The organism is Taklimakanibacter deserti, from assembly GCA_003574785.1.
In genome coordinates this window covers 109,477-165,600 of sequence record QORU01000006.1, presented here as the reverse complement: position 1 = coordinate 165,600, position 56,124 = coordinate 109,477, and the positions used below count along the sequence as shown (strand labels likewise).

The 56,124-nt window shown below is 63.0% G+C and carries 57 protein-coding genes and 1 pseudogene (2 of these 58 cut by a window edge); 40 read left to right on the top strand and 18 right to left on the bottom strand.

From position 1 onward, the window contains the following. The 10 genes from DS839_RS14130 to pnp form a co-directional block, all read left to right on the top strand. On the top strand, positions 1-1,006 hold the final stretch of the coding sequence (locus DS839_RS14130) for a nitrate reductase (protein WP_119270993.1). The gene continues 1,637 nt to the left of window position 1, outside the view; the window shows 1,006 of its 2,643 coding nt (coding positions 1,638-2,643); the start codon falls outside the window, past its left edge; it ends in the stop codon at positions 1,004-1,006. Continuing rightward, positions 921-1,721 carry a precorrin-2 dehydrogenase/sirohydrochlorin ferrochelatase family protein gene (locus DS839_RS14125; RefSeq protein WP_119270992.1) on the top strand — a complete coding sequence of 267 codons (801 nt, stop codon included), beginning with the start codon at positions 921-923 and terminating at the stop codon, positions 1,719-1,721. The genes DS839_RS14130 and DS839_RS14125 overlap by 86 nt, the downstream gene beginning before the upstream one ends. 495 nt (positions 1,722-2,216) lie before the next feature. Then, positions 2,217-2,831: a ribosome maturation factor RimP gene (gene rimP / locus DS839_RS14120; RefSeq protein WP_119270991.1), complete on the top strand. Its 615-nt coding sequence runs from the start codon at positions 2,217-2,219 to the stop codon at positions 2,829-2,831. Between the two features lies 1 nt (position 2,832). Next, positions 2,833-4,446: a transcription termination factor NusA gene (gene nusA / locus DS839_RS14115; protein ID WP_119270990.1), complete on the top strand. Its 1,614-nt coding sequence runs from the start codon at positions 2,833-2,835 to the stop codon at positions 4,444-4,446. A 41-nt stretch (positions 4,447-4,487) separates the two neighbouring features. Continuing rightward, on the top strand, positions 4,488-5,033 hold the full coding sequence (locus DS839_RS14110; protein WP_438816521.1) for an RNA-binding protein: 546 nt from the start codon (positions 4,488-4,490) through the stop codon (positions 5,031-5,033). Between the two features lie 91 nt (positions 5,034-5,124). Then, positions 5,125-7,668, top strand: coding sequence for a translation initiation factor IF-2 (infB, locus tag DS839_RS14105; protein WP_119270989.1), 2,544 nt, complete (start codon positions 5,125-5,127; stop codon positions 7,666-7,668). A 161-nt stretch (positions 7,669-7,829) separates the two neighbouring features. After that, positions 7,830-8,216, top strand: coding sequence for a 30S ribosome-binding factor RbfA (gene rbfA / locus DS839_RS14100; RefSeq protein ID WP_119270988.1), 387 nt, complete (start codon positions 7,830-7,832; stop codon positions 8,214-8,216). After that, positions 8,213-9,124 (top strand): tRNA pseudouridine(55) synthase TruB, encoded by a 912-nt coding sequence (truB, locus tag DS839_RS14095; protein WP_368911631.1) that lies wholly within the window; start codon positions 8,213-8,215, stop codon positions 9,122-9,124. Before rbfA ends, truB begins: the two co-directional genes overlap by 4 nt. Before the next feature lie 19 nt (positions 9,125-9,143). Next, the gene (gene rpsO, locus DS839_RS14090; protein ID WP_119270986.1) at positions 9,144-9,413 is read left to right on the top strand and encodes a 30S ribosomal protein S15; all 270 of its coding nucleotides are present in this window, start codon (positions 9,144-9,146) and stop codon (positions 9,411-9,413) included. Positions 9,414-9,596: 183 nt separating this feature from the next. Further along, a complete protein-coding gene (gene pnp / locus DS839_RS14085) occupies positions 9,597-11,750 on the top strand; it encodes a polyribonucleotide nucleotidyltransferase (protein WP_119270985.1) in 2,154 nt (717 codons plus the stop codon). A 63-nt stretch (positions 11,751-11,813) separates the two neighbouring features. Here pnp and DS839_RS14080 read toward each other — a convergent pair whose 3' ends face one another. Together DS839_RS14080 and DS839_RS36460 are read right to left on the bottom strand one after the other, a co-directional pair. Next, positions 11,814-13,100 (bottom strand): nitric oxide synthase oxygenase, encoded by a 1,287-nt coding sequence (locus tag DS839_RS14080; protein WP_119270984.1) that lies wholly within the window; start codon positions 13,098-13,100, stop codon positions 11,814-11,816. Positions 13,101-13,104: 4 nt separating this feature from the next. Beyond that, complete coding sequence (locus DS839_RS36460; protein WP_162918519.1) at positions 13,105-14,067, bottom strand: B12-binding domain-containing radical SAM protein; 963 nt, start codon at positions 14,065-14,067, stop codon at positions 13,105-13,107. Between the two features lie 3 nt (positions 14,068-14,070). On the opposite strand from DS839_RS36460, the gene DS839_RS36455 reads away from it, so the two are divergent. From DS839_RS36455 to DS839_RS14060, 4 genes and pseudogenes are all read left to right on the top strand, one after another. Continuing rightward, positions 14,071-14,697 carry a hypothetical protein gene (locus tag DS839_RS36455; RefSeq protein WP_162918518.1) on the top strand — a complete coding sequence of 209 codons (627 nt, stop codon included), beginning with the start codon at positions 14,071-14,073 and terminating at the stop codon, positions 14,695-14,697. A gap of 362 nt (positions 14,698-15,059) precedes the next feature. After that, positions 15,060-16,067: an MBL fold metallo-hydrolase gene (locus tag DS839_RS14070; RefSeq protein WP_119270982.1), complete on the top strand. Its 1,008-nt coding sequence runs from the start codon at positions 15,060-15,062 to the stop codon at positions 16,065-16,067. Between the two features lie 21 nt (positions 16,068-16,088). Then, positions 16,089-16,253: pseudogene (locus tag DS839_RS14065) on the top strand ((2Fe-2S)-binding protein); the annotation flags it as partial. Between the two features lie 57 nt (positions 16,254-16,310). Then, positions 16,311-16,763: a cupin domain-containing protein gene (locus DS839_RS14060; protein ID WP_119270980.1), complete on the top strand. Its 453-nt coding sequence runs from the start codon at positions 16,311-16,313 to the stop codon at positions 16,761-16,763. 73 nt (positions 16,764-16,836) lie between these two features. Here the strand turns inward: DS839_RS14060 and DS839_RS14055 are convergent, their stop codons facing one another. From DS839_RS14055 to DS839_RS14040, 4 genes are all read right to left on the bottom strand, one after another. After that, positions 16,837-17,595: a sulfite exporter TauE/SafE family protein gene (locus DS839_RS14055; RefSeq protein WP_119270979.1), complete on the bottom strand. Its 759-nt coding sequence runs from the start codon at positions 17,593-17,595 to the stop codon at positions 16,837-16,839. Between the two features lie 22 nt (positions 17,596-17,617). Continuing rightward, on the bottom strand, positions 17,618-18,217 hold the full coding sequence (locus DS839_RS14050) for a response regulator transcription factor (protein ID WP_368911629.1): 600 nt from the start codon (positions 18,215-18,217) through the stop codon (positions 17,618-17,620). A 95-nt stretch (positions 18,218-18,312) separates the two neighbouring features. Next, complete coding sequence (locus DS839_RS14045) at positions 18,313-19,929, bottom strand: DHA2 family efflux MFS transporter permease subunit (RefSeq protein ID WP_119270977.1); 1,617 nt, start codon at positions 19,927-19,929, stop codon at positions 18,313-18,315. Between the two features lie 36 nt (positions 19,930-19,965). Further along, entirely contained in the window at positions 19,966-21,177 is a 1,212-nt protein-coding gene (locus DS839_RS14040) for an HlyD family secretion protein (protein WP_119270976.1), read from the bottom strand. 119 nt (positions 21,178-21,296) lie between these two features. Here DS839_RS14040 and DS839_RS14035 point away from each other — a divergent pair, with 119 nt between their 5' ends. Then, positions 21,297-21,947, top strand: a complete 651-nt coding sequence (locus DS839_RS14035) for a TetR/AcrR family transcriptional regulator (RefSeq protein ID WP_119270975.1) — start codon at positions 21,297-21,299, stop codon at positions 21,945-21,947. A 40-nt stretch (positions 21,948-21,987) separates the two neighbouring features. Here DS839_RS14035 and DS839_RS14030 read toward each other — a convergent pair whose 3' ends face one another. Continuing rightward, positions 21,988-23,298, bottom strand: a complete 1,311-nt coding sequence (locus DS839_RS14030) for an epoxide hydrolase family protein (RefSeq protein ID WP_119270974.1) — start codon at positions 23,296-23,298, stop codon at positions 21,988-21,990. A 201-nt stretch (positions 23,299-23,499) separates the two neighbouring features. Between DS839_RS14030 and DS839_RS14025 the strand changes: the two genes are divergently transcribed. After that, positions 23,500-23,718 carry a hypothetical protein gene (locus DS839_RS14025; RefSeq protein ID WP_162918517.1) on the top strand — a complete coding sequence of 73 codons (219 nt, stop codon included), beginning with the start codon at positions 23,500-23,502 and terminating at the stop codon, positions 23,716-23,718. A 133-nt stretch (positions 23,719-23,851) separates the two neighbouring features. Beyond that, positions 23,852-24,253 (top strand): cupin domain-containing protein, encoded by a 402-nt coding sequence (locus DS839_RS14020; protein ID WP_119270972.1) that lies wholly within the window; start codon positions 23,852-23,854, stop codon positions 24,251-24,253. A 37-nt stretch (positions 24,254-24,290) separates the two neighbouring features. Here DS839_RS14020 and DS839_RS14015 read toward each other — a convergent pair whose 3' ends face one another. Next, positions 24,291-24,935 (bottom strand): RraA family protein, encoded by a 645-nt coding sequence (locus DS839_RS14015; protein WP_368911627.1) that lies wholly within the window; start codon positions 24,933-24,935, stop codon positions 24,291-24,293. A gap of 72 nt (positions 24,936-25,007) precedes the next feature. Then, entirely contained in the window at positions 25,008-26,012 is a 1,005-nt protein-coding gene (locus DS839_RS14010) for a LysR family transcriptional regulator (protein WP_119270970.1), read from the bottom strand. A 102-nt stretch (positions 26,013-26,114) separates the two neighbouring features. Here DS839_RS14010 and DS839_RS14005 point away from each other — a divergent pair, with 102 nt between their 5' ends. Beyond that, positions 26,115-28,742 (top strand): 2-oxoglutarate dehydrogenase E1 component, encoded by a 2,628-nt coding sequence (locus DS839_RS14005; protein WP_119270969.1) that lies wholly within the window; start codon positions 26,115-26,117, stop codon positions 28,740-28,742. A gap of 24 nt (positions 28,743-28,766) precedes the next feature. Here DS839_RS14005 and DS839_RS14000 read toward each other — a convergent pair whose 3' ends face one another. From DS839_RS14000 to DS839_RS13990, 3 genes are all read right to left on the bottom strand, one after another. After that, positions 28,767-30,236: an FAD-dependent monooxygenase gene (locus DS839_RS14000; protein WP_119270968.1), complete on the bottom strand. Its 1,470-nt coding sequence runs from the start codon at positions 30,234-30,236 to the stop codon at positions 28,767-28,769. A 350-nt stretch (positions 30,237-30,586) separates the two neighbouring features. Further along, complete coding sequence (locus DS839_RS13995; protein ID WP_119270967.1) at positions 30,587-31,654, bottom strand: S-adenosylmethionine:tRNA ribosyltransferase-isomerase; 1,068 nt, start codon at positions 31,652-31,654, stop codon at positions 30,587-30,589. After that, positions 31,651-32,367 carry an SDR family NAD(P)-dependent oxidoreductase gene (locus DS839_RS13990; RefSeq protein WP_119270966.1) on the bottom strand — a complete coding sequence of 239 codons (717 nt, stop codon included), beginning with the start codon at positions 32,365-32,367 and terminating at the stop codon, positions 31,651-31,653. The genes DS839_RS13995 and DS839_RS13990 overlap by 4 nt, the downstream gene beginning before the upstream one ends. An 88-nt stretch (positions 32,368-32,455) precedes the next feature. Between DS839_RS13990 and soxR the strand changes: the two genes are divergently transcribed. The 9 genes from soxR to DS839_RS13945 all read left to right on the top strand — a co-directional run bounded on the left by soxR (position 32,456) and on the right by DS839_RS13945 (position 39,276). Further along, positions 32,456-32,890, top strand: coding sequence for a redox-sensitive transcriptional activator SoxR (soxR, locus tag DS839_RS13985; protein WP_119270965.1), 435 nt, complete (start codon positions 32,456-32,458; stop codon positions 32,888-32,890). Between the two features lie 209 nt (positions 32,891-33,099). After that, positions 33,100-33,663 carry a demethoxyubiquinone hydroxylase family protein gene (locus DS839_RS13980; protein ID WP_119270964.1) on the top strand — a complete coding sequence of 188 codons (564 nt, stop codon included), beginning with the start codon at positions 33,100-33,102 and terminating at the stop codon, positions 33,661-33,663. 297 nt (positions 33,664-33,960) lie between these two features. Further along, complete coding sequence (locus DS839_RS13975; RefSeq protein ID WP_119270963.1) at positions 33,961-34,653, top strand: alpha/beta fold hydrolase; 693 nt, start codon at positions 33,961-33,963, stop codon at positions 34,651-34,653. 31 nt (positions 34,654-34,684) lie between these two features. Next, the gene (locus tag DS839_RS13970) at positions 34,685-35,158 is read left to right on the top strand and encodes a Fur family transcriptional regulator (RefSeq protein ID WP_119270962.1); all 474 of its coding nucleotides are present in this window, start codon (positions 34,685-34,687) and stop codon (positions 35,156-35,158) included. Between the two features lie 5 nt (positions 35,159-35,163). Beyond that, positions 35,164-35,952 carry an ATP-binding cassette domain-containing protein gene (locus DS839_RS13965; RefSeq protein WP_119271225.1) on the top strand — a complete coding sequence of 263 codons (789 nt, stop codon included), beginning with the start codon at positions 35,164-35,166 and terminating at the stop codon, positions 35,950-35,952. Between the two features lie 140 nt (positions 35,953-36,092). Continuing rightward, complete coding sequence (locus DS839_RS13960) at positions 36,093-36,890, top strand: iron chelate uptake ABC transporter family permease subunit (protein ID WP_119270961.1); 798 nt, start codon at positions 36,093-36,095, stop codon at positions 36,888-36,890. A gap of 6 nt (positions 36,891-36,896) precedes the next feature. Further along, on the top strand, positions 36,897-38,141 hold the full coding sequence (ispG, locus tag DS839_RS13955; protein WP_119270960.1) for a flavodoxin-dependent (E)-4-hydroxy-3-methylbut-2-enyl-diphosphate synthase: 1,245 nt from the start codon (positions 36,897-36,899) through the stop codon (positions 38,139-38,141). Between the two features lie 59 nt (positions 38,142-38,200). Next, positions 38,201-38,416 (top strand): hypothetical protein, encoded by a 216-nt coding sequence (locus DS839_RS13950; RefSeq protein ID WP_119270959.1) that lies wholly within the window; start codon positions 38,201-38,203, stop codon positions 38,414-38,416. Between the two features lie 14 nt (positions 38,417-38,430). Next, complete coding sequence (locus DS839_RS13945) at positions 38,431-39,276, top strand: aldo/keto reductase (RefSeq protein ID WP_119270958.1); 846 nt, start codon at positions 38,431-38,433, stop codon at positions 39,274-39,276. 4 nt (positions 39,277-39,280) lie between these two features. Here DS839_RS13945 and DS839_RS13940 read toward each other — a convergent pair whose 3' ends face one another. Further along, positions 39,281-40,180, bottom strand: a complete 900-nt coding sequence (locus DS839_RS13940; protein ID WP_368911623.1) for a polyprenyl synthetase family protein — start codon at positions 40,178-40,180, stop codon at positions 39,281-39,283. Between the two features lie 159 nt (positions 40,181-40,339). Between DS839_RS13940 and mtgA the strand changes: the two genes are divergently transcribed. The 6 genes from mtgA (at position 40,340) to DS839_RS13910 (ending at position 45,613) form a co-directional block, all read left to right on the top strand. Further along, positions 40,340-41,167: a monofunctional biosynthetic peptidoglycan transglycosylase gene (gene mtgA / locus DS839_RS13935; RefSeq protein WP_119270957.1), complete on the top strand. Its 828-nt coding sequence runs from the start codon at positions 40,340-40,342 to the stop codon at positions 41,165-41,167. 65 nt (positions 41,168-41,232) lie between these two features. Next, a complete protein-coding gene (gene rpmF, locus DS839_RS13930; RefSeq protein WP_119270956.1) occupies positions 41,233-41,418 on the top strand; it encodes a 50S ribosomal protein L32 in 186 nt (61 codons plus the stop codon). A gap of 24 nt (positions 41,419-41,442) precedes the next feature. Continuing rightward, entirely contained in the window at positions 41,443-42,063 is a 621-nt protein-coding gene (locus DS839_RS13925) for a glutathione S-transferase family protein (protein WP_119270955.1), read from the top strand. A 117-nt stretch (positions 42,064-42,180) separates the two neighbouring features. Next, entirely contained in the window at positions 42,181-43,548 is a 1,368-nt protein-coding gene (locus DS839_RS13920) for a lipopolysaccharide biosynthesis protein (protein ID WP_119270954.1), read from the top strand. Continuing rightward, a complete protein-coding gene (locus tag DS839_RS13915) occupies positions 43,545-44,687 on the top strand; it encodes a GNAT family N-acetyltransferase (RefSeq protein WP_119270953.1) in 1,143 nt (380 codons plus the stop codon). Before DS839_RS13920 ends, DS839_RS13915 begins: the two co-directional genes overlap by 4 nt. Further along, on the top strand, positions 44,684-45,613 hold the full coding sequence (locus tag DS839_RS13910) for a cupin-like domain-containing protein (protein ID WP_119270952.1): 930 nt from the start codon (positions 44,684-44,686) through the stop codon (positions 45,611-45,613). Before DS839_RS13915 ends, DS839_RS13910 begins: the two co-directional genes overlap by 4 nt. A 7-nt stretch (positions 45,614-45,620) precedes the next feature. Here the strand turns inward: DS839_RS13910 and DS839_RS13905 are convergent, their stop codons facing one another. Both DS839_RS13905 and DS839_RS13900 read right to left on the bottom strand, forming a co-directional pair. Further along, complete coding sequence (locus DS839_RS13905) at positions 45,621-46,496, bottom strand: c-type cytochrome (protein WP_162918516.1); 876 nt, start codon at positions 46,494-46,496, stop codon at positions 45,621-45,623. Between the two features lie 47 nt (positions 46,497-46,543). After that, complete coding sequence (locus tag DS839_RS13900; RefSeq protein ID WP_119270950.1) at positions 46,544-47,140, bottom strand: c-type cytochrome; 597 nt, start codon at positions 47,138-47,140, stop codon at positions 46,544-46,546. Positions 47,141-47,264: 124 nt separating this feature from the next. On the opposite strand from DS839_RS13900, the gene DS839_RS36450 reads away from it, so the two are divergent. Next, on the top strand, positions 47,265-47,414 hold the full coding sequence (locus DS839_RS36450) for a hypothetical protein (protein ID WP_162918515.1): 150 nt from the start codon (positions 47,265-47,267) through the stop codon (positions 47,412-47,414). A 129-nt stretch (positions 47,415-47,543) separates the two neighbouring features. On the opposite strand, the gene DS839_RS13895 is transcribed toward DS839_RS36450, so the two are convergent. After that, entirely contained in the window at positions 47,544-47,993 is a 450-nt protein-coding gene (locus DS839_RS13895; RefSeq protein WP_162918514.1) for a response regulator, read from the bottom strand. Positions 47,994-48,078: 85 nt separating this feature from the next. Further along, on the bottom strand, positions 48,079-48,726 hold the full coding sequence (gene upp, locus DS839_RS13890; RefSeq protein WP_119270948.1) for a uracil phosphoribosyltransferase: 648 nt from the start codon (positions 48,724-48,726) through the stop codon (positions 48,079-48,081). 97 nt (positions 48,727-48,823) lie between these two features. Here upp and DS839_RS13885 point away from each other — a divergent pair, with 97 nt between their 5' ends. After that, positions 48,824-49,624: a DeoR/GlpR family DNA-binding transcription regulator gene (locus tag DS839_RS13885; RefSeq protein WP_119270947.1), complete on the top strand. Its 801-nt coding sequence runs from the start codon at positions 48,824-48,826 to the stop codon at positions 49,622-49,624. Between the two features lie 18 nt (positions 49,625-49,642). Here the strand turns inward: DS839_RS13885 and DS839_RS13880 are convergent, their stop codons facing one another. Beyond that, the gene (locus DS839_RS13880) at positions 49,643-50,122 is read right to left on the bottom strand and encodes a hypothetical protein (RefSeq protein ID WP_162918513.1); all 480 of its coding nucleotides are present in this window, start codon (positions 50,120-50,122) and stop codon (positions 49,643-49,645) included. Between the two features lie 344 nt (positions 50,123-50,466). Between DS839_RS13880 and glpD the strand changes: the two genes are divergently transcribed. From glpD to DS839_RS13855, 5 genes are all read left to right on the top strand, one after another. Continuing rightward, a complete protein-coding gene (gene glpD, locus DS839_RS13875) occupies positions 50,467-51,999 on the top strand; it encodes a glycerol-3-phosphate dehydrogenase (RefSeq protein WP_119270945.1) in 1,533 nt (510 codons plus the stop codon). Between the two features lie 61 nt (positions 52,000-52,060). Beyond that, positions 52,061-53,797 (top strand): ABC transporter substrate-binding protein, encoded by a 1,737-nt coding sequence (locus tag DS839_RS13870; RefSeq protein ID WP_119270944.1) that lies wholly within the window; start codon positions 52,061-52,063, stop codon positions 53,795-53,797. A gap of 93 nt (positions 53,798-53,890) precedes the next feature. Then, the gene (locus tag DS839_RS13865) at positions 53,891-54,964 is read left to right on the top strand and encodes an ABC transporter ATP-binding protein (RefSeq protein ID WP_119270943.1); all 1,074 of its coding nucleotides are present in this window, start codon (positions 53,891-53,893) and stop codon (positions 54,962-54,964) included. Next, entirely contained in the window at positions 54,964-56,031 is a 1,068-nt protein-coding gene (locus tag DS839_RS13860) for an ABC transporter ATP-binding protein (RefSeq protein ID WP_119270942.1), read from the top strand. Before DS839_RS13865 ends, DS839_RS13860 begins: the two co-directional genes overlap by 1 nt. After that, on the top strand, positions 56,031-56,124 hold the 5' portion of the coding sequence (locus tag DS839_RS13855) for a carbohydrate ABC transporter permease (RefSeq protein WP_119270941.1). Its footprint extends 770 nt past the window's final position; only the first 94 of its 864 coding nucleotides appear in the window; the start codon lies at positions 56,031-56,033; the stop codon falls past the right edge of the window. The genes DS839_RS13860 and DS839_RS13855 overlap by 1 nt, the downstream gene beginning before the upstream one ends.

The following is a 56,124-nucleotide window of genomic DNA, read 5'->3' as shown; positions in this document are numbered from 1 at the left end:
CTGGCGCAGCCCCGCCACGGCGACGATCGCGGCGCTGCCCATGATCCTCAATACCGGGCGGATCCGTGACCAGTGGCACACCATGACCCGCACCAAGACACCGCGCCTGATGCAGCATATCGCCGAGCCCTTCGCCGAGCTTCATCCGGATGATGCCCGGATGCTGAGCGTCGCACCGGCAGCACTGGTCGAGGTGGCTAAGGGAGATAGACGCGTCGTGCTCAGGGCGCTGCTCAATCCGCGTCAGCAGCGCGGATGCGCGTTCGTTCCGATGCACTGGAGCAATGAGCTCTCCGGAAATGCGATCGTCAATCGGCTCGTCGCGGCGAATACCGATCCCATCAGCGGCCAGCCGGAGCTCAAATGGTCTGCCGTGTCGGTACGGCCGGTCGAGGCGGCTTGGTATGGCTTTGCCGTCGCCCGGGAAAAGCCGGATTGCACCCATCTCGATTATTGGTCACTGGCGCCGACGGAAAGAGGCTATCGGCTCGAATGTGCCGGAACGCGGGAAACTGAAAGCTTTGATGGGGTGCTCGAAAATGTCTTCGCCCTTCAGGGCGACAAAATCGCTTATCACGATCACGCTTCGGGCGAGCATCGCTTCGCGATCTTCGACGGCGATAGGCTCGAGGCCGCGATGTTCTTTGCCAGACACCCGGTCGGTGTGTCGCGCAACTGGCTCGCCGCACAGCTCGCCGGCAAAAACCAGGGCGTAAACCGCCTCCGTTTGCTCGCCGGGCGCAGCGGAGAGGATGGTCCCGATCGCGGGGCCATCGTCTGCTCGTGCTTCTCTATCGGCATCAAGCAGATCATGGCGCTCGTCGCCGGCGGCCAGGCGTCCACTGTCAAGGGTGTGGGCGATTTGCTCAAGGCCGGCACCAATTGCGGATCATGCAAGCCCGAAATCGGGAGGATCATCCATGAAACCTCAACCGCATCCGCCGGCGCGGCAGGCGCAGCGCCGCATCGAAGCGCTCTCGGTGCTGCCGGTCTTCTTCGACCTTGAGGCCAAGCGCGCCATCGTGATCGGCGGCAGCGCCGCCGCGGCCTGGAAGGCCGAGCTCCTCGCCGCCGCGGGCGCCCATGTCGACATCTTTACCGTGACACCCGGCGCGGAAATGCTCGCGGGAGCGGCATTGATCGTCGCCGATGCGGCAACCCGCGCCGAAGCCTTGGAAATCAGAAAGGCGGCGCGTGCGGCCGGCGTGCCGGTCAATGTCATTGATCGGCCGGAGTTCTGCGATTTCCAGTTCGGCGCCATCGTCAATCGCTCGCCTCTGGTCATCGGCATATCGACAAGCGGTGCGGCTCCTGTCCTGGCGCAGGAGGTCAGATCGCGTATCGAATGCATCATTCCGCCGCGCCTTGCCGCTTGGGTCCGCGTCGCTGCCGGTCTGCGCGACAAGGTGAGCCAGCGTTTCTCCTCTGCTCATCAGCGCAGGAGGTACTGGAGCGGGTTTGCGGCGAAAGCGATGCGACAGCCGGCGGACGCGGTCGGGCGGACGACAATCATCCGGGTGGAAACCGCCGATGATCTGACGATCCGGGAGGTCCGGGCACTTCAGTCCGCGGATGTGATCTATGCAGGTTGCAGCTGCCCGCAAGGCATTCTCGATTTCGCCCGGCGGGAAGCCAGGCGATGCGCTTATGCAGACTATGTTCCAGCACTGGCCGAGGAGGAATACTGCAATACGGTCGTCATTGAGGGACGGTTTCCGTAGGCGAAGGGCGCCAATTCCGCCTATGCGGGCCTCGAGCTCGCCATGAAAGGCGGACAAAACGGCGGTGACGATTATTTCGTCAAGCTGAAGGACGGCTTGTCACGTCATGGCGCCTGATCGAAGTCATTTCTCGTTGAGTTCCTTCGCCTAGGCCTCACCCCTCACCTGTGCCTCGATGCGAGTCTTGTAGGATTCCGCGGAGCACTGTGTGTGAGTTCCATCCGATGAGGATACCGCCCATCGGAAGCGGTCTCGAAAAACAACGTCAGGAACAACCATAACGGCGTAGGTTCGGGTCTTACTCTTGCTCATGGCAATAACATGCCATCTCGCCATACCTGTTTCCATGCCCGGCAAAAAGGGTAATCCGCCCCCTGCAGACCGGCTTGCCTTTTGCAGGGCAGAGGCCTATATGGGGGTCAACTTAGGTTCACTCACATAGCTAGAGTTATGAGGGTGGGTCCCAGCCGGGGCCCGCCATTTTTATTACCTGGAATGACCGATCAACGACTGACACGTGAAACCGGGCCCGCTTTGCGGGTGGCGAAGCTCGTCGAGCCGGTGCTCGACGGGCTGGGCTTCCGCCTGGTCCGGGTCAAGATGAGCGGCTCCACCTTGCAGATCATGGCCGAGCGACCCGACGGTTCTTTCACCATCGATGACTGCGAGCAGGCGAGTCGCGCCATCTCGCCGATGCTCGATGTCGAGGACGTCATTTCGAGCCGCTATTTCCTCGAAATGTCCTCGCCCGGCATCGACCGGCCGCTGGTCAGGCAAGAGGATTTCGAGCGCTGGGCCGGGCACGAGGCCAAGATCGAGATGGCCGTGCCGCAGGCCGGGCGCAAGCGCTTCCGCGGCATGCTCGAAGGCGTCACCGATGGCGAGGTGCGGCTTTTCATCGACAATCCGGAAGGCGGATCAGAGAAGATCCTGGTCGGCCTGCCCTTCGCCGATATCGACGAGGCGAAACTCATTCTGACCGATGACTTGATCGAAGCCGCGAAGCAGCGCCGGCCCGGACGGGCGATGGCGGATGGCAGCGAGTGGACCGAAAACGTCGAAGAGAGCGACGACGAAGAGACAACCGATTTGGACGACAGGAGACAGTGACATGGCCGAAGCCGCAGTGAGCGCCAACAGGCTCGAACTTCTACAGATCGCGGACGCCGTCGCGCGCGAGAAATCGATCGACAAGTCGGTGGTGCTCGCCGCCATGGCGGAGGCGATCCAGCGCGCGGCCAAGTCGCGCTATGGTGCGGAAAACAATATCGCGGCCGAGATCGATCCCAGGACCGGCGAGACGCGCCTCAACCGGCTCTTGCTCGTGGTCGAGAAGGTCGAGAATGAAGCGACCGAGATCAGCCTGGTCGAGGCGCAGCGCCGCAATCCGGCGGCGACCATCGGCGATCAGATCGCCGATCCCTTGCCGCCCATCGAATTCGGCCGTATCGCCGCCACCAACGCCAAGCAGGTGATCGTGCAGAAGGTGCGCGATGCCGAGCGCGAGCGCATGTATGACGAATACAAGGACCGCATCGGCGAGATCGTGCATGGCTCGGTGAAGCGCGTCGAATACGGCAATGTGATCGTCGATCTGGGCCGCGGCGAAGCGATCGTAAGGCGCGACGAGACGCTGCCGCGCGAGACCTTCCGGCCGGGCGACCGCATCCGCGCCTATGTCTATGACGTGCGCCGCGAGCAAAGGGGCCCGCAGATCTTCCTGTCGCGCACCCATCCCGAATTCATGGCGCGCCTGTTCGGCCAGGAAGTGCCGGAAATCTATGACGGCGTCGTCGAGGTGGTGTCGGTTGCCCGCGATCCGGGTTCCCGCGCCAAGATCGCGGTGCGCTCCAAGGACGGCTCGATCGATCCGGTCGGCGCTTGTGTGGGCATGCGCGGCAGCCGCGTCCAGGCGGTGGTCAACGAGCTCCAGGGCGAGAAGATCGACATCATCCCGTGGTCGGCCGATGTCGCCAATTTCGTCGTCAATGCGCTGGCGCCCGCGGAAGTGGCCAAGGTGGTGCTCGATGAAGAGGCCGAGCGCATCGAGGTCGTCGTTCCCGACGAGCAGCTCTCGCTCGCCATCGGCCGGCGCGGCCAGAACGTGCGCCTCGCTTCACAACTCACCGGATGGGATATCGATATCATGACCGAAGCCGAAGAATCGGAGCGCCGCCAGAAGGAATTCGCCGAGCGCACCCAGCGTTTCGTCGAGACGCTCGATGTCGACGAGATCCTGGCGCAGCTTTTGGCCTCGGAAGGCTTCGCGACGGTCGAGGAAATCGCCTATGCCGACGCGCAGGAGATTTCGAGCCTCGAAGGCCTCGACGAGCAGACCGCCCAGGAACTGCAGACCCGTGCCCGCGATTATCTCGACAAGATCACCGCCGAGCAGGATGCCAAGCGCAAGGAGCTGGGCGTCGCCGATGACGTTGCGGAAGTGGAAGGCGTCACCTTGCCGATGATGGTCGCCCTGGGTGAGGCGCAAGTGAAGACGGTGGAAGACCTCGCCGGCTGCGCCACCGACGATCTCATCGGCTGGACCGAGCGCAAGCCGGGCGAAACAATCAAGCACAAGGGCGCTTTCTCCGATCTCGATGTGTCGTCGGCGGAAGCCGAGGCCATCATCATGGCGGCGCGCGTCAAGGCCGGCTGGATCGAAAAGCCGGTCGAGGCCGAAGCCGAGACCGCCGAACAGGCAGGCGTGGAGGCGCAGGACGCTTGAGCTCGAGCCCGGCCGAGGCAGATGAGATTGTGGCGGACCGCATGTGCATCGTGACGCGTGAAGTCATGGATGAGGCGGGGCTCATTCGCTTCGTGCGCGGGCCGGAAGGCACGGTCGTCCCGGATCTCAACCGGAAGTTGCCGGGCCGGGGCGTCTGGGTGGCGTTGAATCGGGCCAGAGTGGCCGAGGCGGTCAAGCGCCGGGCCTTCAACCGGGGGCTGGGCGAGGTCCAGGCGGGAACCGATCTGCCCGACCAGGTCGGGGGGCTTCTCCGCAAGGCCGCACTTTCTTATATATCGCTTGCAAAAAAGGCTGGCGAGGCGGTTGCCGGAGCAGCTAAGGTCGAAGAAATGGTGGCATCCGGGCGGGCGCGGCTTGTCATCCATGCGCGAGAAGCAGCCCAAAACGGCCGGCAGAAGATCGACAACCTTTCGGGGCCAAGTGTAGAGACATTGAGTCTCTTCACCTCGACCGAATTGGATTTGGCGTTCGGCCGGGCAAATGTGATACATGCGGCGGTGGCCAAAGGGGGGCTTGCGGAAAAGCTCCTTCAGGCCACACGTCGCGCAGAAGCCTACGAGGCTTAGTGCGCCGTGAAGTTTAATTGAGCCTTTGCCAGTCGGGCCGACTTGACCCGAGCGGGAAAGGCTCTAAAGCCGACCCAAACTGGCAGGACGAATGACGGATACGAACGATACCAATGATCGCAAGCTTGGCGGCTCCGGAAATGCCGGACGCACCTTGAGCATGCGCCGGCCGGTCGAGCAGAGCCGGGTCAAACAGAATTTCTCCCATGGCCGCACCAAGACCGTGGTCGTCGAGACGCGCCGCAAGCGTCCGGGTGGACCCGGGGGCAAGGAAGACGAGCGTCCGGTCGCCGAAACCAAACCGCAATTCCACGCCCAGCCGCGCGTGGCGCCGCAAGGCCAGACCGACCGGGCCCGCGCGGGCGACCAGCAGCGCTCGGGCGTCGTGCTGCGTACGCTGACGCCGGAAGAGAAGGAAGCCCGCGACCGCGCCCTTGCCGATGCGCGCGTGCGCGAGGCCGAGGAGCGCAAGCGCCAGGAAGCCGATGCGCAGCGCCGGCGCGAGCAGGAAGACCGCGACCGCAAGGAGCGTGAGGCCGCCGAGCGCCGCAAGGCCGAGGATGATGCCCGTCACCGCACCGAGGAAGAAGGCCGCAAGAAGGCCGAGGAAGCGGCCAAGAAGCTTCCGGTCCAGCGCGCCCCGCAGGTCGCCGATGAGGAAGAGGCGCGGGTGAAGGCGCGCCCGGGCGTCAAGCGCGAGGTCAAGGTGCCGGCGCCGACCCGCACCAAGGGCGATGCCGAGAAACGCCGCGGCAAGCTGACCCTCTCCAATGCGCTCGATGAGAACGACGACCGGTCGCGCTCCATCGCCGCCTTCCGCCGCCGCACCGAGCGGCAGAAGAAGCAGGCGCAAGGCTTCCAGATGCCGACCGAGAAGATGGTCCGCGAGGTCACCATCCCCGAGGCGATCACCATCCAGGAATTGGCGAACCGCATGTCGGAGCGCGCCGTCGACCTGATCAAGCTTCTGATGAAGCAGGGCCAGATGCATACGATCAACGACGTGATCGATGCCGACACCGCGCAGATCATCACCGAGGAAATGGGTCATCGCGTGCGCCGCGTGGCCGAAGCCGACGTGGTCGAGGGCCTGGCCGGCGATGTCGACGCGGCCGATGCGCTCGAGCCACGGGCGCCCGTCGTCACCATCATGGGCCATGTCGATCACGGCAAGACGTCGCTGCTCGATGCGATCCGCAAGACCAATGTGGTCGCGGGCGAAGCCGGCGGCATCACCCAGCATATCGGCGCCTATCAGGTCGAGACCAAGAACGGCCTCGTGACCTTCATCGACACGCCGGGCCACGAGGCTTTCACCTCGATGCGCGCCAGGGGCGCCAAGGCGACGGACATCGTCATTCTCGTCGTCGCCGCCGATGACGGCGTCATGCCGCAGACGGCGGAAGCGATCAATCATGCGCGCGCCGCGGAAGTGCCGATCATCGTGGCGATCAACAAGATCGACAAGCCGCAGGCCAATCCCAATCGCGTCCGCACCGGTCTTCTGCAATATGAAGTGGTGGTGGAAAGCATGGGCGGCGAGGTGCTCGAAGTCGAGGTGTCGGCGCTCAAGGGCACCAATCTCGACAAGCTGCTCGACACCATCCTGCTGCAGGCGGAAGTGCTCGACCTCAAGGCCAATCCGAACCGCGAGGGCTCAGGCATCGTCGTCGAAGCGCAGCTCGACCGTGGCCGCGGCCCGGTCGCGACGGTGCTGGTGCAGCGCGGCACCTTGCATCTGGGCGATATCTTCGTCGCCGGCTCCGCCTGGGGCCGGGTGCGCGCCCTCATCAACGACAAGGGCGAGCATGTGAAAGAGGCCGGACCCTCGGTTCCGGTCGAAGTCCTGGGCCTCAATTCGGCGCCGGAAGCGGGCGATCAGTTCGTCGTCGTCGAGAACGAGGCGAGAGCCCGCGAGATCACCGACTATCGCGAGCGCAAGCGGCGCGAATCGCGCGGCGTGGCCAGCGGCCGTGCGTCGCTCGAGCAGATGATGTCGCAGCTCAAGGACGGGGCCCGCAAGGAATTCCCGATCCTGGTCAAGGCGGATGTGCAGGGCTCGGCTGAAGCCATCGTCCAGGCACTGGAAAAGATCGGCAATGACGAGATCGGCGCCCGCGTCATGCATTACGGCGTCGGCGGCATCAGCGAATCGGATGTGCAGCTGGCGGCGGCCTCGGGTGCCGTGATCCTGGGCTTCAATGTCCGCGCCAACGGCCAGGCCCGCAGTGCCGCCGAGCGCGACGGCATCGAAATCCGCTATTACAACATCATCTACGACCTGGTGGACGACATCAAGAAAGCGATGTCGGGCCTCTTGGCGCCCACCTTGCGCGAAACCTTCCTCGGCAATGCGGAGATCCTCGAGATCTTCAACATCACCAAGGTCGGCAAGGTTGCCGGCTGCCGCGTCACCGAAGGCTCGGTGCAGCGCGGCGCCAAGGTGCGCCTCATCCGCGACAACGTCGTCATCCACGAGGGCACGCTCTCGACGCTCAAGCGCTTCAAGGACGAGGTCAGGGAAGTGCAGGTCGGCCAGGAATGCGGCATGGCCTTCGAAGGCTATCAGGACATGCGCGCCGGCGACGTCATCGAGTGCTTCCGGGTCGAGAAGGTGCAGCGCACGCTGGATTGACAACCGCTTACCCCAACTCGTCATGGCCGGGCTTGACCCGGCCATCCAGTCTATCCGTCCAGCAGTTGTATGACGTTGAGTCTGGATGGCCGGGTACATGGCCGGGTTTAACCCGGCCATCCAGCCCCGGCCATGACGAATAAGGGGAGGAGATATTCCCCATGACCTCATCGAAAGCTCCCTCGCAGCGCCAGCTTCGCGCCGGTGAACTCATCCGCCACGCTCTGGCGGAGATTCTCCTGCGCGGCGATGTCGGCGATCCTGAGCTCGACCGCTTCAAAGTGGGCGTGCATGAGGTGGCGATGTCGCCGGATCTGAGGATCGCGACCGTCTATGTCAGGCCGTTGCTCGACGGCCACAACGACGCCGCGCTCAAGCTGCTCGCCAAGCATGCCCGCTACATAAGGGGCCTGCTCGCGCCGCGCCTCGACATGAAATTCATGCCCGAATTGAGGTTCCGGATCGATACGGCGCTCGATTATGCCGAGAAGATCGACCAGCTCCTGAAGGATCCGGCGGTGGCCCGCGACCTCGCCGACAAGAAGTGAAGACGCGCGAGAACATCCACGGCTGGATCGCCCTCGACAAGCCTGAAGGTCTGGGCTCTACCCAGGCGCTGGCCAAGGTCAAGCGGCTGTTCAATGCCGCCAAGGCCGGCCATGGCGGGACGCTCGACCCGCTCGCCTCCGGCCTCCTGCCGATCGCGCTCGGCGAGGCCACGAAGACGGTCTCGTGGGCCATGGAGGGCCGGAAAACCTATCGCGTCCTCGTCCGCTGGGGCGAGGCCAGGACCACCGACGACCGGGAAGGCGAGATATCAGCCCTGTCCGACGAACGGCCCTCGCATGGCAGCATCGATACCCTGCTGTCCCGCTTCGAAGGCGAGATCCTCCAGATGCCGCCCCGGTTCTCGGCCATCAAGGTCAAGGGCGAGCGGGCCTATGATCTCGCCCGCGCCGGCGAGGCGGTGGATCTGGCACCACGGCTGGTGGTGATCGAGAAGATCGAGCTTCTGGGCCTTCCCGATCCGGATCATGCAGAGTTTTCAGTGACTTGCGGGAAGGGGACATATATCCGCTCGCTCGCCCGCGACCTTGCCGAGGCGCTGGGAACCGTAGGCCACGTGGCGCGGCTCAGGCGTACCCAGGTCGGCCCCTTCACCGAAAATGACATGATTTCGCTGGAAAAGCTGGAGGAACTGCGCCATAAGGCGCCCGGCGACAACGCCATGGAAGGGGTTCTCCGCCCCATCGAGACCGTGCTGGACGGCATCCCGGCACTGGCCGTGAAGGACGCGGAGGCCCAACGCCTGAGACAGGGCCAGTCGGTTCTGCTCAGAGGCGCAAGCGCTCCCATCGCACAAGATGCGGTCCTCGTCATGTGGGGTCGAAGACCCCTGGGGATCTGCTCTATCGAGAAGGGCTCGCTCAAGCCGAAGCGTCTGTTCAACCTGTAACCCATTTGGAGATGACCGAATGACGATGACCCAGGAGCGCAAGTCGGCGCTCGTGAAGGAATATGGTACCAAGGCCGGCGACACCGGCTCACCGGAAGTGCAAGTCGCGCTCCTCACCGAGCGCATCAACACGCTTACCGATCACTTCAAAGCCCACAAGAAGGACAATCACTCGCGCCGCGGCCTCCTCAAGATGGTGAGCCAGCGCCGCGGTCTGCTTGACTATCTCAAGAAGGTCGATGAAGGGCGTTATCAGTCGCTGATCAAGCGGCTCGATATAAGGCGCTAAGAGCCTGCGAAAGCAAAGGCTGTAGCGCAGTCAGTATGAGCGGGCGGATCACCGATTTGCCGCCCGCGATCCCCCAAGTGGCGTCCGGCAATAGGGCCGGCGCCAAGAGGCCCATAGGGGATGCCGTCCACGATGTAGGTGAACGCAAATCAAGCGGCGGCGAAGGGCAATCAGGAAAATCACATGTTTACGATCGATGTTGAAGAAATCGAATGGGGCGGCAAGAAGCTCAGACTCGAGACCGGCCGCATGGCGAGGCAAGCCGACGGCGCCGTCGTCGCCACCTACGGTGAAACCACCGTTCTCGCCACCGCCGTCGCCGCGCGCACCGAGAAGCCCGGGATCGATTTCTTCCCCTTAACCGTCAATTACCAGGAAAAGACCTACGCCGCCGGCAAGATTCCCGGCGGTTATTTCAAGCGCGAAGGCCGTCCCACCGAGCGCGAGACGCTGATCTCCCGCCTCATCGACCGGCCGATCCGCCCGCTCTTCGTCGAGGGTTTCCGCAATGAGACGCAAGTCATCGCGACGGTCCTCTCCTACGATCTCGAAAACGATTCCGACATCGTCGCCTTGGTCGCCTCCTCGGCGGCCTTGACGCTTTCCGGCATCCCCTTCATGGGCCCGATCGGCGCGGCGCGCGTCGGCGTCGTCAATGGCGAATATGTCCTCAACCCGACGATCGAGCAGATGAAGACCTCCGAGCTCGACCTCGTCGTCGCCGGCACCCAGGATGCGGTGCTGATGGTCGAGTCGGAAGCGAAGGAGCTCACCGAGGAGAAGATGCTGGGCGCGGTCATGTTCGGCCATCAGCATTTCCAGCCGGTGCTCGAGGCGATCATCCGCCTCGCCGAGCGTTCGGCGCGCAGCCCTCGCGACTTCACGCCGCCGGACGAAGAGACGCTGTTCAACTCGGTGAAGGACATCGCCGAAGCGGACGTGCGCCAGGCCTATGCCATCGCCAAGAAGGAAGACCGCCAGGAAGCCGTTGCCAAGGCGAAGGACAAGGTGCTGGCGGCCCTCGTCGTCGAGGGCAAGGAAGATGCGCCCGCCGCCAACAAGGTGGGCGAGGCCTTCAAGCATCTCGAGAAGGACGTCGTCCGCAACAGCATCCTCGATACCGGCCACCGCATCGACGGACGCGATCTCGTCACCGTGCGGCCGATCGTGGCCGAGGCCTCGGTCCTGCCGCGCACGCACGGCTCGGCGCTGTTCACCCGCGGCGAGACCCAGGCGCTGGTCGTCACCACGCTCGGCACCGGCGAGGACGAGCAATATATCGACTCGCTTGAAGGCACCTACAAAGAAACCTTCATGCTGCATTACAACTTCCCGCCCTTCTCGGTCGGCGAAACGGGCCGCCTCGGCGGCGCCGGCCGGCGCGAGATCGGCCACGGCAAGCTCGCCTGGCGCGCCATCCATCCGATGCTGCCGCCCGCCGATCAGTTCCCCTATACGATCCGCGTCGTCTCGGAGATCACCGAGTCGAACGGCTCGTCCTCCATGGCCTCGGTCTGCGGCGCCTCGCTGGCGCTGATGGATGCCGGCGTTCCGCTGAGAGCCCCCGTGGCCGGCATCGCCATGGGTCTCATCAAGGAAGGTGAGCGCTTCGCGGTGCTCTCCGACATCCTGGGCGATGAGGACCATCTCGGCGACATGGACTTCAAGGTGGCGGGCACCGCCAATGGCGTGACCTCGCTGCAGATGGACATCAAGATCACCGGCATCACCGAAGACATCATGAAGACGGCGCTGTGGCAGGCCAAGGACGGCCGCATGCACATCCTCGGCAAGATGGCGGAGGCGCTCGAGAAAGCGCGTCCGGGTCTTGGCGAGCATGCGCCGCGCATCGAGGTCATCACCATCCCGACCGACAAGATCCGTGAAGTGATCGGCACCGGCGGCAAGGTGATCCGCGAGATCGTCGAGAAGACCGGCGCCAAGATCGACATTTCCGATGACGGCACGGTCAAGGTCGCTTCTTCCTCGGGGACCGCCATCGAAGCGGCAATGAAGTGGATCAAGTCGATCGTGTCGGAGCCGGAAGTCGGCGAGATCTATGACGGCAAGGTCGTCAAGGTCGTCGATTTCGGTGCCTTCGTGAATTTCTTCGGCGCCAAGGACGGTCTTGTCCATGTGTCGGAGCTGGCGCCGCGCCGCGTCGCCAAGGTCTCCGACGTCGTCAATGAAGGCGACATGGTCAAGGTAAAGCTCTTGGGCTTCGACAATCGCGGCAAGGTGCGCCTGTCGATGAAGCAGGTCGACCAGCAGACGGGCGAAGATTTGTCGAAGAAGCAGGCGGAAGAGCACCCGCCGGCGGAAGCGAGCAACGAGTAAGGCTTTCGAGAATTGAGTGGAAAGGGCGCGGGTTTCCCGCGCCCTTTCCATTTGTAAGACGCCTCACCAGGCCGTCCGTTTCCACAGCTTCCAGCGCCGGCGCAGCCGATCGAACGCCTGCTCGGCGCGCGAGCGGTGGCGATCGCCGTAAAAAGGCATGAGCCTGCGGCCGTCGCTCGTTTCCGCGGAATAGTAATTCGGCACGGGATGGAAATTCGTCATGCGAAGATGAAAAACCTCGCAGGCGCCGGAGGCCTGCGGCGGCACGACCCAGCGCCAGTCGGCGGCGACGCGACGTCCCTCGGCCTGCTCGCGCCGATGGAATTCCATGAACTGGTCGCTGGCGGCGTGGTGATCGACGATGGTGACACCGGCCTGTCTGAAGGAATGGAGCACGGCGCGGTTCAGCTCGGTCAGAGCGGTATCGCGCCATAGAGGAGTTTTGGCTGTCTCGGGCCTCTGGCCGAGGGCGCGAGCAATGTCGGGCAGCAGGTCGTAGCGCTTGCGATCGGCAAGATCGCGCGACGCGATCTCCGTGCACATGTAAAATCCATTGAAGGGCGCGCAGGGATAATCGATGCCGCCGATGGTCAGGATCATCCCGCTGATGCATGGCACGGCGTACCACTTCAGGCCGAGATCGGCGAAACCCGCCTCGGCCGGGTGCCGGATGTCGATCTCCCGATAGGCCGAAGGCGGCAGCGAAAAGAGCACACGGCGGTCACTGCGATCGCGGATGATGACGGGAAGGACATCGAACCGTCCCCGGGGCTCCGGGGCCCGCCAGCCGAGGCTCTGGGCGATCCGGGTCGCTTCGACATTCTGGCGATCGCCCAGAAGGCTGCCGTCATCGAGCGTATAGCCGGCATATTCCGTGATCTGTCTGCTTTCGATATAGGCGGGCAGCACCGTGTCCTCGACCGGGGCAAAGACCGAGATCATCGAGCGGATGCGCCCGTCGCCCAGCGCATCGCGCATGTGCCGGACCATCCGATCGGCAATGGCGTCCGGCTCGGTCGTCTTGCGACAGTCGAACACTTCAAGGCTTTCCCAGAACAGACGCCCGATGCACCGTCCATGATTGCGCCAAGCGACACGGGCGCCGAAGGCCAGTTCGTCTTGCGTGTGTTCGTAGAAGTTCCGACGCCTGAGCGCCCGGCCGATCTCGGACCACCGCTTTTCGAAGGCCGGACGCGACATGCCGGTTTCGCGGGCGAACAGCTCCAGAAACGCGCGCGCTTCCTCGCGCCGCTCGAGCGCTGAAATCTTGCGCAACCGCCGCAGGAGCGGACTTGCTTGTCCGGCATAGTTCACGCCTTGAGAGGCGAGGCGCCTCGCGAGCTTCCCCATCGCGCTACATCAATCCGTCGAATTGACGCGCTGAGGTGCGCACCGGCCGGCGGTTGATTTCGAAGACCGCCTTGAGCGCCCGCGCCTTGGCGCGGCGGTATGCCCGCTCGCGGCCTTCCCGGTTGAAGTAATCGGCAAGCGCCCGTCTGTGGTTACGCCTGCCTATCGCGAACGAAGGGCTTCCCGCCTGCGCGATCATCGCGTCGTAGATCGGCGTGTTCTCCATCAGCGAGAATTCGTTGAACCGGACACGGTCTAGGAACGGTGTGTGCCGTTCCAGAAACTCTGCGGTTCTTGCCATGTCCTCGGCGGCCTCGCCCGGATATCCCTTGAACATGGTGCAGCGGATGCTGAGCCCGGCTTCGAAGGCGTTGCGGATGAATTCGGAATTGGCCTCGACCGATGTGCCCTTGCGCATCAGGTCGAGCAGTCTCTGGCTCCCGCTCTCCAGGCCGAAGCTGATCCGTCGCATTCCGCCGGCGACCGCTGCCCTGAGGTCGGCTTTCGACAGGCCATTGTCGGAGCGCAGGTCGACATGCACCGTGCCGATCCATTCCGCGCCCTGCACATAGTCCTGCAGCTGAGCGGCTATGCCGCGCAGCATATCGGGATAGGAATTGAGCTTCAGATCGAGGAACAGGAAGTTGGTGGTCTCGTTGCGGCGCGCCTGCTCCTGCATTTCAAGAAGGACATTCGTCACCGAGCGCGTTCGAAACGTACGGCCGCTGGCCGAGACGACATCGCTGCAGAACATGCATTTGTCCCACTGGCAGCCGCGGCCTGTCATCATCGGAACGATGCGGACGGGATACCTGTCCCACGGGAAGTCGGAAAAATCCGCCATCGGCACCTGATCGAGATTGCGCAGCGGGCGTGCCGGTCCGGTCTGCGTGCCGTCCGGAAACGTAAGCCCGGAAAACCTCGATAGCGGCTCGCCGGTGCATATCGCCTCGATCAGTCCGGCCACGTCATGATCCATCTCCGCGCCGGCAACGCAACTGATGCCGGGCAAGCTCCGCCACGCATGGGCCACGCCCTCGACATTGAACATGGGCCCGCCGATCACAACCGGGACTTTGCGCGCCTCAGCAAGTCGCCCGATTTCACGCACGGTATTGAAGTGCTGCAGATAGGCGGAGAGCAGAACGATATCGGGACCCCGATCGACCGCATTTGCGACTTCGCGCAGGACGCGCGAATGGGGGCGCTCCAGCCACCAGCTTCGCGCCGTGCGCGCAAGATTTCGCGGGGCGCGGGCGACGGGCAGCGTCGAAAGATGAAGCCGCCGCTTGAGATGATCCAGCACGTTTTCCTGGCGCTCGCGTTCGACGGCCGGAACGTCATAGGCAAGCGGGCAGAGCACCTGCACCTCATGGCCGTGATTGCGCAGCGACGCTGTAAGAAGCCCTATGGCAAGGGTGGGAAAGGAGGCGAAGTTATTCAGATCGACGATCAGTATTCGCCGGGAACGCGTGGCCCGAGCGACAAAAGTACCTCCATTCGCTTCTGTATCCGGCAATGCGGAACGATGCGCGCGAACTCGCCGACGCTCGCTCATGGGCAGACTGCCGATAGAATGGTTTCGCAGGATCGTTGAAGTGCGATTCTGTGCAAATGCTTGGTTCCCTTCGAGCCGAGGACTGCGATGCGAAGATCACGCTCTGCGCGCTCGCCATTAACCACTCTCAATATGCCAAAAGAATGATGCCCGGGACGCAAGGCAAGCAACTCACCCGATATGACGGAGCGTCATCCGGTGGCGCCTCGAACCGCACGGATCGATGCTGCACTTGATTCCGCAGACCGTTGCGATCCGCTGAGAAGCACAGGTTGCCCTGTTCTCAGGTGTAGTCTTCCCTCTCCCTTGACCCCGATCGACCGTCAGCACGCTTCCAACATAGAGTCCGCGACGAGGCTCAATGACCGACAGGTTTCGGTCACGCAAAACAGGAGCGCATCATGACGCAGGCAGAAACAAAATCCCGCACGATTGGTCACCAACAGACAAGCACCAGCTTCGACAACACCCCACACCCCTCGTGCCAGCACTGCGCCGACACGGTGAATGCGAGGTACATCCACGGTAGACCGGATCACGAGTTGGTTCCGTCGCGCTATGTGCACCGGGTTGGCCAGATTGACGTAATGGTGGTCAGCGATGGCGTGCTATCGCTGCCAGGCGCGATGTTGGGCCACAATGTCGATCCGGCCGTGCGGTCGGCCTGGCTCGAGGACATGTTCCTGCCGCCGGACGTGCTCGAATGGGCGCTGAATGCGGTCGTGGTGAAGAGCGGCGGCCGGACCATACTGATCGACGCCGGGATAGGGGGCGAATTCCCGGACTTGCCGCGGGCCGGGAAGCTGGCTGAGCGACTGGAGGGCGCCGGCATCGATCCCGCATCGGTGACCGACGTGGTGCTCACCCACATGCACATGGACCATGTTGGCGGGCTGCTCGCCGACGGGGTGAAAGAACAGCTGCGTCCGGACCTGCGGATCCACGTGGCGGCCGCCGAGGCCGAGTTCTGGGAGTCGCCCGATTTCTCCCGCGTCTCCATGCCGCCGGGATTCCCGGACGCGCTTCGGCGGACGGGCAAGCGGTTCTTGAAAGAGTACCACAGCCAGTTGCGGACGTTCGAGAACGAGTACGAGGTGGCGCCAGGGGTGGTCGTCCAACGCACCGGCGGCCACACCCCTGGGCATAGCGTGGTCCGCCTGGCGTCCGGCGGCGACCGGCTGACCTTCGCCGGCGACGCCGTGTTCCAGGTCGGGTTCGAGCACCCCGACTGGTACAACGGCTTCGAGCACGATCCCGAAGAGGCGGCGCGCGTCCGGGTGCGTCTCTTGCGGGAACTGGCGGCGAACCGCGAGTCGCTGGTGGCCACTCACCTGTCATTCCCGTCCGTCTGCCATGTGGCGGTCGACGGCGACGTCTTTCGATGCGTACCGGGTCCCTGGGAGTACTGAACCGCTAGTGGGGTTCGCGCCATGATCATCTGTTCGTGCAATGTATTGAGCGATCAGGATGTCCGCTCCACCGTAGAGGCGGAGCGGACGCGCTCGACCAGCCAGGTCTATGGCTGTCTCGGCTGCAGCGCCAGATGCGGCCGCTGCGCGCGCACCATCCGCCGCCTCATGGACGAGGCGCTCGGCGGCACTCGTGACGTTTCGTCAATGTGAGTTGTGCAAGAGGAACAGGAGGGACTTCAGATGAAACCTGCCTATGCAAGCGCGATCGTTGCCGGACTCACGAGGAAGGGAAAACACAGGTATCGTGTCCTGTTGCTGGCGAGCGCGCTACTCGGCCTGACTACTGTCGCTTCAGCGCAGAACCCGGAAGCAAAGTTGACCTCGCTTCTCTCTCGCGATCTGACCGGGTTCGAAGGCAAGGAAGCGATGATGCTATCGGTGGAATATCCCCCCGGAGCGGTGGACCCGATCCATCGCCACGACGCGCATGCATTTGTCTATGTCCTGGAAGGCACGATAGTCATGCAAGTCAAGGGAGGGGAGTCCGTCACCCTCAATCCCGGTCAAACCTTCTATGAAGGACCCGACGACGTGCACGTCGTTGGTCGCAATGCCAGTACAACCGCGCCGGCGAGGTTCGTCGTTTTCTTCATCAAGGACAGGGGCGCTCCGATCCTGACCCCTGTTCCCTAGATCACAGCGGAGGTCAAGGCCACGCGATGGGCTCCCATCGTTTAGAGTCGCTTTCAAGCTTGGCACCTTGATCTTACGCGAGATAGCCGGAAACGCCATCCCACAACAGCTTCAGCGCCGTCACGACCAGCAGTCCGTAGCAGGCCCGATAGAGCTGGCCTTGGTCCAGCCTGCCGTGCAGCCGCCAGCCGAGCCAGACACCAGCAGGAATGGCGAGCAGGCAAATCGCCATTAATATCCAGACGTCGACGGTCGGTTTCACCAGCAGCAGCCAGGGCACGGCCTTGATCGCATTGCCGACCGTGAAGAACAGGCTCGTCGTTCCGGCATAGATTTCCTTGCCGAGGCCGAGCGGCAGCAGATACATCGCCAGCGGCGGTCCGCCCGAATGCGCCACCATGGTGGTGATTCCCGAGGCGAGACCGGCGGTGACCGCCTTCGGCGATGACCGCGACCGGATCGTCACCTTGCCGCCCCCGACAAACCACAGGCCGACAAAGACCAAGGTGATCGCCGCCATCATGATCGCGATGACGCGGTGATCGAGAACGCGGAACAGCAGATAGCCGAGCCCGATCCCGATTACGAGCCCCGGCAAGAGCAGCGCCAGGTCCGGTCGCGACCATGTCGAGGGCTTCCAGTAGCGCAGTGCGAACAGATCCATGGCGATGAACAAGGGGGCGAGGAGACCGCCGGCAGTTACGGGGTCCATGACCACCGACAACAGCGGAATCCCTATAATAGCGAACCCGCCGCCGAAAGCGCCCCTCATGAAGCCGATCAGGAATACGCCGGCAAAGGCGACCAGGATCGTGGCGACCGACAGTTCCATATGATCATGTCCCTGGCATCGCTCATGAACGCGCGATGCCGAGCTGTGAAGCCATGTTCACGAGGTCAGGCAGCGAGCGCGCGAGCATCTTGCGCATGGCGTGACCGCGATGCGCCTTGACCGTGATCTCGCTGATGCCGAGCTCGAAGGCCACCTGCTTGTTGCGCAGGCCGGCGACGACTCGCGCCATCACCTCCTGCTCGCGACGGCTGAGAGAGGCGTGGCGGTCCCGCAAGTTCCGAACCTCGGTATCGCGTGCCAAGACCGATCGGCTGCGCGCCAGCGCCTCGTCGATGGCGCCCAACAGGGCGTCGGCCTTCGCGGGCTTTGTCAGGAAATCGACCGCGCCCGCCTTCATCGCCTTGACGCTCGTGGAGAGGTCACTGTTGCCGGTCAAGAAGATGAACGGCAAATCTGGACGTTCAGCCGAGACGAGTTTTTGCAGCTCAAGCCCGCCAAGATCGCGCAGATCGACATCGAGGATCACACAGCTTGGACCTTCCGGCCGCGGGTGAGCCAGGAACTCATAGGCGGACGAAAGTGCTTCCGGCCGCCAGCCTGCAGATCGGACCAGTGCCTCGATGGACTGACGTGTGGCAGCGGCATCATCGATGATGAACACGATGGGCACGTCATGGGCAGGAGATACCGACTTCCGTGCGGCATCCGAATATATCGTCTGATACGAATACATTGCCTTACCTCCGTTGCTTCATCTCAGTGAGCGCCCGCCCCACCGCCACTGACCTTGATCTTGCGGGTGAAGAGCAAAGCGATGGCCGCGAGCGCCAGAACGATCCCGATCACGAAGAATGTGTCGCTGAAACCCTGGATGAGCGCCTGGCGACGGACGGTGGCGCCGATCACGCCGATCGCCTTGTGCTGGGCGAGCGCCGCATCGGTCACCCCATGCGCCATGAAATACTGCGTCAGATGATCGATCCGGTCGCGCACTTCATCGCGGAAAAGCGTGACGGACTGGCCGATGATGTTCGAATGGAACTGCTCGCGCTTGGTGAGCACCGTCGCAAGCGTCGCCGTGCCGACCGCGCCACCCAGATTGCGCAGCATGTTCGAAAGGCCTGACGCCGCACCCGCATCGCTCGGCGCGATGCCTGCCGTCGTGATCACGCTGATCGGCGTCAGGACCAGGGCCTGGCCGATGGCGCGCGCGATATTGGGGATGAAGAACTGGTCGCCGGCGCTGTCGAGCGACAGGGTGATGTTCATGAAGGCGCTCGCCGCGAAGATGCTGATGCCGACGAAGCCGACATAGCGCACGTCGAAGCGCTTGATCAGTAGCGGCACGAGCGGAATGATGAGGAGCTGCGGCAGGCCGGTCCAGGCGAGGACGAGGCCGATCTGCTCGGCATTGTAGCGCTGCACCTGGCCCAGATACTGCGGCAGGATATAGACGGTGCCGAAGAGCGCCACGCCGACCAGCACGTTGACCAGTATGCCGATGCCGAAATTGCGCTGCTTGAGAAGGCGCAGCTGGACGAGCGGCTTCTTGACGGTGAGCTCGATGATGATGAAGGCGATGAGGAACACCGCGGCCGTCAAAGCGAGCTTGACGATGAAGGGCGACTGGAACCAATCGTCCTTGTTGCCTTCCTCGAGCACGGTCTGCAGCGCCGAGAGTCCGATGGCCATGGTAACGATGCCGGCCCAGTCGCCCTCCTTGAGCAGCGACAGCTGCATCGGCTTCTTTTCGAGCGTGAAATAGAGTGCTGCGAACATCGCAAGACTCGGCGGCGCATTGACGAAGAAGATGGTCTGCCAGCCGTAGTTCTCGGTCAGATAGCCGCCGATGGTCGGCCCGATGGCTGGGGCGAAGGTGACGGACAGTGCGAACATGGCGAGACCGATGGGCTGCTGCGCCTTGGGCAGACGGGTCAGAACCATGGTGAAGGCCATGGGGATCAGCACGCCGCCGGCGAAGCCCTGGAGACCGCGCAGCGCGATCATCGTGCTCAGGTCATGGGCGAAGGCGCAGGCTGCCGAGAACAGCGCGAACAGAACCACGTTCACCAGCATGTAGCGCCGGAAGGAGAAGACGCGGCTCAGATAGTCGGTCAAGGGTATCACCACGATCTCGCCGATGAGATAGGAGGTCGAGATCCAGGCGCCGTTGTCGACGCCGGTGCCGATGCCGCCTTCGATGTCGAGCAGCGAGGCGTTGGTGATCTGGATGTTGAGGATCGCCATGAAGGCGCCGATCATGCCGGCAAGGACCGCGATCCAGGTGGCCGTGCTGGCTTTCTCTGGTGAAGCCGCCGCAGCGGGAGCGGGAGGAGAAGTACCGAGCCGGGCGATATTGGTCTGGGTTGACATCGCAGCCTCTCCTCATGATTTCCGCTCGTGACCGCCTCAATTGATCGCTTCGGATGACGCCGAGGCGAGCCGGGCCGTCTCGGCGGCTTTCGTATCGATGGTCGGATAGACCGACATGCCGGGCCGGAGCACGACCGAAAGCGGGCTTCCCTGGTCGAGCACGATCTTCACCGGGATGCGCTGCACCACCTTGGTGAAGTTTCCGGTGGCGTTGTCCGGGGGCAGCAGCGCGAATTCCTGGCCGCTCGCCGGCGAGAGGCTGTCGACATGGCCCTTGAAGACCTGTCCGGCGAAAGTGTCGACCTCGACCTCCACCGGCTGTCCGGCATGGACGTCGGTGAGCTGCGTCTCCTTGTAATTGGCAATGATGTAGGCGTCATGGGTCGGCACCACCGCCATGAGCTGCGTGCCCGCCTGGACATACTGACCGACGCGCAAGGTGCGGTTGCCGATCAGGCCGTCGATGGGGGCAACGAGGGTCGTGTAGGAGAGGTTCAGCTCGGCCTGGTCCTCGACCGCTTTGGCAGCGGCGAGCGCCGCCTGCGCCTGGGCGACCTCGGCCCTGCTGACATCGAGCTGCTTCTCGGCATTGGCGAGCACCGCGGTGTCGCGCGTGACCGCCGCGCGGGCGGCATCCAGGCGCGAGGCGGCCTGCTGCGCGTTCTGGACCGTGCCGAAGCCCTTCTTCGCAAGCTGGGCATAGCGCTGGTTTTCCTGCTCGGCGAAGGTCTCATTGGCCTGATCGACCACGATCGTCGCCTGGGCCGCGTCGATCTCGGCCTGTTTCGCGACGAGAGCCGCCTGCTTGTTGGCGATATTGGCTTCGGCGGACGCGATCTGGGCCTTGGCCTGCTCGAGGGCGACCTTGAAATCGCGGTCGTCGATGCGGGCCAGGATATCTCCCGCCTTCACCGGCTGGTTGTCATTGACGAGCACTGCCGCGATGTAACCCGAGACCTTGGGCGCGATCGTCGTGCTGTCGGCCTTGACATAGGCATCGTCGGTCGAAACCAGGAAGCGGCCCACCGTCCAATAGCTCCAGCCATAATCGGCTGCGCCCGCGAGGGCAGCGACGGCGACGCCGGCGAAGAGCGCTATGCGCAGCCAGCGCTTCAGGCTCGGCTTCGGCGCATCAGCCGTTGTCGCTGGAACGGGCAGCGGGACTTCCTCCGGCATCTTTATGCCGGGCACCGCTTCGGCGGCCGGAACGGTCTTTTCCACGGTAAAAGCTGCTTCGTGTTTGCTCATGGCCCGAACCTTTCCTGGGCTGAGAGAGCCGAAAATCCGGCTTGCTCTTTTTAGGAAAACTGATATTTTCCTAAATAGTCGGCGCCAAGCGGGTTGTCAATAGAATTTGGAAAATGACCATGGTCCATAATACGAAAGTCTCAAAACGTCCTCGTGGGCGCCCGCAAATCCGGCCCGATGACGAAACACGGCAGCTGATCCTCAAAGCGGCCCGCCAGGAATTTCACGCCAGCGGCTATGCCGGCGCCAGCATGGGCCGCGTGGCCGAGCGGGCCGGGGTCTCGACCAAGACCATGTACCGCCTGATCCCGACCAAGGCCGATTTGTTCCGGGACGTCATCTCGGCGCGGATTTCCCGCTTTATCCTGGAGATGGACGAAGAGCATCTCGACGAACTGCCGGTGGATGAGGCGCTCGAGCACATCCTGACCACCTTCGGCACCTTGACCTTCGACCCGGACACGGTCTCGAGCCTCCGCCTCGTCCTGGCCGAATGCGATCGCTTTCCCGAGATCGCCACCGCCTTCTCCGAATTGGCTCTCAAGCGCACGACGCAAACCATGGAAAGATGGCTGAGGCGACAACGCGATCGTGGGGAAATTGCCATCGATGATCCCGCGACGGCCGTCGGCATGCTGAGAGGCATGATGGTCATGGAGCCGCAGCGCGCCATGATGCTGGGCCTCAGCCCGCCGCCGGATTACGCCGAGATCGTCAAGCGGGCACGCGATTGTACACGCCTTTTCCTGGATGGATGCCGACAAAAATAGCGGGCGAGCCGGGGTTCAGGGCCCGGCCCGCCATGTTGCCTCAAACTTCTTTGCGCAGTGTCTTGAACGCCGTCCGGAGCTCGGATGTGAAGAGCTCAGGCTGCTCCCAGGCGGCGAAGTGGCCGCCTTTGGGGAGCTTGTTGTAATGGATCAGCTTGGCATAGGCTTTCTCTGCCCAGCTGCGCGGCGCGGCATAGATCTCGTCCGGAAAGGAGCTGACCGCGACTGGGATCTTGACGCCTCTCGCATCGAAGAAGCCTGCCCCGTTCGAGACTTGCGTGGTGTCCCAATAGAGACGCGCCGACGAGACCGCCGTGTTCGTCAACCAGTAGAGCGTGACATTGTCGAGGATGTCATCTGGCGTCAGGCCCTCGGCGTTTCCGTCGAAGACGCGGGCGATCAGCTTGTAGCTGCGGATGTCGTGATCGATCATCCACGCCGCAAGCCCGACCGGCGAATCCGCGATGCCGTAGAGTGTCTGCGGACGGTTGGACATTTCGAGCGCGTAGGCGAGCCCCTTCCGGTAGAAGTCGACCAGCTGGTCCCAGGCGTTGCGCTCTTCCGCCGTGAGATCGGTAGGGGGCGCCTCGTGGAACGCGAGTGCCTTTGAAATGTGGGCGGGGAGCGTGGCCGCCATATTGGTATGGATGCCGAGTAATCCCGGCGGCTCTTGCAAAGCCATCACCTCCGAGACGGCATTGCCCCAGTCGCCGCCCTGAGCCACATATTTCGTGTAGCCAAGACGCTGCATTAGCGTTGCCCACGCTCGCGCGATGGTGACGGGAGTCCAGCCTGGCGCCGTAGGTTTTCCGGAAAAGCCGTGGCCCGGCAATGATGGGATCACGACGTGGAAGGCATCGGCGGCACTGCCGCCATGCGCGGTCGGATTGGTCAGCGGTTCGATGACCTTCATCTGTTCGATGATCGATCCGGGCCAGCCATGGGTGATGATGACCGGCAGGGCATTTTCATGCTTCGAGCGTACGTGAATGAAATGAATGTCGAGCCCGTCGATCTCGGTCACGAACTGCGGAAGCGCCTTCAGTTTCGTCTCGATTTTCCGCCAGTCGTAATTCGTCGCCCAATACTGCGCGAGCTTCTTGATCGTCGCGAGCTGTACGCCCTGTGATGAATCCTTGACCGTTTCCTGTTCGGGCCACTTGGTCGCCTTGATGCGCCATCGCAAATCGGAAAGCTCGGCATCCGAAAAATCGATGGTGAACGGACGGATCGTGCTCTGGTCGCCGGCCGCGGCCGTGCCCGATACGCCGAATGCGGCCATTCCCAGGCCCGCAGCCGTGGAAGTTGCAAGCAGAGTGCGGCGCGTTAGCCGCGGCGTTACATCGGTCATGATGGTTCTCCTTGGATGCTCGGCCTGTTTATGGGCGCCGAACTGATGCTGAGATAGGTCTCGCCGCGACGGTGACCCATCACCCAATGGTATCGTAGATACCTTGGTATCGATGCGGCACGGACGGACCCATCAACCATCCGGCCGTTGAACGGACAGATGGGCCGGTCTAACATTGGTGGGCATTGGTTAGTGAGGAGGGTGACCTATAACGACGAGCAAGCTGATCTGGAAAGATGGCGAGCGCGGGCGATGGCAAGTTTCCGTATTCACGTTGGCGAGCTGACCTTTGAGGTCGAGTCGGCATTTCCGGGGGGCGAAAGCGCCCACACGCCGGAAGAGCAGCGCGCTTTGGCTGTCCGGCACGCCCGGCTGCTGGTTAGAAATTTAGCCAACGAGCTTGACCGGCAAGTCGCCTAGGATCAGGCGCTGGGATTGGCTCGCCAAGGCGTCTGGTGGCAAATACCGAGGACTGGCAGGAGAGGGCGGGTCCCCGAGCGTCTCGAACTCGATCAGAGAGAATCTGAATCGAACGCAGGTGCGGGAGGTCCATATGAAAGCGATTTGGATCATTCTGGTAGCTATTATCGCCGCTGTGAGCGGCTTGGCGCTGCCCTCGGCATCGGGACAGCAGCAGGGAGTTACCCGCACTGAGCTTCAGCGACACGACCTCAGCGTTCCGGGACGCGAGATGATCCAGGTGCGTGTCGATCTTGATCCAGGAGTGTCGTTCCCTCTGCATTCGCATCCGGGTGAAGAGATCATCTATGTGCTCGAAGGCAAATGGGAGTATCAGGTCGAGGGCCGGGGCACGCTGACCCTCAATGCCGGCGACGTCCTGTTCATCCCGGCGGGAGTGAATCGCAGGGCGAAGAACATTGGCAGCGGCAAAGGGTCGGAACTCGCCACCTATATCGTCGACAAAGGGAAACCGCTCGCAGTCCTGGCCAAGTGAGCCGCCCGGGCCTGGATCCTCCAATCAGGGATCAGCGTCAGACATACCCGGTGAGCTTCACCGCCTCATCCAGGGTCTTCCCGTCCTTGATCGCCGTTTCTATTTTGCCGTCCAATGCGTGCAGGGCTTCGGCTCTGCTCAATGCGTCGTGGATGGCTGCCCTTGGAACCACGACAATGCCGGTGGCGTCGCCGATGACGGCATCACCGGAGTGGACCGTAATCCCTCCCACGATCGCCGGGTCTCCAATCGAGTGGAGCCTGACGCGGCGCTTGCCGCTGGTGGGCGTTACCGCCCGACTTGCGAGCCACAGACCGGTGCTGCGGATATCCTCGATGTCTCGGCAGCCGCCATCGATCACGACGGCGGCGAGCCTGCGTGTCGTGGCTGCAAGGGCCGCCATGCCGCCGAATGTCGACACTTCCGCGCCGCCCATGTCCACCATGAGGACTTCGCCGCCGTCGACCGCGCCGAGCATCTGCGCAACGGCGAAATCCCCGATGGTGTAGGTGCCAAAAGGTCCGGTGGCTCCTCGCGCAGTGACGGCGAAGGCAGCGAAGCGGCCTTGCCCGGTGCGTTGTTGAATCCCGCGGACGACGCCATCGATCCCCAGATCGTCCAGCGCGTCGGACCAGGTGCTGGTGCCGATGCGCCCACACCGCTCAAGCAATGTCTCTTCCATGATGCTCATCCTTGGATGTTGCCTATAGAAGATAGCGGAGGATAGGGCGAAAGATCCGGCGGTGAGCCTCTATCAGCTATGCCTGCGCGGCATGGACAGCGAGCCGTGCACTTCAGTTGCCTGCATGGGTGCGGCGACGGGCATTCTCTCCAGGCCGGTGATGGCGCCGACAAGGACGCCGGCTTTTATCGATTTGCGAATCTCAGAGCGAACGAGGTCCAGCAGCACACGGGTCGCTCGCGTTACCGGCCGATGCAAAGGCGTAGCCGTCACAAGCATGGCCTGGGCATCATCGGCATTGATCCTGCGCGCCCGCAAACGGCCTTCGCGCACCTCTCGATGCACCGCGCCATAGGGCAATACGGTAGCATCGTCGCCCATTTCCAATAATTGCTTGATAGCTGCGACCGAGTCGATTTCCAGGGTCACCGAAAGAGGCAGGTCGGCATTGGCCATCGCCGTGTCGATGACGCGCCGCAGACCGTTCTCGGGTCCAGGCAAGATCAGGCGACGCCTCGAAAGCTCCGCGAGTTCGATCGGTCCGTCGCTGCCGCGGCGGCGATCCGACGCCTCCACCATGAACAGCGGCTCTCTCAACAGCGGTTCGGCGTTCAGGTTACGTCCGCGACGGGCGTCGTACAGTATAGCAAGATCGAGGCGGCCCATCTCGACCCACTCGGACAAGGAACTGCTGAAGGCCTCACGGATGCGGAGACGAACTGCGGGGCATTCCCTGGAGAACCGACGCGACAATGGTGCAGCCAGCGTCGCCCCGATCGACGGCGGAACACCGAAAGCAACTGCGCCTGACGGATGGTCGCTCTCCTCCATGATCTCGTCTTTGATCTGCACGACCTGCTGGAGCAGCGGCTTTACCGTATCGAACAGCTTCTTGCCGGCGGCGGTGAGGGAGACGCCGCGGCCATGACGGTAGAACAGGTCACATTTGAGCTCGCTCTCGAGCTTGCGAACTTGCCGGCTCAGGGCAGGCTGCGTGGTCCCGAGCTCGACCGTCGCCCGGGAGAAGCTCCCGGCTTCGGCAACCGTCACAAAGTAACGAAGCTCGAGCAATTCCATGAATGACCTATGCCGCAAAGGCATAGCTGATAACGGCTGGCCTGGCCCACGGTGTCAAGCTATTTCTTCCGAACGAAAGTCCGGCAAGCAGACCTTTGACTTATGACCAGTGTTTTCTCCAGCGTAGACGCCGCCTATGTCGAGAACCTGGAGCGCCAGTTTCGTGCTGATCCGAGCTCCGTCGACTGGAGCTGGCAAGTTCTGTTCAGAGCCGTCGAGGAAGCAGGTGCAAGCCGGCAGCGGGACAGTTCTGTGGCCGCCCTCATCCGGGAGCGCGCGCATCTCATTGCCCGGGCATCGAACCCCTTGAATTTTAGCCCGAACGGAAATACCGCCCGGGACCTGATCGGATTTCGGGGGTCAGGACCCATCAACCTGGCCGAAGTCGAAAGGTCGCTTGAGCAGGTCTACACCGGCACCCTGTCGGTCGAGTCGGCCCATATCGACGACTACGGATTGCGCGAATGGGTTCGACAGGCTTTCGAAGGCGGCCGTCAAACAATTGAGCCGCAAAACCGGCTGCGCGCCTTCGAGATGCTCATCAGAGCGGAAGAGTTCGAGCGCTTCCTGTCAATCAAGCATCCGACAAAGAAGCGGTTCGGCGCCGAGGGCGTGGAAGCGGCCCTTCCGCTGCTTGATCGTATTCTCCATCGAGCTGCAATGGCCGGTGTGAGGGAAGTGGTGATCGGTTCGATGCATCGCGGCCGTTTGAACATCATGACAAACGTGCTCGGCATGCCTTTGCCGGCGATGTTCGCCCTCCTGAAAGGCAGGCATCCGCTGCCCGACGCGCCGCGCTCGCAAACGGCCGATGTTCCTTATCATCTGGGTTTAAGCAACGACCTTGTCTTTGGGAATGCAAGCGTCAGGGTCACCCTTATGCCCAACCCCTCTCATCTCGAAGCCGTCAATGCAACGGTCCTGGGCCGCACGCGCGCCACACAGGACGCCGCGGGCGACCGGTCGGCGGTGCTCGGCATAATTCTCCACACGGATGCAAGTGTCGTTGCCCAGGGCGTCGTTGCTGAAACAGTGCAGCTCAGCGGCGTCGACGGGTTCACGACCGAGGGAACGATCCATATCATCGTCAATAATCAAATCGGCTTTACGACCGACCAGCATGAGGCTCGGACGTCCCGGCATTGCACCGGTCCCTGGAAAGCGATCGACGCCATGATCGTTCATGTCAGTGCGGACGACGTTGATGCCGTCCTGGATGCCGCAGATAAGGCAACCGCTTGGCGCCAGACCTGGAAGCGTGACGCGGTCATCGACTTGGTCGGCTATCGCCGCAATGGGCACAATGAACTTGACGAGCCGCGCTTCACACAGCCCAGGCTCTATGAGCATATCGACAGACATCCTGACGTAAGCTCGATTTATGCGGGCCAACTCATCGCCGATGGCGTGATCGATCAGGATGCTGTGGCGGCACTCCGCGAGAATGCGAAGACGGCCTTCCACGACGCCTATGAGGCGGCCGACCGGTATGAGCTCGAAGACCTGCAGGCCGACAGCAGGGAGAAGGCAGGAACTCGATCCGGCACTGACATTGGCAGGATCACTTGGCTTCTTGAACAGCTCGCCTTGATCCCGGAACATATGGAACCGCATCCCAAGGTTCATCGCCTTGTCAAACAGCGCCTTGACGCAGTGCGGACCGGGGCAAACTGGGCGTTGGGCGAGGCCCTGGCGATCGGCTCGCTTCTCCTCGATGGCATAAATGTACGTTTGACCGGTCAGGATGTGGAGCGCGGCGCGTTCTCGCATCGCCATTTTGCGATACACGACATCAGATCTGGCGCCAGACACGTCACCCTGGCCAATCTGCCGGACAGCCTTGGCCGATTTCATCTCTTCAATAGCCCGCTGTCGGAATATGCGGTCCTTGGTTTCGAGTATGGTTATAGCGTCGAGAACTCGCAGACGCTGGTCATATGGGAAGCGCAATTTGGTGATTTCGCCAATGGGGCGCAGATCGTTCTCGACCAGTTCATCGCCAGTGGCGAGGCCAAATGGGGGTTGCGTTCAGGCCTGGTCATCCTGCTTCCGCACGGGCTTGAAGGACAAGGGCCGGAGCACTCCTCTGCACGGCCCGAACGCATCCTTCAAGTCGCGGCCGAGGGTAACATCCGGATTGCCCAGCCTTCGACGCCTGTGAACTATTTCTGGTTGCTGCGCGAGCAGGCAGCCTTTGACGCGCCGGTGCCTCTCATCATCCTCAGTCCTAAGACGCTGCTCAGGCTCCCTGCGGCCGTATCTGCGATCACGGAATTCGCAGGCGACACGCGCTTCCAACCGGTCATCGCGTCGCCTGTACGATCGGCGCGGGCCTATCTGCTGTGCAGCGGCAAGATCGCTTACGAGCTTGAAGCAGAACTGGCCGCTCGTGGGTTAGCCGACGTGGCGGTTGTCAGGCTCGAGCAGATATATCCATTCCCGGACGCGGAACTGAGGCAGGCATTCCATTCATGTCGCGGCGCTCGCTTTGCCTGGGTTCAGGAGGAACCGGGTAACGCCGGCCTGTGGAGCTATCTGGACAGGCGCCTCGAAACCGTCTTGCGACAGGCAGGCGCACAGCATCCCACGGTCGTCGCCTTCACCAGGCCGGAATCGCCATCGCCGGCGGGCAGCTTTTACAATGACAATGGCAATGATCAAGCGGCCTTGATCCGCCGCGCAGTCGACTGGGCGCAGGTCGGGACGAGGAGCAACCGCGCGAAGCCATAGCCGTGCTGGGGGGAAACCCGCGCATTACGCCCGCGCCGGCGGTCCGAACCAGGTGGTCAGCGCCTCGGCGAGGCCTTGGCCGGTTTCATCTCCGACCCATGCCACATATCCATCGGGCCGGATCAGGACGGCAGCGGGAGCCGCGACGGCGCCGATCACCGGAAGCACCCACATGCCTTGATATTCGGCATCGACGAGTTGGACCCGGTCAGCCCATCGCGTGATATCGAGGCGGCCGGCGGCACCGAAGTTGAGCAGCACCGGCCGGGCACCATGGAGCAGCGTGAATGTCCGCAATGGGCCTTTCGAGGTGACCAGGTCCAGATCGGGCATGCGGCGTCCGATGAGCGGATGGCCTTCGCCCAGGTCGTATCGGATGTCCAGTCCCGAAAGCATCGCGGCGACCCGAATACGCGGCTCCTCCATGCTCAGAAGGTCGGAAACGATCTCGCGCAGCGCTTGCGTGCGGTCGTCGGCGCGGCGAAGCGCGATCGCTGCCATCGTGTTGCGCAGCACTTGGGCAGCGACCGGGTGGCGCTCGGCATGGTAGGTGTCCAACAGGCTTTCCGGCGATGTCCGCTTGACCACCTGGGCGAGCTTCCATCCCAGATTCACCGCATCCTGCACACCGGTCTGGAGGCCCTGTCCACCATCCGGTGGATGCACATGCGCGGCATCGCCCGCCAGCAGGATCCGTCCCTTGCGGTAGGCCACGGCCTGCCGCGTCATGTCGGTGAATCTGGAGATCGAGGTGGGATTGTGGATCCCGTAGTCGGTCCCATACACGGCGATGAGCGCCTCGCGGAGATCGCGCAGGGTAGGTTCGGACGTGGCTCCCACGTGCTGCTCGGTCGCCAGGACGCGTACCCGCCGCCCATCCTCCGACTTGCTGAGGGAATGGATGCCGAGGGCGTCGCGGCGAATGCCCCATTCCGGGGGCTCCTCGGCCAACGCGGCTTCGGCGATCAGGTTGCTCGTTGTCGGATCCGACCCACGGAACTCGATCTCGGCCGCTTTGCGGATGCGGCTGCGTCCGCCGTCGCAGCCGACGAGATACGCCGCCCGGAGCGACCCGCCGTCGGACAGCGCTACATCGACGCCGCTGGCGTCTTGCGTGAACCCTGTCACTTCACGGCCCCGATGGATCGGCACCGCCAGCTCGCCGACCCAGCCGGTGAGTATGCGCTCGATGTGGCTCTGCCAGAGTGCCAGCCCATAATTGTGCCGGGTGGGGAAGTCGCTGATGTCCAGGCGGATTCCGGCGAACCCCGCGACCTGGGCAACCTGTCCCTCCTCGAGGAGTCGGTCGGCGATCCCGCGCTGATCGAAAATCTCGATCGTGCGTGCGTGCAGACCGCCCGAGCGCGCGCCGACAAGGTCCTGGCTGACGCGCCGCTCGACAATGGCAACATCGACGCCCGCCAATGCCAGTTCGCCGGCCAAGGTCAGCCCGGTGGGACCTCCGCCGGCGATGACCACCTCATGCCTGGTCATCGCCACACTCCGTTCATCTCCGCAACCAGCTCGGCCGCGCGCGACCCGCAGGTCGACAACCGCACACGCATCTCATGACTCCTTGGGTTGTGGTTCGGTCTTCGGTTCTACGGGACGGTCCGGGGCTTGAAGCAAGCCCATTGCGCACCACATATGAGATCTGGGGGAGGGCGCTCGCCTTTTCGTCTTTTCCCGACGGAGCGATTGCGACGGATCAAGTAGATCGTGTGGAGAAGGCGCGCGGCAGACTCAACAACTTGGGCGGCTGTAGCGGCCGCGCATCCATGAGCGGCTGGCAGCGTCGATCTGGGCAAAGCCAAGAACCGCAATTGCCTCGCCCTCACCGGTCTTCAGCTGGCCTCCTGCGGCACCTGCCGCTTGAGCGTAGTGTGGTTCATGCTGCGATGAACAAGGAGGGAATCGCCAAACTCATGACCACGATAACCCTGCGTGGCGAGATCGCGGGCTATCTGCTGGAGCAATGAATCGTTCACGAAAGCGCGTAGTAGCTCGAAGTGGCTGTCGCCAGGCTGGTGAACGCCGGTCACAATAGCGTCGACGACACGCAAATCGGTTCCTTCGCCGATTCTTCCACTTGCCATGCCGCTGCCGTCACGAACGCTGCCATCGCGATCGGCGGCGGATTCGAGCGCTCGGACCACGCTCGTTCCGATGGCAATGACTCTTCGCCCGGCCGCCCTGGCGCAACTGATCGTGAGCGCGGTCGACTTGGGAATGCGATAGGGCTCATCGAGGGGGAGCCTCAGGTCGAGCAATGGATCTCCGGTCGAGGAGATCCCGGCGGCGTGGGTCAGCGTCGCAAAATGAATGTCGCGCGATCGCCACGCGGCGAGCATTCGCCAATCGAGGGCAAAGCCGGCCGAGGGTGCCTCGAAAGCGACGGGATCCGTAGCGATTTTCGTCCACACATCCCACAGCGCCAAAGGCTCGGGAACATGGGCATACTGAATGGGCCTGCCATGAGCGGCGAGTCCGGCGAGGATCGCAGGACGGGTGCCGGATAGGCGAAGGCGGCAGAGGCGCGGGTGACCGAGGAGACACTCGATCGTCGCACAAAGCGGGCCGAGCGAAAGCTGGTCGCCCGGACGGAGCGGCGGAGGCAGCGGCCTGTCTTCGGTAGGCATTCTAAAATCGCCTGGCCCGAAGCAGACGGCGATGAAGTGGGTCGGGTCGCCGAGGCTGAGCCAGCCGGCGAGACGGACTTCGATCGCAGCGCCGCTTGCGGCATGTTCGCCGGGAAGGCTTGCCGGCAAGGTCGCCGCGTCATTGGCGACGACCACATCGCCTGGTCTCAAGATGAGAGCCAGTTCGCTGCGGGGCAAATGTGCGAGCGCGCCGCTGGCGTCGACCGTAAGCAATCTTGCCGAGCGGGGCGCTCGTTGGTCGGCGGACATCATCGCGGCGCTCCGGCAGATTGGCGCACCGGCAAACCGGCGACGATTGCGCTGATGATTTCGGCGGCCGAGTCAGAGGGACGCCTGAGGGTCGAAGGATCGGCATCAGGGATAGCAGTGGCATGCAAAGGGGTGTCCATATCGCCGGGATCGATCGAGAGGAAGCGCACGCCCACCACCTTCGCCTCTTCATCCCAGACGCGCGTGAGGTGGCCGAGCGCCGCCTTGCTCGCGCCATAGGCGCCCCAGCGCGGATAGGCATTGACCGCGGCGTCGCTGGTGACATTGACGATCAGCGCGCCCCGCCCGGCGCGGGCCGAGGCGGCAAGGGCGCCGAACAGCGCTTTGGTCAGCCGAAAAGGTCCAATCAAATTGACAGCGAGGGCGAGCTCCAGCTCCTCGCATTCGGTATCGGCGAGGAAGGCAAGCGGCACTGGCCCGAGACTCGAGGCATTATTGATGAGGACATCGAGCCCGCCGAGATTGCCGGTGATCTGGAGCGCCATCGGATAGATATCATCCTTGCGGCCGACATCGCCGACGATGCCCAGTGCGCCGGTTTGGCCGGCCACCGCCTCGACGGCAGCAGCGGTGCGGGCGATGAAGGCGACATCGGCGCCGCTCGCCCGCAACTGGCACACCAGCGCCAGGCCGAGACCGGACGTGCCGCCGGTCACCGCTACCCGCAAGCCTCTCAAAATCATGTCGGCCAGCATCGTCTGAACCTTTCCTCAGTCGTCATTGAGCTTTGCTACAAGTTAAAGTGAACTTGAAGTCAAGAGGTAATCGTGCTTTTATTCGGGCATGGAGACGATGCTCACCATCAGCAATGTTTCGCGCCGCAGCGGCATCGCCTCGTCGGCGCTGCGCTTCTACGAGGAGCGCGGCCTCATCACCTCGGAGCGCGCAGGTTCCGGCCATCGCCGCTATCCGCGCTCGGTGCTGCGGCGCATCGCCTTCATCGTCTTCGCCCAGCGGATAGGACTCTCGCTGGAGGAGATCGCGGGCGAGCTGGGGAAGCTCCCTGCCGACCGGGTGCCAACGCGCCGCGACTGGGGGCGGCTTTCGGCGCAATGGACCCGACGCATCGATGAACGGATCGCCGAGCTCGAACGGCTGCGCCTCGGACTCACCGAGTGTATCGGCTGCGGCTGCCTGTCGATTGACCGCTGCCGCTTGGCGAACCCGTCCGATCGGGCCGGGCGCAAAGGTTCGGGCCCGCGCTATTGGCTGGGTTGAGAGCCGGCAGTTTCGCCGTCACTTTGGCTGGCCAGAGGAAAATCTAATAGCCAATCCACCTTGAGCCATCTCGCATGAGCGCGGCGGATCCAATTGTGAATTGGACGGACGAGAGAGCGTGGATTTTCCGCGCCCGTTTGTTGGCGAAACGCCACGCGTCATTGTGACGGCTTGCGGTGTTGAATGGGTCGCCGGCAAAAAGGAACACGATGGCGCCCGAAATCACCATCGGACGGATTCTCAAGGTCAATCACGCCGGCGAATATGGCGCTATCCGCATCTATGGGGCGCAGATCTGGATCGCGCGCCGGTTCTATCCCGCCATCGTTGCGCCGCTGTCGGACATAAGGGAACATGAGATCGAGCATTGCCGCCTGTTCCGCGACGCCATGCCGGCGAGGGGCGCTCGACCCTGCCGGGTCATGTCCTTCTGGAGCCTCGGCGGCTTCGTGCTGGGCTTTGCGACCGCGCTCTTGGGCCAGCGCATGATCTGGATCTGCACCGAGGCGGTCGAGAGCGCGGTCCATCGCCATCTGGTGGACCAGCTCGGCTATCTCGAAGGTCGCGATGCCGAGCTCAAATCGCTGATCTCCTCCATTCAGGACGAGGAGCTGTCGCATCTGCATGAAGCGCAAGTGCGCCGTGGCGGAGCCGGGCCAGTCCAGCGTGGCGCCGTCGCCCTCATTGGCGCCCTGACCGACATGCTGATCTGGCTTTCCACCTGGGGCGACTCGACCCGAATGATGCGGGAAATGCGGAAGGGTTCGAATTGAGAGCGGGAAAAGAGCCGGCAGCCCTTGCAATCGTGGGCCAAACCGTTGGAGAATCTCACGATAGGACAATGCGTCCGCTTCTTGTGGAAAATGTCCTATGATCGCCGATCCTGTTTTCCCTGTAGATCTGCAGGGAAAATTCCCTGCTCATGAAGGCTAACCCTTTGATATAACTAGACTCGGTATATTTTTGCGAAAACTCCCTGATAATCCCTGCAAATCCCTGTATCCGGCCCGGCAATCGCGTCAGGATTATCGTCCTTCAAACCCCGCCGGTTGGGTGGAGGTTGTGCGCGCATGATCCCGCTCGTCATGATCCCCGCTCTGTGCTGCGATGAAGGCCTCTATGAGGACATTATCCCGGCGCTCTCCGATCTCGTCAGTCCACGGATCATCATCCCCTATGAGGCGACGCTCGCGGCCTGCGCCGAGAAGCTGCTGGGCCAAATCGAGGGCGACTTCATCGTCATGGGCACGTCCTTCGGCGGCCATGTGGCGCGGGAGGTGGCGCTCGCGGCACCCGAACGCGTGAAAGGCCTGTGGATCATCGGGGCAGGGGCGGGCGCGATCGCAAGCCCACAGGCCGGGCTCGAGCGCAGCGCCAAATTGCGCGGCGGCGAGGCCGAAGACGTCTACCAGCAGTTCTACAAGATGATCACGCATCTGCCGGGCGAGCGCGGGCCATGGGCGGCCGACAAGTTCCTGGCCATGGCGCGGCGCTCGGACCCGCTCAAGGTGGCACGCCAGGCCGATGCCCTGGCGACACGCCCCGACCGCTGGAACGACATCGGGCGCATCGCCTGTCCGACGCTTCTGCTATGGGGCGTGCATGACCAGTTCGCCCCGGCGGCGGACGGCTTGCGGATGGCGGGACTCATACCCTATGCCCGTTATGTCGAGATCGCCGATTGCGGCCACCTCCCGACGCTGGAGACGCCCGAGGAGACCCTCGAGGCTGCGCGCCATTGGCTCGCCGATATCAAGGTTTGAAATTCAAGGAGACTGTTATAATATAACAGTCATGAGCTTCCCCGATCCCCGTCACAACCACGATCACTGCACCGCCGATCTCGTGAAACGGGCCGAGCGCATCTGCGAGCGTCGCGGCTCCAGGCTCACCACGCAGCGCCGCGACGTGCTCGACTGCGTGGCCCAGAGCCATCAGGCGGCCGGCGCCTATGAGATCATCGAGCGCATGGCCGCCAACGGGCCGCGCCCGGCGCCGATCACCGTCTATCGGGCGCTCGATTTCCTCCTGGCGCATGGCCTGGTGCACAAGATCGAGAGCCGCAATGCCTTCATCGCCTGCTCGCATGCGCATGAGGGCGAGCCTGCAGCCCTCCTCATTTGCGAAGGCTGCGGCATCGTCGCCGAGCTCGACAGTCCCGAGACCTTCTCAGGCCTCGGCCGGCAGGCGGCGGCGCAGGGTTTCAGACCTGAGCGCACCGTCATCGAGATTTCGGGCCGCTGCAGCCATTGCGCCGGGAGCGCCTGACCATCATGGACGCGCTGGTTCACGGCGAGCCGCTCATCGAAGGCCGCGGCATTTCCCTCACACTGGGCAACCGCGTCATCCTCGATCATGTCGATATCGATGTGATGCCTGGCGAGATCGTGACCCTCATCGGCCCCAATGGCGCCGGCAAGTCGTCGCTGGTGCGCGTGCTCCTGGGCCTCCAGGCGGTGACCGGCGGGCGCGTCCTGCGCAATCCATCCTTGCGCGTCGGCTATGTGCCGCAGCGCTTCCCGCTGGCGCCCAATGTACCGCTCGACGTGAAGCGACTCCTGTCGCTGACGCTGAGACCTGCGCCCGCGGATATCGATGCGGCACTCGCCGAGACCGGCATCGCGCATCTGAAGGATGCATCCGTCGCCTCGCTGTCGGGCGGCGAGTTGCAGCGGGCGCTCCTGGCGCGGGCACTCTTGCGCAAGCCTGAGCTCCTGGTGCTCGACGAGCCGGTACAGGCGGTCGACTTCATCGGCGAGACGAAGCTCTATGAGCTCATCTCGGAGATCAGGCGGCAGCATGGCTGCGGCATCCTGATGGTGAGTCATGACCTCCATATGGTCATGGCGGAAAGCGACCGGGTCATCTGCCTCAACGGCCATGTCTGCTGCGAAGGCGGACCGGAAGCGGTCAGGCACGATCCCGAATTTGCAAAACTCTTCGGTCCGCAGGCGGCGCGGGTGATCGCGGCCTATTCGCATCATCACGATCACGATCATGAAAGCCACGATCTGAGCCACGGCCACAGCCATGATCACAAGCACCATGACCATAAGCATTGATCGTCATATTTTCCCTCCCCCTTGCGGGGAGGGATCAAGGGTGGGGGTCGGGTGGTCCCTCCATTCTTCGTCGTGCAGAGCGACGGCTGAAACAACCCCCACCCCTAACCCCTCCCTGCAAGGGGGAGGGGAATAGAAGCATGACCATCTTCTTCGAACCCTTCTTCCAGCGGGCGCTCATCGCCGGACTCGGGATCGCTGCGATCGCCGGGCCGGTCGGCTGCTTCATCGTCTGGCGGCGCATGGCCTATTTCGGCGAGACGCTGGCTCATGCCTCGCTGCTCGGCGTGGGCCTCGGCCTCCTCTTCGGCGTCGATCTCACCCTCGGCGTCATCGCCACGACCGTGGCGCTCGCCATCGCCCTCCTGGCGCTGCGCTCGCAGCGCGAGCTCGCCACCGACACGCTGCTCGGCATCCTGTCGCATGGGGCACTCGCCGCAGGCATCGTGGTGGCGAGCCTTCTCACCTGGGTGCGCTTCGACCTGATGAGCCTGCTCTTCGGCGACATCCTCACCGTGACGCGCGAGGACATTCTCTGGGTGTGGCTCGGGGGTGCCGCGGTGATGATCGGCATCGCCTATCTGTGGCGCGATCTCCTGGCGCTGACCGTGCATGAGGAACTCGCCACCGCCGAGGGCGTCAAGGCGCAAAGAGTGGAAGTGGGCTTCGTGCTGCTGATCGCCGTCCTCATCGCCGTCGCCATGAAGATCGTCGGCATCCTGCTCATCACCGCACTCCTCATCATCCCGGCAGCGGCGGCGCGGCGCATGGTGCGCTCGCCCGAGGGCATGGCGGTCGCAGCAAGCCTCATCGGCATGGTCGCGGTGGTGGCGGGGCTCATCCTTTCGGGCCTCCTCGATTCACCCTCCGGCCCCTCGATCGTGCTCATGGCTGCGGCGCTGTTTGTCTTGACCTTGGCGCTGCCGAAGACCAATTAACCCCGCATGCTCCTGCCCCGCAGAAAATCGATTGGCGTTGCGACCGGTTCCGTCACGATCGGCGGCGGTGCGCCGATCGTCGTGCAGTCCATGACCAATACGGACACGGCGGATATCGAGGGGACGGCGCGGCAGATCGTGGAGCTTCACAAAGCGGGTTCCGAGATCGTGCGCATCACCGTCGACCGTGAGGAAGCGGCAGCCGCGGTTCCCCATATTCGCGACCGGGTCAGGGCCACGGGGCTCGATGTGCCGATCGTCGGCGACTTCCACTATAACGGCCATATGCTGCTCAGCCAGTATCCGGCCTGCGCCGAGGCCTTGGCGAAATACCGCATCAATCCCGGCAATGTCGGCTTCAAGGAGAAGAAGGACCGCAATTTCGGCATGATGATCGAGATTGCGCTCAAATTCGACAAGCCTGTCCGCATCGGCGTCAATTGGGGCTCGCTCGACCAGGCGCTGTTGACCGAGCTCATGGACCGGAATGCCAAGTCTTCGGCGCCGATCGAAGCCAGGGCCGTGATGCACGAGGCGGTGGTGCAATCAGGCGTGCTGTCGGCTGCACGGGCGCGCGAACTGGGTCTTGGTGCCGACAAAATCATCATCTCGGCCAAATGCTCGGAAGTGCAGGATCTGATCGCCGTCTATCGGCTGCTGGCGAAACGCTGCGACTATGCGCTGCATCTCGGCCTCACCGAAGCCGGCATGGGCTCGAAAGGCATCGTCGCCTCGACGGCGGCCCTCTCGGTCCTCCTGCAAGAGGGCATCGGCGACACGATCCGCATCTCGCTGACACCCGAGCCCGGCGGCGACCGCACCCGCGAGGTCACCGTCGCGCAGGAGATCCTGCAGACCATGGGCCTCCGATCCTTCGCGCCCATAGTCATCGCCTGTCCCGGCTGTGGGCGCACCACCTCGACCGTCTTCCAGGAGCTCGCCCAGGACATCCAGACCTATGTGCGCGAGCGCATGGTCGACTGGCGCCGCGACTATCCGGGCTTCGAGACTTTGCAGCTCGCGGTGATGGGCTGCATCGTCAACGGCCCGGGCGAATCCAAGCATGCCGATATCGGGATCTCGCTGCCGGGAACCGGCGAGCTGCCGTCAGCTCCGGTCTATGTCGACGGCAGGAAGATCGCGACCTTGCGCGGCGCCGATATCGCCAACCAGTTCAAGTCCATCGTCGAAACTTACGTCAAGGAGCGCTGGGGGCAGGAAAATCTCGAGGCGGCCGGCAAAAATCATTGAACTTTGTTCCTCATTCGTTCTATGATCTCACTTCCCCGATCCACCATAGCGAGTGACCCATGAGCCGCCCCTTCAGCTTCTCCGACCGTCAGCATTTCGTCCAATGTCTCGCCATCACACGCAATCTCTCCATCGCTTGCAGCCGTGGCGAGCGGCCCGACTCGGATCTGCGCAAAAGGTGCGACATGCTGGTGACGGCGGTCGATGACCTGATGGGCGAGCTCGTTGGCGATTCAGCCTATTTCCACATCGAAGAGAATTCGAGACGGGCATAATCGGAGACTGATTCATGCAGAAACGACGCTTTGGCGCAGCACAGGCAGATGTTTCCGTCATCGGCCAGGGCACCTGGTATATCGAGCAGGCCGATCGTCTCGTCGCCATCGCGGCCTTGCGGCGGGGCGTCGAGCTTGGCCTCAACCATATCGACACGGCGGAGATGTATGGCGCAGGCGCCGCCGAGACGATCGTCGGCGAGGCGATCCGGGACGTGCGCGACGACGTCTTCCTCGTGTCCAAGGTCCTGCCGACCAATGCCTCCAAGGCTGGAACGCGCCGCGCATGCGAAGCGTCGCTCAAGCGTCTGAAGACCGATCGGCTCGATTGCTATCTATTGCATTGGCGCGGCCAGCATCCCCTGGCCGAGACCTTCGCCGCCTTCGAGGAGCTCAAGCGCGAGGGCAAGATCCTCTCCTGGGGTGTCAGCAATTTCGACGAGGAGGATCTCGCCGAAGCCCTCACCATCGCGGGCAAGGGCCGGATCGCCTGCAACCAGGTGCTCTATCATCTGGGTGAGCGCGCCATCGAGCATGCGGTCATCCCCTGGTGCGAGCAGCATGATGTCGCGGTGGTGGCCTATAGTCCCTTCGGCCATGCGGGCTTCCCGGCGCGCAACAGCAAGGGCGGCTATGTGCTGGCCGATGTCGCCAAGGCCAAGGGCTTGAGCCTGCATCAGGTGGCGCTCGCTTTCCTCACGCGCAAGGCTTCCGTCTTCGCCATCCCGAAAGCGGCGCGCCTTTCGCATGTGGAAGAGAACGCCAAGGCGAGCGCCGTCACGCTCAGCGATGCCGATATTGCGCGTCTCGAAGAGGCCTTCCCGCTGGGCGTCAAGCCGCGCGGCCTGCCGATGATCTGACCGGCTATTTCTCCCGTCCCGCCACATAGTCGGCGGCGGCGGTGAAGACATGGGCCTTGCCGCCAAATCCTCGTATCGCGTCCTTGGCCTCCTGCACCAGTTTCCGTGCCTCGGCCTTGGCGCCGGCCAGACCGAGAAGATCCACGAAAGTCGCCTTGCCGGCGGCCTGGTCCTTGCCGGTCGCCTTGCCGAGGGCGGCGCTCGAGGCAACGACATCGAGGATGTCGTCGGTGATCTGGAAAGCGAGCCCGATCCTGTCGGCATAGATTGTCAAGGCTTGGCGCTCGGCCCCGCCGGCCTTGCCCATGATCGCGCCGGAAAGACAGGCGAAGCGGAAGAGCGCGCCGGTCTTCATCGCCTGCAAGGTGATGATGCGGTCGATATCGGCGATGCGGGCGCTCTCGGCTTCGAGATCGAGCATCTGACCGCCGGCCATGCCGTCCTTGCCCGCCGCCCGGGCGAGCTCGCTCACCAGTTCCACGCGCACGCTCGCATCGGGATGCGTCTCGGGCGCGCCCAGGATCTCGAAAGCGAAGGTCAAAAGCGCATCGCCCGCCAATATCGCGGTGGCTTCGTCGAAGGCCTTGTGCACGGTGGGGCGGCCGCGGCGCAGGTCGTCATCGTCCATCGCCGGCAGGTCGTCATGGACGAGCGAATAGCAGTGCACGCATTCGATCGCCGCACCCGCCTGCAAGGCCTGGCGCGCATCCACGCCGAAGAGACGGGCGCTCTCGGCCACGAAGAAAGGCCTGATCCGCTTGCCCGGCGCCAGCAAGGCATAGCGCATCGCCTCGACGAGACGCGGGGCGGGTGCCGCTTCCGTCGGCAGGAGACGGTCGAGATGCGCCTCGATCGCCGCAGCGAAGGCCTTGAGATGCTGCTCGAAATCCAAGAGTGACGCCAAAGCCAATTCCTGTGCTAGTTTGCGACACCTGTACCGAGAGGGCGGGGTAAACTCAACCAGCGCGCAACCAGGACGCATCATGACCACCGGCCTCGATGTCATTATCTATCTTTTTGCGCGACGAGCGATGTCCTCCGACCCCGTTGCACATGCAGGGTCATGACTGATATCGGGGTCAAGCGGCGAGCGCTTCTGACGAGGCGCGGGGCACAGCCGGACAGCCCCGCCGGCACAAGAAGCGGGACCTTGCCTGTGGCGCGAAAGAGCTGGCTCAACCGTGGCTTCCTCAGCCGTTTCGACCCATGGCCGCGCCGGATCGCCACGGTGGCCGTCTTTATCGCCTTGTGGCCTTTGCTGATGACCTTCGTCTATGCGGTGGTGCCGCCGCCCGTTTCCAATCTGATGATCACCCGCCTCGTCAATGGCAACGGCATTTCCTATGACTGGGTGAGTCTCGATAAGATCTCGCCCTATCTGCCGCTTGCCGTCGTCTCGTCGGAGGATGCGCGCTTCTGCTCGCATAATGGCGTCGACTGGATCGAATTCAGCGATGTCCTCGATGAGGCGACCGATGGCGACGGCGAGGGGCCGATCCGGGGTGCCAGCACCATTTCCATGCAGACCGCCAAGAATTTGTTCCTGTGGGACGGCCGCAATCCGATCCGCAAGGTGCTCGAGCTGCCGCTCGCCTACTGGATGGACCTCATCTGGACTAAACGCCGCATGATCGAGGTCTATCTCAACATCGTCGAATGGGCGCCCGGCGTCTATGGGGCGGAAGCCGCGTCGCGCTATCACTTCAAGAAGCCGGCGGCCAAGTTGACCAAGCGGGAGGCGGCACTCCTGGCGGCCGTCCTGCCCAATCCGATCAAGAGAAGCGCCGGAAGGCCGTCAAAACGGGTCAGCGGGGTCGCCCAGCGGATCATGGCCCGGATGAACATCATGGGGCCCTATGTGACTTGTCTTGGGCTCAGAAGCCCGCTATAAGCCCCCATCTTTTTCGGCGCCCCGGCCCGGCCGGGCTTGCGCCTTTTGTTTCATGGAGAGTTTCGATGGCCGTTCCACGCAAGAAAATGTCCCGCAGCCGCATCGGCATGCGCCGCTCGGGCCACAAGCTCATGACCGTCACCTGGATCGAAGACAAGAAGTCCGGCGAGCTGCGCCGTCCGCATCATGTCGACCTCAAGACCGGCATGTATAAGGGCCGCCAGATCCTCGAGCCCAAGAGCGAGTTCTAAGATCCGCTCCGCTTCATCATCGCGATGAAGCTCTACTACCAGACCCATTCGCCCTATGCGCGCAAGGCGCTGGTCTTCGCGCATGAGGCCGGGCTCGCGCATCGTCTCGAGGTCATCCATCACGAGACCAGCCCGACGCGCCGCAATGACACCGTCTTCGCCGAGAATCCACTCGGCAAGGTTCCCGTGCTCATCCGGCCCGGCCAGAAGCCGATCTTCGATTCGGACGTCATCTGCGCCTATCTCGACTCGCTGAGCGAGGGGAGGAGCCTGATCCCCCGGGAAGGCGAGGCGCGCTGGGATGCCTTGCAACTCCAGGCCATGGCGCAGGGCCTCTGCGATGCCGGGATCGCGCTCAGATGGGAAACCTATCGCCGGCCGCCGGAGCTGCGCTATCCGCCGCTCGCCGAAGGCTACGCTGAAAAGCTCCTCGCCAGCTATGACTGGCTCGAGGCGGAGCTCGACGCCGGGGCGCCCCTCCATGTCGGCCACATCGCGCTCGCCACGGCGCTCGACTGGATCGAGTTCCGGCAATTGCCGTCCTTCCGACAGGAACGGCCGCGGCTCACCCGCTGGTTCGATGACTTCGCGCAGAGGCCTTCGATGCAAGCCACACCGCTTTCGGGTCAACGCAGGACTAACTAGCCCTGCCCAAGCGTTAACCACGCCGCCAAAGGGAAGCTTAGGCTTTCGACCCTATCTTGCGCCGCGCTCGCTACGTAAACCAGAAAGCGGCCTTCCTTTTGCAAGCGACGGGGCAGGATGGACCGACTGTTGAAATTCGTGCCGCCGGCCTTGCGCGAGCCGGCCGAGACGCTGCTGACCGGCAGCGGCGAGGGCGCGCGCTCCGGGCGTGGCGCCTTGGCGGCCTTCACGGTGCGCATCGCCTCGGCGGTTCTCGCTTTCCTGACCCAGATATTCCTCGCCCGCTGGATGGGCGCCTTCGAATTCGGCGTCTTCTCCTATGGCTGGGTGTGGATCATCGTGCTCGGGTCGCTGGTCTCGGCCGGTTTCGCCACATCGGTGGTGCGTTTCCTGCCGGAATATCGCGAGCGGGAAAACTGGGACCTGTTCCGCGGCTTTCTCAGAACCGGGCGGGCGATTGCCTTCGGTGTCGGCGCCGTCGCCGCGATCCTTGCGGCTCTCATCGTCCATCGCTGGGCAGGGATCGTCGAGCCCGTCTATCTCCTGCCCCTGAGTCTCGCGCTGATCAGCCTCCCGGCTTACGGCCTCACCGATTTCCAGGACGGCGTCGGCCGATCCCAGGGCTGGATCGATCTGGCCCTCATCCCGCCCTATATCCTCAGGCCCATCCTGCTCTTCGTCTTCATCGGCATCGCCTATGCCTTGGCGCATCCGCCCGGTGCCGCAACCGCGGCGTTGGCCCTCGTCATCGCCTGTTGGCTGACGGCGCTCACGCAATATCTGGCGCAGAGACTGCGCTTCGGCGGCAGGGTGCCGAAAGTGAAGCCCGCTTATGCGGTCCCATTGTGGGTCCGCACCTCGCTGCCGCTCCTCATGATCGACGGCTTCACCTTGTTCATCCTCAATCTCGACGTGCTGCTGCTCGAATTCCTGCGCATTCCTCCCGACCGGATCGGCATTTATTTCGCCGCACTCAAGACGATCTCGCTCATCGCCTTCGTGCATTTCTCGATCAGCGCCGTGGCGATGCCGAGATTCGCGGCCCTCCATGCACGTGGCGAAACGCGTGAGATCGGTAGGTTCCTGGCGCGGATGCAGAAATGGTGCTTCTGGCCCTCGGCACTTGGCGCCGTCGTGCTGCTCGCTCTGGGCAAGCCGCTGCTCTGGCTGTTCGGCGCGGAATTCGTCGCGGCCTATCCGGTGATGTTCATCCTGGCGGTCGGGCTTCTGGCGCGCGCCGCGGCCGGACCGGCGCAGAACTTGCTAGCGGTGTCTGGCCACCAGGACAAAGCGGCGATGATCTTGTTCGCGACACTGCTGATCAACGGCGGATTGGGCTTGGCCCTCATCCCGCGCTTCGGGATCGAAGGCGCTGCCACGGCCATAGCGGCCGCCTTCGTCTTCGAAGCGCTCGCCACCATCCTTCTGACGCGCCGTTTCTTTCCGGCCACGGACAAGGGCGCCACCTCCTGGTATCGGCCATGAACATGACGGCGAGTTTCGGCACGGCGGAAGCCATCCGCGTCGAGGCGCTCACCACGCTCGCCCATTTCGAGAAAATATCGCCGGCCTGGCAGGCGCTTGGCGAGCGCGCCGGCATGCCCGCGGGCTCCCATCTGGAAAGCTGGCTTGCGCCGGTGCTCAAGCATGGCTGGGCCAGGCAGCCGGCGGAGGTCGTGGCGCTCTGGCGCGGCGGCACGCTGTGCGGGCTCCTGGCGCTCAGACCCGGACGAGGCCCCTTAAGGCGCTCCTGGACCTCGCCCTTGAGCTTCCTCGGTACCCCGCTCATCGACCAGGAGCGGCCCGAGGCCATCCTCAAAGCCTTCCTGGCGAGCCTCAGCGGCAAAGCCCTCATTCTCAGCAATGTGCCGGCGACTGGCCCATTCTGGGACATGCTGGGGCGGGCGGTGGCGGAAAGCCAAGGGACGCTCGAAGTCCTCGATCGCTGGGAACGCGCCATCCTCCTGCCCAAGGCCAGTTTCGATGAGTGGTTCAACGGCAATTTCGAGCGCAAGAGGCGCAAGGAATTCAGGCGTCTCAGAGCCAGGCTCGGTGAGGAGGGGAAGCTCGAGAGCCTCGCCTGGGCCGCGGGCGATCCACTCGATCCCTGGATCGACGAGTTGATCGCGCTCGAGGCCAGGGGCTGGAAGGGCCGGCGCGGCACGGCCCTTGCAGCCGATGCCGCCATGGCGACAGCATTCCGCGAAGCTCTGCACCGTCTTGCAGCCGAAGGCAGCCTCAGGCTGTGGAAGATCGCCTTCGACGGCAAGCCCATCGCCGTGATGTCGGGGCTCGTCAAGGGCAATCAGGGCTGGCTCGGCAAGATCGCTTATGACGAGACCTTCGCGAAATATTCGCCGGGCGTGATGCTGGTGCTCGACGCGACCGAAAGGCTGATCGACAAGGAGCGGCTCGCTCTGGTCGATTCCTGCGCCATCCCCAATCATCCGATGATCAACAATATCTGGCGCGACCGGCTGGCGCTTTGCGATGTGATGATCAAGGGACCAGAGCTTTCATCCATTTCATTCGACCTGCTGCGCAAGGCCGAGACGACGAGACGCAGGCTTCGCAGCTCGGCCAAAGCGCTGGTCTATCGAATAACCGGGAGGCAGAAATCATGAGCATCGTCACCATCGACGCCGATGTGGCGCGGGAGAAATTCCTCAAAGCGCCCTTCGCGCTGAAGCATGGGCTGGCGGATCATCCGCTCTTCACGCTCGAGCGCCTGGTCAAGCTCGCGCAGTCGATGCCGCGCGACCGCATCGAGTACAATTCCGGCAAGCTTCTGCCGGGCCAGAGAGCGGAAGACATCCCTTCGATCTACATGGCGCCGCCTGAGGTGATCAAGCGCATCGAAGAGGCCAATGCCTGGATGGTGATCAAGGGCGTCGAGAGCGATCCTGATTATGCAGCGATCCTCGCCGGCTTCGTCGATGCGGCGCAGGCGGCGGCCGGCAAGAGGGCCCATGACTATAGCGACCTGCAAGGCTTCATCTTCGTGTCTTCGGCCAATTCGACGACGCCGTTCCATGTCGATGCCGAGGAGAACATCCTGATCCAGATCAGGGGCGACAAGTTCGTCCATATCTTCGACAATCACGACCGCAGCCTCGTCTCCGAGGAAGCGATGGAGATCTCGCCCTCCAAACATCGCAACCAGCATTATCAGCCTTCCTACGAGGAGCGCGCGCAAGTCTTCGCGATGAAGGAAGGCGATGCGGTGCATCTGCCCTATCTCTGGCCGCATTGGGTGAAGACCGGCGGGCGCCATTCGGTCTCCATGGCGATGACCTGGAAGACGCCGGAAGTGAACCGCCTCAACAAGATCAGGCTGATGAACGGCACGCTCCGGCATTTCGGCCTGCCGCAAAAGCCGCCCGGCGCGTCACCGACGATCGACGGCATCAAGGTCTTCGCCCATGATGCGATGCGCGTCGTCATCGATCCCTTGCGCAAGTCGGAAGGCATGCGCCGCCTCCTGCGCGGCGCCGTCTATGGCCGGCAAGCGAACTATTACTATGGCAAGGAAGAGAAGAAGGCGGGATAGCCTTCTCTTATTTCAAGCTGACCAGGTATTCGGCGATCGCCTGGAGATCGGCTTCCGGCAGTTTCGACAGGTTGGTCTGGACAGCGCCCATGCCGCCCGATGACAGCTCGTCATAGCCCAGCGTCTCGCCGAACTGCATCGCCGACACGAGATCCTTGGCATCCTTGTAGCGTTTGCGCTCGATGAGGCCGCGCAGGGACGGCACGCGCCCGTCGCCTTCGGGATGGGGCCCTCCGGCAAAGGCGCGGGCGTCGTCGCGCACCATGAAGATAGTGCGCGGCGTGTGGCATTCGCCGCAATGACCAGGGCCGTTCACCAGATAAGCGCCGCGATTCCAGCTCGCCGTCTGCTTCGGGTCGGGCTGCCATTTCGCATCCGAGAAGCCGATCCATTTCCACAAACCGACGCCGCGGCGCAGGATGAAGGGAAAGGGGATGTCGTCCGGCTTGTTCTCGGCGGCAACGGGCTTCAGCGTCATCAGATAGGCGTGCAAGTCGAGCACGTCCTCGGTGCGCATGGCGGCATAGGACGTATAAGGAAAGGCCGGGATGTCGTTGCTGCCGGAATGCGAGATGCCGCGCTGGACGGCATTGATGAAATCAAGCTCGCTCCATTTGCCGAGGCCCGTCGCCGGATCGGGTGTCAGATTGGGCGGATAGAGGACGCCGATCGGGGTCTTGAGCGGGGCTCCGCCCGAGGGCAGTGCTGCATCGGCGGAGGCGTTCGCCGGATCAGGCTTGTGGCAGTTGATGCAGCCGCCAATGGTATAGACGAGCTCGCCGTTCGCCGCATTGGCCTGGTGCTGCGGGATCGCCTCCGGCCCCAGCGGCCGCGGTGCGGAGGCAAGCCAAAGGACTGCTCCGCCGAGCAGGGCGAGCCCCACCAGGCCGAGCAGTCTCTTTTTGGTGATGATCCTTTTCCTCAGCAGGCCTAGTCCTTCGGCCGGCGGAATTTGGTGTGACAGCCCTTGCAGGCTTCGCCCAGTCCGCCCAAGGCCGTCTTGAATCCGGCCTCGTCGCTTGTTGCGGCCAGGGCGTCCAACGCCTTGAAAGCCGCGTCCTCGGCGGCCTTGAAACCTTCCGGATCGCTCCAGATTTCGGCCTTGGCATAGGTTTCGGGCGGTCCCTTTTCGCTACCGGCCGTGAAATTCGCAAAAGCCTTCTTCCAGGCTTCACGCATCGAATCGGCATTGGTCTTCACGACTGCCGCATCATAAGGAGCTTCGCCCTTGGCGATTCCGGCGAAAGCGCCCATAGCCTTGCCGACCTGCTTCATTCCAGCCTGGCGGTCTTCGATCGCTCCTGCGAAAGCGAGCGTGGCTCCGAGCGTCGCAATGACGGCGACGGCAGGCACGATCTTCAACATGTTAGCTGGCTTCACCATATGTCTCTCCCCGAAAATGGCGTTGGCTTGCACAGCAACTATACGCACAGGAACCTGTGGTAATTTCATCACGCTTTTGTGTTTTTTTGTTTCGCCACGAAATGGCCCGGCTTCAGCCCCGCGAGCGCCCGTCTCATCACCCATCTTTAAACATGAACGCGGGATGAACCGTCCATTTGGATCCGAGTCACCTTATGCGTCGTAGTGTGTCTTAGGTAATTCTTAGATCAAGCGTGTTATGAGCAAGAGTGCACAGGGAGAAGAAACTATGCGTAGCGTCGAGGCGTCAGATCGCACGGAGCCCTATCAAGGGCACGCCAACCGGCCGGTGCGTGTGAGCCCGGAACTCGCGGAATTCCTCCATATGCTCAATTCCCTCGAGAATCATCTGGTCACCAAGGCCGATAGCGAGGACTGAGCCTTTCCATCGCCAGTGCGATCACGATCGTTTCAGATCGTTACGATCTGAAGGCAAAACGTGATCGCGCCTTCTCTCGATCATGCGATCGTCGTTAATGACCGGTTAGCGGCCTTCTTCTTTCACTGATCAGCGCAGGATCTTCTGGATCGCCATTTGCAGCTCGCTGCGCCCCGCCGGCTTCGGCAAGGCCATGTCGAAGCATTCATGCCAGTGCCCGCCCTTGTGCCAGTCGGCGAGATAGGCCGACAACGCCATGAGCGGCGTGCGTGCCGCGCCACCGCCCAGAGCGCGTATGGCGCGCGCGGCGATCATGCCGTCCATCACCGGCATCTCGATATCGAGCAGCACCAGGTCATAGCTCTGCCGGCGCGCATGAAAGAGCGCCTCCTCGCCATGCTCGACGGCATCGACATCGCAACCCATGCGCCGCAAGAGGGCGGCGGTCACCTGGCGGACCGTTTCCGAATCCTCCGCGAACAGGATGCGCGGCCGCGATCCATTGGGGCATATGAGCTGGGTCTGCATCGTCGGCGCCATGTCCTGCTGGTCTTCTTGGGTCAGGATTCTGCCCGCCAATTCCTGCTTAAACCTTGGCGAAAGCAAAAAGCGCCGCACATGGCTAATGAAGCCCTAACTGACTCGGCGTTCAGGTGTCGAAGCGCTATTTGGTGCCGAACATGCGGTCGCCGGCATCGCCGAGGCCCGGAACGATATAGCCGTGACTGTTGAGCTTGCGGTCGACCGCGGCGGTGAAAATCTGCACATCGGGATGGTCGGCATTCACATGCCGGATGCCTTCCGGCGCCGACAACAGGCAGACGAGCTTGATGTCCTTGGCCCCCTTGTCCTTGAGCCGCTGGATGGCGGCCGAAACCGAATTGCCGGTGGCGAGCATGGGATCGACGACGATCACCCGGCGCTCGGCAATATCCTCCGGCACCTTCATGTAGTATTCGACCGGCTCAAGCGTTTCCGGGTTGCGGTAGATGCCGATATGGCCGACGCGGGCCGAAGGCATGAGATCGAGCATGCCTTCGAGAAGCCCCTGGCCGGCGCGCAGGATCGAGACGATCACCAGCTTCTTGCCCTTGAGGATCGGCGCTTCCATCTCGGCGAGCGGCGTCTCGATCGTCTGGGTGGTCATCGGCAGGTCGCGCGCGACCTCATAGGCGAGCAGCAGGCTGATCTCGCGCAGAAGCTGGCGAAACACCGCCGATGGCGTGTGCTTGTCGCGCATCAAGGTCAGCTTGTGCAGCACCAGCGGATGGTCGACGATGACCAGATTGGCCGGCAGATCGGCTTTGCTCATGGGGGGCCCTCCTTAACAGCCTTTTCATAGGGGCAGCCACACTCTAAACTCAAGCCGGACTTTCGGGACCGTTCTGCGTCATCCACCGGAAAAGCCTATGACATCGCTCAATTTCCGCCAGCACGAAATCCTCCTCATCGCCCGCCAGGCCGGCAAGGTGACGGTCGACGGGCTCGCCGAGCGTTTCGATGTGACGCCGCAGACCATCCGCAAGGACCTGAACGATCTGTGCGAGCAGCGGCTGCTGACCCGCACCCATGGCGGGGCGCTGCTCTCCTCGGGCGTCGAGAATGTCGCCTATGAGGCGCGCAGATTGCTCGCCGAATATGAGAAGCAGCGGATCGGCGAGCGCGCGGCGCAGCTCATCCCCAACAACTGCTCGCTGTTCGTCAATATCGGCACCACCACCGAGGAAGTGGCGCGGGCGCTCGTCAAGCATGAGGGGCTGCTCGTCATCACCAACAACATCCATGTGGCGACGACCCTCACGCCCTGTGCCGGCGTCGATGTTATCGTCATCGGCGGCATGGTCAGGCGTTCCGACGGCGGCATCGTCGGCGAAGCGGCGGTCGACTTCATCCGGCAGTTCAAGGTCGACTATGCGGTGATCGGTGTGTCGGCGATCGACGACGATGGGGCGCTCCTCGATTTCGACTATCGCGAGGTGCGCGCCGCGCAGGCCATCATCGCCAATGCGCGGCGCACCATCCTGGTCTCGGATGCGATGAAATTCACCCGCTCGGCACCGGTGCGCATCGGGCATCTGAGCCAGATCGACACTTTCGTCACCGACCAGCTGCCGCCCGATACGATCGTCGATATCTGCCGCCACAATGGCGTGACGCTGGAAGTGGCGCTGCCGGCGGAAGAACCGGCGAGCGGGCTCACCGCGGCGTAGACAAGGCCTGGCTTGCGGTCAGCAGCGCGGATCCCACGGGCTGCAGCCGCCATCGATGAAAACAGAAGTATGTTCGCCGGATTTGGGCAATTGACCTTCTACCGGCTTGACCTTGAAGGAGAGCTTCTGTCCGTCATAAACCGGATCGCTGATTTCCACCACGGACACCTGATAGGCACCATAGGCCCACACGGTGAAACCGGCATTCGGCGGGTCTTTCTGGAAGCTCTCGTCTCCGCCCTTCGTCCAGCCATCGACAAAGGCTTGCACCGGGACGGCCTCGGCCACGCGGCGCGGGCGATCGGTGAACATCACAATATGGGGAGAAACCTCCGACAGGGTGACTGTCGTGCCATCGAACGACAGGCCGTTTGCCGAGGAAATGAAGAGCCAGCTGGTATCCTTCTCATGACGGGCGATTGTCTCGGTCATGTCCGCTGTTGCGGAAGAAGCAAGCACCATCAATCCAAGGAAGGTAGTTGCAATTAGTTTCAACATATTGGTATCCCCGCGTTTCAGAACAGAAACTAATTCACGCCGGCGTGCATCGCTTGTCAATGGGATGGTGCTTCGCCCGAAGCTTGCACCCGATGTTCGGCCAGGCAAGTGATGGAACTAGGCAGCCTGAATTTCACAGCCCGATGACGGCTGTGTGCGAGCAAGGACGCCGTCCCGATCAGAAACCTGACCTTTAGGCGGCGGATTTTCATTGTGTTTCGCTTTTTTTCGGAATATAGCGATTAAAGAAAAATGCGGGTTCATTTATTTCGCATTTGCACAAGATTTCTTTCGCATGTGCAAAATCCGAGTCCGAATGAATCGCCGGTAAAAATGGGAGAGGCATGGCGGACGAAGCGGGCGTCTACGATCTGGCCATCATAGGCGGCGGCATCAATGGCGCGGGTATTGCCCGCGACGCCTCGGGGCGCGGCCTCAAGGTCATTCTCGCCGAGCAGGGCGATCTCGCCTCGGGCACTTCCTCGGCCTCGACCAAGCTCATCCATGGCGGCCTGCGCTATCTCGAGCATTATGAATTCCGCCTGGTGCGCGAGGCGCTCATCGAGCGCGAAGTCCTGCTTCGGGCCGCACCTCACATCATCAGGCCGCTGCGCTTCGTGCTGCCGCATCACAAGGGCTTGCGGTCCTGGCCGGTGCTCAGGCTTGGCCTCTTCCTCTATGACCATCTGGGCGGACGGAAAATCCTGCCCGCCACGCGCAGCGTCGATCTCACCCGCGACGAGACCGGCGCGCCGCTCAAGGCCGACTACACCCGCGGCTTCGAATATTCGGACTGCTGGGTCGAGGATGCGCGTCTCGTCGTCCTCAATGCGCGCGATGCCGCCGATCGCGGCGCCGACATCAGGCCACGCACGCGCTGCGTCTCGGCGCGCCGTGACGGCGGCCATTGGATCTGCGCCCTCGAAGACGGACAAGGCGGCAAGAGCGAGGTCAAGGCGAAGCTCCTGATCAATACCGGTGGCCCGTGGGTAAGCGAGGTGCTCGGCTCGGTCGTCGGCCAGAACAATCCCGACAAGATCCGCATGGTCAAAGGCAGTCATATCGTGGTCGACAAGCTCTATGACCATGACCGCTGCTATATCTTCCAGAACAGCGACGGGCGCATCTGCTTCGCCATCCCTTATGAGGGGGATTTCACCCTGATCGGCACGACCGATGAGGACCATAAGGGCCATCCCGGCAAGCCGGAGATATCGGTCTCCGAACGTGACTATCTCCTCGCCTCGGTCAGCGAATATTTCAAGAAGCCGGTCACCGTGGCCATGGTGCGCTGGTCCTATGCCGGCATCCGCCCGCTCTACGACGACGGGGCGAGCAAGGCCCAGGAAGCGACACGCGAATATGTGCTGAAGCTCGAGGCGCCTGAAAATCAGCCGCCCTTGCTCTCCGTCTTCGGCGGCAAGATCACCACTTTCCGCAGGCTCGCCGAAGCGGTGCTGGAGAAGATCGAGCCCTTCTTCCCCGGCCTCAAGCCGCAATGGACCGCCGCGGCCGCGCTCCCCGGCGGTGATTTCCCTTTTGCCGAGGTCGAGCAACGCATCACCGAATTCCAGCGCCGCTGTTCCTTCCTCACCCCGCGCAATGCGCGCCGCATCTTCCGGGCCTATGGGACCAAGGCGGCGCGCATCTTCGAGGGCGCGCGCTTCGCCCAGGATCTCGGCGAGAGTTTCGGCCTGCTGAGCGCCCGCGAGGTCGACTACCTGGTGAAGGAGGAATGGGCGCAGACGGCGGAAGACATTCTGTGGCGACGCTCCAAGCTCGGCTTGCATCTGTCGACGGCCGAGCAGGCGGCGCTCGCTGCATATATGGGGCAACAAGTGGGCGAGAAGACCCGCAAGAAGGTGTCAACGGGATAACCGGGTGAGCATGCGCTCCGGGCCTTTGGCTAAGCCGCATGCACAATGGGAGGACTAAGCGATGTCGCTTTTCAAGACTGTATCGGCGGCTGCCTTGCTGCTGGCACTCGGCGCCGCTCCAGCCTTTGCGGATGCAGAAGCCGCGAAGAAATGGGCGGAGAGCGAGTTCCAGCCGACGACGCTGTCGAAAGAAGACCAGTTGAAGGAGCTCGAATGGTTTGCCAAGGCCGGCGAGCCCTTCAAGGGCATGGAGATCAACGTGCTGTCGGAAACCATTCCGACGCATGAATATGAATCGAAGACGCTGACCAAGGCGTTCGAGGAGATCACCGGAATCAAGGTGAACCACCAGCTCCTGGGCGAGGGCGAGGTGGTCCAGGCGGTGCAGACGCAGATGCAGACCAACCGCAATCTGTACGACGCCTATATCAACGACTCGGACCTCATCGGCACGCATTCGCGCCTGCAGAGTGCCGTCAACCTCACCGACTGGATGGCGGGCGAGGGCAAGGATGTCACCTTGCCGACGCTCGATGTCGATGATTTCATCGGCAAGTCCTTCACCACGGGGCCCGACGGCAAGTTGTGGCAATTGCCCGACCAGCAATTCGCCAATCTCTACTGGTTCCGCAAGGACTGGTTCGACAAGCCGGAACTCAAGGAGAAGTTTAAGGCCAAATACGGCTATGAGCTCGGCGTGCCGGTCAACTGGTCGGCCTATGAGGACATCGCCGATTTCTTCACCAATGACGTGAAGGAGATCGATGGTGTTCGAGTCTATGGCCATATGGACTACGGCAAGCGCGCGCCCGATCTCGGCTGGCGCATGACCGATGCCTGGCTGTCGATGGCCGGCGAAGGATCGCCCGGCCTTCCCAATGGACGCCCGATCGATGAATGGGGCATCCGCATGGAGAAGGATTCGTGCAATCCGGCCGGCGCTTCCGTCTCGCGCGGCGGCGAAACCAACGGCCCGGCCTCGGTCTATGCCATCGCGAAATGGGACGAGTGGCTCCGGAAATATGCGCCTCCGGGCGCCGCCGACTACGACTTCTATCAGTCGCTGCCGGCGCTGAGCCAGGGCAATGTCGCCCAGCAGATCTTCTGGTACACCGCCTTCACCGCCTCGATGGTGGCGCCGAAGAGTGCCGGCAACAACACAGTCGATGATGCGGGCACGCCGCTCTGGCGCATGGCGCCGTCGCCGCATGGCGTCTACTGGAAAGACGGCCAGAAGCTCGGCTATCAGGATACGGGCTCCTGGACTTTGTTCAAGTCGACGCCGACCGATCGCGCCAAGGCCGCTTGGCTCTATGCGCAGTTCACGGTGTCGAAAGCCGTGTCGCTGAAGAAGAGCCATGTCGGCCTCACCATCATCCGCGACTCGGACATCAACCATGAGTCCTTCACCGAACGGGCGCCGAAGCTCGGCGGCTTGGTCGAGTTCTATCGCTCGCCCGACCGCGTGAACTGGACGCCGACCGGCATCAACGTGCCGGACTATCCGAAGCTGGCGCAGCTCTGGTGGCAGCAGATCGGCGACGTCAATTCCGGCGCCTTCACGCCGCAGGAAGCGATGGACCGTCTGGCCGGCGAAATGGACCAGGTCATGGCCCGCATGCAGGCGGCGGATGAAGCCAACAAGACCTATGGCGGCTGCGGCCCGAGGCTCAACCCGGAGAAGGATCCCTCCGAGTGGCTCGGCAAGGAAGGCGGCCCCCATGCCAAGATCGAGAACGAGAAGGAGCAGGGCCAGACGATCGCTTATGACGAGCTGATCAAGCGCTGGACCAAATAAGCTCGCAGCACAAACCTCCCGGGGAACGCCGCTGGCGCTCCCCGGGTTCGAGGCGTTAGACTATGCCCAAGTCTGAGAAAGTCCGGACGGCCGATGTCTCTTGAACTCAAGAATGTGACGAAGCGGGTCGGCGCGGATGTCTATATCCACGAGACGAGCCTCACGCTCGAGCCGGGAACGTTCAATATCCTGCTCGGCACGACGCTCGCCGGCAAGACCACGCTGATGCAGCTGATGGCGGGGCTCGACAAGCCGAGCTCGGGCGAGATCTGGTTCGACGGCCGGAACGTGACGGGCGTTCCGGTGCAGAAGCGCAATGTCTCGATGGTCTATCAGCAGTTCATCAACTATCCGAATTTCTCCGTCTACGACAATATCGCCTCGCCGCTCAGGGTCGCCGGCATGGCGCAAAGCGAGATCGACGACCGGGTCGAGAAGGCGTCCGAGCTCCTGCGGCTCAAGCCGATGCTCAAGCGCAGGCCGAACGAGCTCTCCGGCGGCCAGCAACAGCGCACCGCCATCGCCCGCGCGCTCGTCAAGGATTCGGATCTCATCCTGCTCGACGAGCCGCTCGCCAATCTCGACTACAAGCTCCGCGAGGAGCTGCGCGATGAATTGCCGAAGCTCTTCGCCGGGCGCAACTGCATCGTCGTCTATGCGACGACGGAGCCCGTGGAGGCGCTGCTCTTCGGCGGCAATACGGCGCTCCTCTACGAAGGCCGCGTCACCCAGTTCGGGCCGACCTCGGCCATCTATCGCAAGCCCTTCGATCTCGTCAGCGCCAGGGTGTTCTCCGATCCGCCCATCAACACGGCCAAGGTGATCAAGCGCGGCGAAGAGATCATGCTCGAGAACCGGGTGACCTGGCGGTCGCCGCGCATCGCGCGGGCGGTTCCCGACGGCAACTACACGATTGGCATAAGGCCGCACCACATCACGCCGGTGACGCATGCCAGAGACGCCTCCGTCATCGAGGGTCGCGTGCTGGTGACCGAGCTCTCGGGTTCGGAAAGCGTCGTCCATTTCGACATGAACGGCCAGACCTGGGTTTCGCAATCGCATGGCATCCATCCTTTCGAGGTAGGATCGACCGCCAGGCTCTTCGTCGATGTCGAGCAGAGCTTCTTCTTCGACGGCGACAACCGGCTGGTCGGAGGAGCCGCCTGATGGCCAAGATCACGCTTCAGGACATTCGACATGCCTATGGGCCCGACCCTGAGCGCGACGAGGACTGGGCGCTGAAGAAGCTGTCGCTCGAATTGGCGGATGGCGGCGCCTATGCGCTGCTCGGACCTTCGGGTTGCGGCAAGACAACCTTGCTCAATCTTATCTCGGGTCTTTTGGCGCCGACCGAGGGACGGATCCTGTTCAACAATGCCGATGTCACGCAGGCGAGTCCCGAGCAGCGCAACATCGCCCAGGTTTTCCAGTTCCCGGTCATCTATGACACGATGACGGTCTATGACAATCTGGCTTTCCCGTTGCGCAATCGCGGCATCGGCGAAAAGGAGGTCGACGCCAGGGTGCGCGAGATCGGCAAGATGCTCGAGCTCGACCACATGCTCAATAAGCGCGCCTCGGGCCTGACCGCCGACGGCAAGCAGAAGATCTCGCTGGGCCGCGGCCTCGTACGCTCGGACGTCAATGTCATCATGTTCGACGAGCCGCTGACCGTCATCGACCCGCATCTCAAATGGGTATTGCGCTCGAAGCTCAAGGAGCTGCATCACCGCATCCGGCGGACGATGATCTATGTGACGCATGACCAGACGGAGGCGCTGACCTTCGCCGAGAAGGTGGTGGTCATGAAGGACGGCCAGATCGTGCAGATCGGCACGCCGATCGAGCTCTTCGAAAAGCCCAAGCACACTTTCGTCGGCCATTTCATCGGCTCGCCCGGCATGAATCTGCTGCCCTGCACGGTGGAGAGCGGCAGAGCGGTCTTTGCCGGCAATGCGGTCGCGGCCGCGAATGCCGCGGCCTACAAGGGCAATGGCAAGGTGCTGGAGCTCGGGGTCCGGCCGGAATTCGTGAGCTTCGGCGCGCAAGGCATTCCGGTCGACATCGTGAAGGTCGCCGATGCCGGGCGCTACCGGATCGTCGAGACGCGCCACCAGGACCACAGCATCAAGCTCCTGGTCGCCGAAGGCCTGGTCCTTCCAACGAGACAGGCGCATCTCCAGTTCGATCCGGCGCATACGCAAATCTACGAAGACGGATGGATGGTGTCCTGATGAACAAGACCGTCAATCAAAAGGCCTGGTTCTTCGTCCTGCCCGTCGTGCTGCTGGTCGCCTTCAACGCCATCATCCCCTTGATGACGGTGG

Bases quoted from the DNA above. Each gene is read 5' to 3' on its own strand.
- DS839_RS14125 (WP_119270992.1), top strand. From the start codon at position 921: ATGAAACCTCAACCGCATCCGCCGGCGCGGCAGGCGCAGCGCCGCATC.
- rimP (WP_119270991.1), top strand. From the start codon at position 2,217: ATGACCGATCAACGACTGACACGTGAAACCGGGCCCGCTTTGCGGGTG.
- nusA (WP_119270990.1), top strand. From the start codon at position 2,833: ATGGCCGAAGCCGCAGTGAGCGCCAACAGGCTCGAACTTCTACAGATC.
- DS839_RS14110 (WP_438816521.1), top strand. From the start codon at position 4,488: ATGTGCATCGTGACGCGTGAAGTCATGGATGAGGCGGGGCTCATTCGC.
- infB (WP_119270989.1), top strand. From the start codon at position 5,125: ATGACGGATACGAACGATACCAATGATCGCAAGCTTGGCGGCTCCGGA.
- rbfA (WP_119270988.1), top strand. From the start codon at position 7,830: ATGACCTCATCGAAAGCTCCCTCGCAGCGCCAGCTTCGCGCCGGTGAA.
- rpsO (WP_119270986.1), top strand. From the start codon at position 9,144: ATGACGATGACCCAGGAGCGCAAGTCGGCGCTCGTGAAGGAATATGGT.
- pnp (WP_119270985.1), top strand. From the start codon at position 9,597: ATGTTTACGATCGATGTTGAAGAAATCGAATGGGGCGGCAAGAAGCTC.
- DS839_RS14080 (WP_119270984.1), bottom strand. From the start codon at position 13,100: ATGGGGAAGCTCGCGAGGCGCCTCGCCTCTCAAGGCGTGAACTATGCC.
- DS839_RS36455 (WP_162918518.1), top strand. From the start codon at position 14,071: ATGATCCATCTCCGCGCCGGCAACGCAACTGATGCCGGGCAAGCTCCG.
- DS839_RS14070 (WP_119270982.1), top strand. From the start codon at position 15,060: ATGACGCAGGCAGAAACAAAATCCCGCACGATTGGTCACCAACAGACA.
- DS839_RS14060 (WP_119270980.1), top strand. From the start codon at position 16,311: ATGAAACCTGCCTATGCAAGCGCGATCGTTGCCGGACTCACGAGGAAG.
- DS839_RS14055 (WP_119270979.1), bottom strand. From the start codon at position 17,595: ATGGAACTGTCGGTCGCCACGATCCTGGTCGCCTTTGCCGGCGTATTC.
- DS839_RS14045 (WP_119270977.1), bottom strand. From the start codon at position 19,929: ATGTCAACCCAGACCAATATCGCCCGGCTCGGTACTTCTCCTCCCGCT.
- DS839_RS14040 (WP_119270976.1), bottom strand. From the start codon at position 21,177: ATGAGCAAACACGAAGCAGCTTTTACCGTGGAAAAGACCGTTCCGGCC.
- DS839_RS14035 (WP_119270975.1), top strand. From the start codon at position 21,297: ATGGTCCATAATACGAAAGTCTCAAAACGTCCTCGTGGGCGCCCGCAA.
- DS839_RS14030 (WP_119270974.1), bottom strand. From the start codon at position 23,298: ATGACCGATGTAACGCCGCGGCTAACGCGCCGCACTCTGCTTGCAACT.
- DS839_RS14020 (WP_119270972.1), top strand. From the start codon at position 23,852: ATGAAAGCGATTTGGATCATTCTGGTAGCTATTATCGCCGCTGTGAGC.
- DS839_RS14015 (WP_368911627.1), bottom strand. From the start codon at position 24,935: ATGGAAGAGACATTGCTTGAGCGGTGTGGGCGCATCGGCACCAGCACC.
- DS839_RS14010 (WP_119270970.1), bottom strand. From the start codon at position 26,012: ATGGAATTGCTCGAGCTTCGTTACTTTGTGACGGTTGCCGAAGCCGGG.
- DS839_RS14005 (WP_119270969.1), top strand. From the start codon at position 26,115: ATGACCAGTGTTTTCTCCAGCGTAGACGCCGCCTATGTCGAGAACCTG.
- DS839_RS14000 (WP_119270968.1), bottom strand. From the start codon at position 30,236: ATGACCAGGCATGAGGTGGTCATCGCCGGCGGAGGTCCCACCGGGCTG.
- DS839_RS13995 (WP_119270967.1), bottom strand. From the start codon at position 31,654: ATGATGTCCGCCGACCAACGAGCGCCCCGCTCGGCAAGATTGCTTACG.
- DS839_RS13990 (WP_119270966.1), bottom strand. From the start codon at position 32,367: ATGCTGGCCGACATGATTTTGAGAGGCTTGCGGGTAGCGGTGACCGGC.
- soxR (WP_119270965.1), top strand. From the start codon at position 32,456: ATGGAGACGATGCTCACCATCAGCAATGTTTCGCGCCGCAGCGGCATC.
- DS839_RS13980 (WP_119270964.1), top strand. From the start codon at position 33,100: ATGGCGCCCGAAATCACCATCGGACGGATTCTCAAGGTCAATCACGCC.
- DS839_RS13975 (WP_119270963.1), top strand. From the start codon at position 33,961: ATGATCCCGCTCGTCATGATCCCCGCTCTGTGCTGCGATGAAGGCCTC.
- DS839_RS13970 (WP_119270962.1), top strand. From the start codon at position 34,685: ATGAGCTTCCCCGATCCCCGTCACAACCACGATCACTGCACCGCCGAT.
- DS839_RS13965 (WP_119271225.1), top strand. From the start codon at position 35,164: ATGGACGCGCTGGTTCACGGCGAGCCGCTCATCGAAGGCCGCGGCATT.
- DS839_RS13960 (WP_119270961.1), top strand. From the start codon at position 36,093: ATGACCATCTTCTTCGAACCCTTCTTCCAGCGGGCGCTCATCGCCGGA.
- ispG (WP_119270960.1), top strand. From the start codon at position 36,897: ATGCTCCTGCCCCGCAGAAAATCGATTGGCGTTGCGACCGGTTCCGTC.
- DS839_RS13950 (WP_119270959.1), top strand. From the start codon at position 38,201: ATGAGCCGCCCCTTCAGCTTCTCCGACCGTCAGCATTTCGTCCAATGT.
- DS839_RS13945 (WP_119270958.1), top strand. From the start codon at position 38,431: ATGCAGAAACGACGCTTTGGCGCAGCACAGGCAGATGTTTCCGTCATC.
- mtgA (WP_119270957.1), top strand. From the start codon at position 40,340: ATGACTGATATCGGGGTCAAGCGGCGAGCGCTTCTGACGAGGCGCGGG.
- rpmF (WP_119270956.1), top strand. From the start codon at position 41,233: ATGGCCGTTCCACGCAAGAAAATGTCCCGCAGCCGCATCGGCATGCGC.
- DS839_RS13925 (WP_119270955.1), top strand. From the start codon at position 41,443: ATGAAGCTCTACTACCAGACCCATTCGCCCTATGCGCGCAAGGCGCTG.
- DS839_RS13920 (WP_119270954.1), top strand. From the start codon at position 42,181: ATGGACCGACTGTTGAAATTCGTGCCGCCGGCCTTGCGCGAGCCGGCC.
- DS839_RS13915 (WP_119270953.1), top strand. From the start codon at position 43,545: ATGAACATGACGGCGAGTTTCGGCACGGCGGAAGCCATCCGCGTCGAG.
- DS839_RS13910 (WP_119270952.1), top strand. From the start codon at position 44,684: ATGAGCATCGTCACCATCGACGCCGATGTGGCGCGGGAGAAATTCCTC.
- DS839_RS13900 (WP_119270950.1), bottom strand. From the start codon at position 47,140: ATGGGTGATGAGACGGGCGCTCGCGGGGCTGAAGCCGGGCCATTTCGT.
- DS839_RS36450 (WP_162918515.1), top strand. From the start codon at position 47,265: ATGCGTAGCGTCGAGGCGTCAGATCGCACGGAGCCCTATCAAGGGCAC.
- upp (WP_119270948.1), bottom strand. From the start codon at position 48,726: ATGAGCAAAGCCGATCTGCCGGCCAATCTGGTCATCGTCGACCATCCG.
- DS839_RS13885 (WP_119270947.1), top strand. From the start codon at position 48,824: ATGACATCGCTCAATTTCCGCCAGCACGAAATCCTCCTCATCGCCCGC.
- DS839_RS13880 (WP_162918513.1), bottom strand. From the start codon at position 50,122: ATGTTGAAACTAATTGCAACTACCTTCCTTGGATTGATGGTGCTTGCT.
- glpD (WP_119270945.1), top strand. From the start codon at position 50,467: ATGGCGGACGAAGCGGGCGTCTACGATCTGGCCATCATAGGCGGCGGC.
- DS839_RS13870 (WP_119270944.1), top strand. From the start codon at position 52,061: ATGTCGCTTTTCAAGACTGTATCGGCGGCTGCCTTGCTGCTGGCACTC.
- DS839_RS13865 (WP_119270943.1), top strand. From the start codon at position 53,891: ATGTCTCTTGAACTCAAGAATGTGACGAAGCGGGTCGGCGCGGATGTC.
- DS839_RS13860 (WP_119270942.1), top strand. From the start codon at position 54,964: ATGGCCAAGATCACGCTTCAGGACATTCGACATGCCTATGGGCCCGAC.